Below are 44,317 nucleotides of genomic sequence, written 5' to 3'. Positions count from 1 at the left end.
GCGGTTGCGGAGGCGGGACGTAAGCAGGTGCCGGCGGCGGCGCGTACACCGGTGCCGGTGGCGTGTACGCCGGGGCGGTGTCGGCGGGGGCCGGCGGCGAGTAGGCGGGTTCGGGTGCGGTGTACGCCGGCGCGGGCGGGATGTAAGCCGGTGGTTCGTAGATGGGTTCGGCCGGAGGAGCCGCGGGCGGCGGCGGAGGGGCGGCCACCGCGATGGTCTGCGCGACGACAGGCCTCGCCTCGGCCGGGGTGGTGGCCTTCTTGCTGTGGATCTCGTTGTCGACCGGCCGCGGCGCCTCTTCCGCGACGGAAACGGGGTCCTCCTCCGCGGCGCGCGCGCCCTGATTCGTCGACGCGCTGTCACCCGTCAGGCTCAAGCCGACCGCCGTCGAGGTCGACACCACGAATGTCACCACGGCGGCGACGAGGACCGACGCCAGCGCCCCGACCCGCGACGGCCCCTTCGCCACGGTGGCGTCCAGGCTGTTGACCGCACGCGCCGATGCCAGCGCCGCTCCGCGCGCAAGTGCCAGGTCTGCCTCGGCCGCGGAGAACACCGGGGAGTCCGTCACGTCGCCGAGCGTCGAGGTGATCAGCTCGAGATCGCGTGCCGACCCGACCACGAAGATGGCCTGCGGTCGCCACTCGTTGAGCTCGAGCATGGCGATCACGCTGCTGGGCAGCTCGACGACGTCCGCGCCGTCAAGGGGTCGTGCGATGCGATCGACGGTGACCCCCTCGCCGTCGACCATCGCGACCACCGCGGCGTCGGGCTCCACGATGCACACCGCGACGTCGTCGTAATCGGCGATGTCGGCGATGCCCGCCGCCAGCACATCGCCGGCTTCCAGCTCGGAGATCGCGATCGCGTTGCCGTAACCCCGCGCGGTCAGGGCCTCCAGGACACCGGACGCCACGGCTTCGGCCTCGTTGGTCCAGGTGACGCCGATCGCGTGGATCGGGCTGTCGACGACATCGGCGAGCGCCACGTTGAGCAGATCGTCGGGATCGACGTCCGCGTCGAAGTCGAACGATCCGCGGTCGACGGTGGCTCCTTCGCCGGTGGCGCCCTCCACGAGCACCCACCGAACCGTGCTGGACGTCATCGACAGGCCGAGCACGAGGTCCATATCGCGTCCCCGTTCTTGCGGTGAATCAGGCTCTGAGGTTACCTCTCGCCTGACTCGGTACCCACTCAGCCGCCGCATCCAACGGTTGCGGCGGGGCCACGTATCCGACGAATGTGGCGGTGGCACGATGTGGAGTTTGCGACGATGGCGCGCGGGGGAAACATTTGCGTCACCGATGTGTGTGAGGGGGAGCAATCCGTGGACCCGCCGGCCGAGACGATTTCGGACCCGGAATCTCGAGTGCGCACCTCGTGCCTGCGCTTCGGGGTGAGCGCGCCGGGCGGGTTCACGGCGGGGCGCGAGCTACAAGCGGTGGCCGATGCGGTCGGACACCGGCCCGAGCTGGTGATGGCGTTCGAGGATTTCTTTGCTCTACCCCCGGTGCCCGCGATGGCTCTGGTGGCGTACAGCGGCGCCGATCCCATCGTGTCCTGGGAGCCGTGGTGCTGGACGGACGATCGGTCACCCGCCGTTGTGAAATCGCTACTCGCGGGTGCCCTCGACGACTACATCTACCGCTGGGCCGACGAGTTCTGCGAATGGGGGCGCCACGTCTTCATCCGGCTGGCGCACGAGTTCAACGGTGACTGGTACCCCTGGACACCTGCATGCGGTACTTCGCCGTCGGCGTACATCAGCGCGTGGCGGCACGTGCACGACATCTTCACCGAACGCAACGTCGCAAACGTCGACTGGATATGGGCGCCCACGGTCGGTGGCGCCGGAAGGCTTGCGGACTGGTATCCCGGCCATGAGTACGTCGACGTTCTGGGGATCGACGGATACAACTGGGGGACCTGCCTGTCCTCGACGAGCTGGGTCGATCCCGATCAACTGTTCGGAGCCGCCCTCGACGAGCTGAGAGCGATCGCCGCGGACAAGCCGATCCTGATCGCGGAAGTCGGTTGCGCCGAGTCCGGCGGCTGCAAAGCCGAATGGATCGAGCGCTTCCTGGAATTCCTCCGGCTTCAGCGCGATGTGATCGGTTTCGTCTGGTTTGACCATGACAAGGAGACGGACTGGCGGATCGAGAGCACCCCGGAGTCCGCGGCCGCGATGGCCGCGGCGATGCGGTATGCGCGGTTGCTGTCATGACATCGGACGTAGTTCACGACCGCTTCGCCCTCCCGGCCGACGTGGAGGAGCAGCGGCTTCACTCCCTGACGCAACTGGACATCCTCGACACCCCGGCGGAAGAGCGGTTCGACCGGATCATCCGCATGGCCCAACTGATTTTCGAGGTGCCGAGGGCATACATCAACTTCATCGACCGTGACCGCCAATGGTGTAAGCAGGCGGTGGGCGAGGGCCTTGAGATCAGCGGACCTCGCGAGACCTCGGTGTGTCGGGCCACCATCGCGCGAACCTATGACAAACCGTCAGAACCGGCCCTGATCGTCGACGACCTCACCGCTGAACCGGAATTCGCCGCGCTGCCCGCGATCGCAGCCGAGGGCGGGATCCGGTTCTACGCCGGGTATCCGCTGTTCGGTCCCGGCGGCCATGCGGTCGGCACGTTCTGCATCTACGACTTGAAACCGCGTTCACTCGACGCCCGACAGCGCGAGGTGTTCCGTCAGCTCGCCGTATGGGCGCAACGCGAACTCGAACGGTCCGACGACTTGGAGAGGGCGGCCGCCATCCAGCGGCTGCTCCTGCCGCCGGAGATCGGCGACCTCCCGGGCTATTCCGTCTGTGCGATGTGTTCGCCCGCCTTCGCGGTCGGCGGTGACTTCTACGATTACTACGCTGTGCAGCGCGGCGCCGTGCTCACCGTCGCCGATGTGATGGGCAAGGGATTGGGGGCGGCGCTGCTGACCGCCAGCGTCCGGTCGGCGCTGAGGGGCGCGTCGCGCGCCGTCGACCAGGTCGCACACGATGCAGACTTGTCGGCGGCAATCAACTCGGTCGCCAGTCAACTGGCCGAAGACTTCAGTCGCACAGAGACCTTCGTGACGATTTTTCATGCCCGGCTGGACACGATGACCGGCCGGGTGCAGTACGTCGACGTCGGCCACGGAATCGCCGCGGTGTTGAGGCGAACCGGGGAGGTCGAACGCTTATCCGCAGGTGGGCTACCGATGGGTGTCGTACCCGACGACACCTGGGGAACACAGGAGACGATGTTGGAGCCGGGAGACATGCTGGTGGTTGCCTCGGACGGGTCGCTGGACTTGCTGGGGCGCTCAGCCGTTGAGCAGGACATTCTGAATTTCGTTGCCGCTCACGCCCAGCCGGGTGAACTCTGTGCCGCGGTGGGCGCCTTGACAACCAGGAAGCCGCCGCTCGACGACGTGACCTTGATCGCGGTACGCCGGGACGGACCGTGACACACAGGCATTCGTCCGAAGGAACCACGCCGTCACCGTGGCTGCGACTGCTGATCGTGCTGACGGCGGCGTTGGGCATCAATTACGTCGTTTGGCGATGGCTCGCCTCGACGAACTGGTCGGCGTGGTGGATCGCCGTCCCTCTCGTGCTGGCCGAGACCTACAGCCTCATTGACTCGCTTCTGTTTGGCATGACGATGTGGCGATTGCGTCGGCGGCCTCCGCCGCCACCGCCTCCCGAGGGCGCGACGGTCGACGTGTTCATCACCACGTACAACGAGCCCATCGACATGGTGATCGCGACAGCCGAAGCAGCGCAGCGCATTCGGTATCCACACCGGACCTACATTCTCGACGACGGGGAACGCGACGAGTTGGCGCAGGCGGCCGCCGAACGCGGGATCAGTTATCTGGTCCGGTCGTCGCATTGGCTGGACAAACCGCGTCACGCGAAGGCCGGGAACTTGAACAATGCGCTACTCGAGACCGACGGTGAGTTCATCCTGATCCTCGACGCGGACCAGGTTCCTGAGCCGGAGATCCTCGATCGAACGCTGGGTTACTTCCGTGACGAGAAGATGGCGTTGGTGCAGACGCCGCAATACTTCGTCAACGTCCCGTTCTCCGACCCGCTGGGCAGCCAGGCGCCACTGTTCTATGGTCCGATCCAGCAAGGCAAAGACGGTTGGAATGCTGCCTATTTCTGCGGATCCAACGCCGTTCTGCGACGCGATGCGCTGATGCAACTCGGTGTGACCGGCTATGTGCGCGCGGTTGAAGACGGCATCAAACGCGCGCTCTACACCTCCCGCAAGATCCTCAAACAGGCCAAGCGCAAGATCGGCAGGGACCAACCGGACGTGCTGGCCGCCCTGACGAGCGTCGAGGACGCAGTGCACGAGTCCCGTGCCGCGCTCAAGAACAAGCAACCGCTGGCCGACATCACCTACCTCTTTCAGCAACGCGTCGACGCGGCGGCAAAGAGCTTGGTGGATGCCGACGTCAGCGCCATGCGCGCCGATCTCGATGCCATCGCCGCGCTGAGTGGGCAGCGTGAACAACTCGACACCGCAGTCATCTTCGACGACGAGGCGCTGGAATCGCTGGCCGGACGGGACTGGTCACCGTTGGGGGCCCTGGAGTCGATCCGCACCATGATCCGCGCGGTCGACGTCGGGAGGGACGACGAGGCCCAGCCGATGCTGCCGATGGCTACCATCTCCGTGACCGAGGACATGGCCACCTGCATGCGCATGCACGCGCTCGGGTGGAAGTCGGCCTACCACCACGAAATCCTGGCCAAGGGGCTGGCGCCCGACGACGTGCGAACCATGCTCACGCAGCGGCTGCGTTGGGCACAGGGCACGATTCAGGTGATGCTCAAGGAGAACCCACTGTTCGTCAAGGGGCTGAGCATCGGACAGCGCTTGATGTACTTCGCCACGATGTGGAGCTACCTGGCCGGTTTCGCGGCGTTGGCCTACATCGCCGCCCCGGCAATCTTCCTGATCTTCAACGTCATGCCGGTGCAGGCATACAGCTGGGACTTCTTCGGGCGGTTGATTCCGTTCCTGATCCTCAATCAGCTCCTTTTCATCGTCGTCAGTAGGGGTACGCCGACATGGCGTGGCCAGCAGTACAGCCTTGCGCTGTTCCCGGTGTGGATCAAGGCATGTATCACGGCATTTCGCAATGTCTACTTCGACCGGCCGCTCGGCTTCGCGGTGACGCCCAAGACGCGGCAGGGTGCGGGTGCCATCCCGTGGGGATTGGTGAAATGGCAGATCGCTGCCATGGTGCTGCTGGTGGTCGCCTCGGTCATCGGGATCGTCCAGTTGTATTTCGGCGCAATCTCGGTGCTGGGCGTCGGAGTGAATCTATTCTGGGTGCTCTTCGACCTGATCATCCTGAGCGTCGTGTTCCAGGCGGTGCGGTATCGCGGCCATGAAGCGGAAGGTGAGAAGTGACCGGATCGACTAGGCGTACAACAGCTTCGGGCGCAGTGGTGGTAAAGCCCGAGGGGCGGCTGAACATGGTGGCGGCGCCGGCGCTGCGCAAGGAACTACACGGCCTCATCGAGGACGGCAACACCCGGCTGGTCGTGGATCTGTCGGCAACGGAGTTCATCGACTCGTCGGGGCTCGGGGCGCTGATCTCCGGCCTCAAGCTCGCGAGGCAGGCGGGCGGGGATCTGAGAATCGCGGCGCCCACGACGCAGGTGGAAACCGTGTTGTCGCTGACGAACCTGGACCGAGTGCTGCGCGCACATCCCACAGCCGATGCCGCATTCGACTAGAAGCGACCGATGATGCAGAATCCCACCGCCGTCGTCGAAATGGCCACCGGACCCGAAACCCTTGCAGCCCTGCACGAAACATTGGACGAGGTGTGGCAGAGGCATGACATTCCCGATGGGACCCGGATGTCGATGGATCTGGCGGTCGGAGAGATCGGCGCCAATATCATCGAGCATGCTGGGGGCGGCCAGTCGGTGCGGTTACGAATGGAGGTCACGGTCTCACCGACCGAAGTGATCGCCACCCTCATCGACGACGGCGGACCGTCCCCCGTCGACCTCAGTCAAGTGGAGCTGCCCGACGAACTCGCGGAAAGCGGCCGGGGGCTGGCCATCACGCTGAGGGTGCTCGACGAGCTGTCCTATCGGCGCGAGGAAACCGGTAACCGCTGGACATTGGTGTCGCGTCTGCACTGACCGGGATCAGGGCCGGAACGTCACCCCGCCGTCAACGCTGATCGTCTGCGCGGTGATGAAGCTGCCGTCGTCGGAGAGCAGCAGCGCGGCCAATGCGGCGACGTCGTTGGGCGTCCCGAACCGGGCCTTGATCATCTGGCGTGCGCGGGTCTGCTCGACGACGCCGTCGGGCATCGGCTGCTCGTCGAATTTGTAGTGCCAGATCAACCCCGGCGCAATCGCGTTGCATCGGATGCCCTTTGGTCCGTACCGGCGCGCGATGTGTCGCATCAGCGCCAGCTCGGCAGCTTTGCTCATGGCATACGACACCCGGGTGCTTGCGCCGTTGTAGGCATCGATCGAAGCGGTGAAGACGATCGAACCGCCGCCGGCCTCGACCATCGCGGGGATGGCGTGCTTGGCGCAGATGACGAAACCGCGGGTGTTGACGCGCATCACCTCGTCGAAGGCTTCCAGGGGAAGCTCCACGACCCCGCCGGGCAGATAGGCGTCCGCGGCATTGGTGAAGTTCACGTGCATGCCGTCGAGGCGACCGAAGGTGTCCACGGCCAGTGCGACCGCCGAGATCACGGACTGCTCATCGGAGCCATCGAGATGCGTCCCGCGGATCCGCTTGCCCGTGGGTTCGATCTCGTCCGTGACGCGTTTCACCAGCTCAGCGTCGATATCCCCGATCACCAGACGGGCTCCCTCGTCGGCGTACCTGCGCGCCAGCCCGTTGCCGATGCCGCCGAGGCCGGCGACGATGATGACCTTGTCTTGGAGCATTCTCGCCACGTCCGGAGATGATCCACCCTGGTCGAGCCCCGTCACAGCCGATCGTCCTGGATTGCGGCGAATGTAACGATTTGATATACAACCCTGCGTGGGTCGGCACTCCGTAGCCAAGAAGCGGCGCACGTCACCGATGGGCGTGGCTGCAGTGCTCGGACCGGCCGCTGTCTTCTTCGCGGTCGGCGGAGACGTCCATCTTGAGGCTCGTCCGGCCCCCGAGAGCAAGCCCGTCGTCGAAGAGGTCGCAGACACCCAACCGTGTTGTCTGGAGATCGTCGCGGCCCCTCCGATAACCCCCGCGGCGGCGATCGGTCATGTCAATCCCGGCGTGGCACCCGACGCCATGGTTGCGGCCGCCCGCTACCGCACTGTCGACCGTTCTCTGCCGGTCGGCATCGCACCCGAGCGCGGCCTCCAGGTGAAGACGATCCTGGCGTCGCGCGCGATCAGCGAGGCTTTCCCCGAGATCAGCAACATCGGCGGTGTGCGCCCGGATTCGCTGAGGTGGCATCCCAACGGCTTGGCGCTCGACGTGATGATCCCCAATCCGGGTAGCGCGGAGGGGATTGCGCTCGGTGACGAGATCGTCTCCTACGTGCTGCGCAACGCGAAACGCTTCGGCTTGCAGGATGCGATCTGGCGCGGCGTGTACTACACGCCAGATGGCGCTCAACGAGGTGGCTACGGCCATTACGACCATGTGCACATCACGACCCATGGCGGCGGATACCCGAGCGGGGACGAGACCTACCTGCGCTGACAAGTGGTCGCGCGTGTGATGCGACGCAGCCGATGCCCGCTTGTGACCAATCTGACAGTTTGCTGAATATCGCCAGCTAGGCGGGCGTGAGCTTCTCACAGCAAACACATCTGACGGTTGTGCCTGGCCTGGCCATTAGTGGCGGCCGGACGCCGCTCGGTTAATATTTCCACCGGTAAATAAGCACACTTACTTTTCAGGGGTGGGATACGAATGCGCACTTGGAGCGCAAAACCGGAGGGGGCTCGGGCCCGGAGGCGCAGGCTCAATCGTGGGAGCGGCAAAAAGCTGGCATTGATGGGTGCCATCGCGACGACGTCGATGGCGATGATCTTGACACCGTCACTGGCTAACGCTGCATCTTCGCAGACCTACTTCGTGGGGTTTCCGGACTGGTTGCCGATCGGTGAGGGGGCCACGCTGCCGAACGATCCGGTCGCGATCAACAACGCCATTGTCGCGGCCAAGGACCGTAATCCGCTGGTGGCCTGGGGTCTGGGTCCCGTGCAGCTGAAGCCGGTATGGGTGAACTGGTACACGCCGGTCAACCCCTTGGACCCGACGGACCCGGGTCAGGAGCAGTACTACACGCCCGGGGAATGGGGCCAGACCGGTTCCCACACGGTCTCGGTCAACGAGCCCAATCCCCTGTATGGCGAGGCGTATGACCGCGCCTACGACGGCGGCTACGAGGTCGCCCGCGCCGCGTACATCGCCAAGGCTTCGGAGGACGCCTCCACCGCGGCGTACAGCAAGAAGTACAACGAGGTGTACACGAAGCGGTACAACGAGCTCACCAAGGGTTGCAAGTACTTCTGCGACAGCGTCAAGAAGCTCGCGGATGCAACCGCGAAGGCGGAGGCAGTCGTCGAGGCCACCAAGGCCGCCACCGCGGCTGCTCAGGCCGCCGCCAAGAACCCCACCGTCGCGGCCGCTGCCGCCGCTGCAGGGCACAGCGCCGGCTTGGCCGCGGCACTGGCCGCCGTGACCAACATTCCCCAGACCATCGAATTCACCACGGAGGTACCGGAATTCGGTTGGAAGGAAGACGGGTACTGGACCACGACCACCTCGGGTCAATGGGTTGCGTCGCCTGACGACGTCGCCGCCTTGCCGACGGTGGGACAGCTCGCCTATCTGGCGCACGCTGTCGAGAGCGGCGATCTCAGTGCTCTTGCGCCCGTGCTGAACTGGACCGCGTACCTCACGAACGTCAACCTGATCGCCTACGGCGACGGGGCGATCGCGGCGGGTCAGGCGTATCAAGCCTTCATCGACAGCGCCAACGGCAACACCCACGAGGGCTACAACCCCTTCGCTGTCGGCGATCCCGAGACCGGTCCGCGCAAAATCCGCCTCACTTTCGGCGACGACAAGGTCACGGTGACGCGGACGGACACCACGAACAATCCGCTCGAGATCCCGCTACCCGGTGACCTCGAATTCCCCGATGCGCCACCGGTGGGCTGGGAGACGGTGCAGGAGGGCGGCGTGATCGATGTGACCCTGCTGTCGCTGCTGCTCGTGAGGAATCCGGGCCGTGCGAACGGTGGCCTCTACTCGCGCTTCGCGCCGATGTACGAAGAGCTCACCGGAGTCAACCCGGTGACGCCCGACCGCCAGGATGTGCTGCCCGAAGGCTTTGATCCGGACCTGATCACCAAGCTGCTCACCGGGAATGCCGGCGACATCACGTTCGACGAACTCGGCAATCTGCAGACCGTGATCGACTCGGTCGACGGAAAACCGATCATCGTGACGGTCAAAGCCGACGTCGGTTGGCAGTATGACCTGCTCTCCGATGCCCCCGCGACCGCCAACCCGATCGCGTGGGCCAACTCGGTTGCGTCGGCGGTGCTCCTGACCAATCTGTTGACCGGAGTCGACTTCGGAAACCTCGGCGCGGGTGGATATGTCGGCCCCGACGGGACGATCTACTACACGCTGCCGGTGGACGAGCTGCCACTGTTGGCGCTGCCTCGGCTGGCCGCGGCCGGCATCGGTCTGGCCACCGGAGAAGACGTCAACACGCCGCTGGCCGATGCGCTCGAGCCGGTTCTCAAGATGCTGGTCAACATCGGATACTCCGACGTGGTGCGAAATGCGGACGGCAGCTACACCCGTTCGCTCGACAAGTTCGGTGAGCCGACGTTGTTCGGCACGCCGACGCTGACGCCGGCCCAGATGGCCATGCTGCCAGGCGATTTCATCCGGCTGCTGGGTTCAGGTGTGGGCGACGAGATGACCGATGTGTTGACGCGCGCGGTGACGCGATTGGTCGAGCAGACGAAGATCGGGCTGACCACCGAGCAGCGCGCTCAACTCAATACGATGCTGGAGGCGCCCGGGTCGATCTTGAAGACCGTCAGTTCCCAATTCGGAGAACAGGTCTCGAGCGTGGCCTCAGAGGTCGAGCGCCAAACACCCGACATGCCGAGGCCGAGCCAGGCCGACCTGGGCGAGCGGCAGCGGCAGGTCGGCCAAGGGCTGGCCACCGTGCGGGATGGGGTCAACGATGCCGTCGGCGGAGTGCGGTCGGCGGTGGAGAATCTCGATCGCGTCGGCACTCGCTCCGGCGAAAGCGACGGCACCGATGGAAGCGGCGCCAGCAGCAGGACCGACGCCGACGGTGGCGCCAACAAGGCGACTCCGGATGCCCGCTACCGCGGCATCAGCAAGGACAATGGGGACGGCGGCGCCAACAAGGTCGAGCCCGGAACCGTGGCCAGGGTGCCGGGATCGAGCGCCGCGAACGCCGACAAGGCCGCTGCCTCGGACGTCACCCAGGCGGGCGACGAGAACGGCGGCAACGACAGCGACAACAAAAGCGACGGAGGGGGCGACGACTAAGGTCGTCTGCCCTCGGGCAGCCCCGGTGCCGGATGGCCCGGGGCCTGTCGTCGTCGCGGACCCGGGGTCGTGACGAGCGGCGCAAGCCTCTCAGTGATGTCCGCCGTCTTGCTGCTGAGTGTCGGCCGGGGCAGGTTGCACGTTGGACACCCCCGGTGCCGCAGGCGACGGCACGCACGTCGGTGTGCCGTCGACAATGGATTCACTTCCGCTGCACGCGGGTTCGGCGACCGATTGCGCAGAGGCGCCGCCCAGCGCGGTGATGACGGAACCCGCGGCGAGCGCGCATCCGAGAACCGCCGCACCGGCGCATCGGCTAACAACTTGTGACAGAACGGGCATCCAGCACCTCCTTCGACAGCCTCGATGAGAATGCTTGGCAAATTCGAGCCGCTCACTGCGAGGCTGAGGCGAGACTATCGCCAATATGCCGTTGGATTCGTGGAATTGACGCGCATTCGTGAACAAACAGTGACAGGCCTTGTACTGATCTTGGTCCGGGGGTTTCATAGAAATTCTTCCGGGACGTCCCCAGCGAATCCCGTTGATCCCCAGAGGCGGGCACCGGTTATGGCCGACAACCTCACACCGCACTTCGAAGAAGTTCAGGCGCACTACGACCTGTCCGACGACTTCTTTCGGCTCTTCCTCGACCCCACCATGACCTACAGCTGCGCGTACTTCGATCGGCAGCGCGACATCCCGCTCGAGCAGGCGCAAATCGCCAAGATGGACCTGTCCCTGGGCAAGCTGGGGTTGAAGCCCGGAATGACGTTGTTGGACGTCGGCTGCGGGTGGGGGAGCACGATGCGCCGGGCCATCGAGAAGTACGACGTGAACGTGATCGGCCTGACGCTGTCGGAACACCAGGCCGCACATGTGCAGAAGATGTTCGACGAGCTGGACACCGAGCGCAGCACGCGGGTGTTGCTACACGGTTGGGAAGAGTTCGACGAGCCCGTCGACCGGATCGTGTCCATCGGGGCGTTCGAACATTTCGGATACGACCGCTACGACGATTTCTTCGCAATGGCCCACCGCGTCATGCCCGATGACGGGGTGATGCTGCTGCACACGATCACCATGTTGACTGCCGAGCAGATCGTCGAGCACGGGCTGGCACTGTCCGACGAGCAGGCGGACTTCAACGAGTTCATCGCCAGGGAGATCTTCCCGGGCGGCCAGTTGCCGGCGATCGAAATGGTCGAGTTCCACGCGGCCAAAATGGGTTTCACGATGACGCGCAGGCAATCGCTGCAGCTGCACTACGCCAGAACCCTCGACCACTGGGCTGCGGCGCTTGAGGCGCACCACACCGAGGCCGTCGAGATCCAGTCCGAAGAGGTTTATCAGCGCTACATGCGGTATCTGACGGGCTGCGCGAAGGCTTTTCGAGACGGCTACATCGACGTCAACCAGTTCACCTTGAGAAAGTGAGCGGCCTCCTCAATGCGTCGTCGGTGACAATCCGTACCGGCGTACCACGTCGTCCAGCCAGTCCGGTGTGCCATAGGTCAGGCCGTATCTGGTTGCGAGCTCAGTGAATTCGGCCGACTCATGCAACGGCGCCCCAGGTGTCACCGCGGCCTGACCCGACATCAGCAGCTCACCCAACTCGCGGAAGTAGTTTTCGAAACCCCCACCGGGGGTGATGACCTCGATGATCCGGCCGGGTTCGGATCCGGCATTCCACATGGCATGCATCTGACCGCGGGGCTTGGTGATGTAACCGCCCGGCCCGAGCACGACCTCGCTGTCGTCCGACCGGAACCCGATCTCGCCGGCGAGCACGTACGAATGCTCGTCCTCGCGGGTGTGCCGATGCGCTGCGGTGATCGCGCCCACCGGGAACGGATGCTCGACGATCGAGACGAGTCCGCCGGTGGTCCGACTGGTCAGCTTGAAAACCGCCCCGAATCCCGGAATGGAAACCACGTCACCGTCGCCGGGTTGCACCACCGTCAGCGCAGCGCCTTTCGTCGTGGCCATAGCGCTACTCCTCAGCTCGCCGCGGCCAGGCTGGCCGCCGTCTCATCTCGAGGTGGCCACAGCGGCTGCGGAACCTCCACGCCGAACGGGTCATCCCAATGGTTGCGCGACGAAACCTCATGCACCGGACGACGATCGGCCGCCACACCCCACTTACCCAGGGGGTAACCGAGGGCCAGCATGGCCGACATCTTCCAGCCCTCGCCCACGGGAACGCTGAGTATCTCGTTTACCCGGTTCTCGAAGTTGCGCAGCACCATCGTCATCACGCCGCCGACACCCTCGGCCCGAGCGGCCAGCAATGCGCTCCAGATCGCCGGGTAGATGTTGGCGCCGCCCAGATCGTCGATGGCATAGACGAACAGCAGCAACGGCACTTCTTCGAAGTGGTCGGCCAGGTAGTTTCCCGACCCCTTCATCCGACGCATCGTCTCCGCGTGCGCCGCGACGTCCGCGCCCGGCGCCGTCGCAACCATCGGCCCGGCCCCGTTCCCGAACTTCGCGTATTCGAGGTCGCGCGCCTGCCGGAACAGATGCGAAAACTGCCGGATGAGTGCGGGATCGTCTACGGCGACGAAATGCCAACGCTGGGTATTGCCTCCGTTCGGTGCGCGAACGGCGGCATCCAGAATGCGGGCCTGCGTCTCGAGCGGAATCGGATCCGGCCGCAATCGGCGCATCATCCTGGTGGTGTACAGCGCTTCGTGGATGTCCATTTCTGTGCTCCTCTCCGCTACTCGGGCCAGCTGTTGTTCAAGATGAGGTCGACGAAGTCCTGCCGCTCGAACGTCGGGTCGAAGTGCGCCAGCACATCGGCGTTCATGGTCCCGAACGTGGTGTCGGGGCGGTGTTTCATGCCGTCGTTGAAGGCCGCGAGGATGCGGTTCTTGAAGTCGGGCCGAGGGTGGGCCGCGGTCACAGCGGCGATGGCCTGCGGCGAGAGCTCTTCCCGACCGATCCCGACGACGTCCGCCTCGACACCGGCAATCACCAGTGCGGTCTCGGGGTCCAGGAATTGCGGCACACCCGGGGTGGTGTGCAAGGCGATGCCCAGCCACACCTTGCGGGCATCGGCTGCGTCGACGCCGCGCTCGAGCAGGAAGTCGCGGGCCGCGTTCGCGCCGTCGACTTCGAAGCGTAGATCGGAGGTGCGGTAGCGCTCGGTGAGCCCGAGATCGTGGAACATCGCGGCCACGTACAACAGCTCGAGGTCGGGTCGCAGGCCCAACCGGTTGCCCCGCAGTGCCCCGAACAGGAACACCCTGCGTGAATGGTCGAACAGCAGGTCGTTTTCGGCGCTGCGGATGTACTCGGTCGCGTCGCGCACCAGCGCGCTGTCGGGGATCGTTATGTCGGCGATCGACTGGATCGATTGGGTACTCATTGTCAGCCTCCTCTGTTGGACTACTACTTCGTTTGAGTCAACGCAGGTCAGGAGCCACGCGCGTACGGTGATTGAGCCGTTCGTCCCACAAAATGCGACACAATGACGGAGTGGTTGCGGGTGCGGGCTCGCGGGTGGTGGTGATCGTCGTCTTCGACGACGTGACCATGCTTGATGTCGCCGGGGCGGGTGAGGTCTTCGCCGAGGCCAATCGATTCGGCGGCGACTACGAGGTCAGGATCGCGTCGGTCGACGGGTGTGACGTGACGACCTCAATCGGAATCCGCATCGGCGTCACCGACACCATCACGTCGATCGAATATGCCGATACCGTCCTGGTTGCGGGCAGCGACACCATTCCTTCTCGGCCTATCGATTCCGCGCTCGTCGAGGCGGTGAAATCGGTGGCGGGTCGAACGCGGCGGTTGGGCTCGATCTGCACAGGGTCATTCATCCTGGCCCAGGCCGGGTTGCTCAGCGGACGGCGCGCGACCACGCACTGGCGCGAAACCCGAAGGCTGGCTAGGGCTTTCCCGGAGATCACCGTTGAGCCTGACGCCCTCTTCGTCCGTGACGGCGACGTCTTCACCTCGGCGGGGGTGTCGTCGGGCATCGACCTCGCGCTCGCGTTGGTGGAACAGGACCATGGTGCCGACCTCGTGCGCGAGGTCGCTCGCTGGTTGGTCGTCTACCTCAAAAGGGCCGGCGGGCAATCGCAGTTCTCTGCGCTCATCGAGTCGAACCCGCCGCCGCAGTCGGCGCTTCGAGTCGTCACCGAGGCGATCGCCGCCAACCCGGCCGCCGACCACAGCGTGAAATCCCTTGCGGTACGGGCATCATTGAGTACGCGTCAGTTGACCCGGCTGTTCCGCGCGGAGCTCGGAATGACGCCCGCCGAATATGTCGAGATGATCCGCATCGACGCCGCCCGTGCGGCACTGGACGCCGGACGCACCGTCACGGACACGGCACACCTCGCCGGGTTCGGCAGTACCGAGACTCTTCGACGTGCGTTCGTCGAACACCTCGGCGTGTCCCCGAAGGCGTACCGCGACAGATTCCGTACCGCGATCCGGGGCTGAGGTGTCAGCTGACCTTTCGCAGTTGGAACGGGCTCTGCGTCACGACGCCGCCCGCACAACCGTAGTTGGAGTCTGAGGAGACGACACCGCCGAGCGTTGTGGGATCGACCGACATCGACACCACGGCCGGTTCATAGCTGCCGTCTTCACAGGTGAGACCTCCGGGCTTGGAGACGGTGAAGTTCCAGCGGCCGCCAGAGTACGTGGCAGGAGTGCGCCATCCCTGATTGCTGGCGACCGTGCCCGTGCAACCGGCAGGCCCGCAGCTCGTCGCGAAGGTCAGCACCAGGATGGAGTCGCCGTCCACTTCGGTGTAGGAGCCGTTGAGCAGCGGAGGATCGGCGGCCGCCGTCGCGGCGAATGCAACGCATGCGGTCGCCGGCAGGGCGACCGCGATTGCCAATGTGCGCAAGGCCTTTGTCATAGTGACTCAGGAATTTACGGCCCCGTCGGGCGAATCCACGGTGGCAGGACACGCAAATGCCCGGTTGTGTCCGTCCCGCCGCAGAATCGAGACCTTCGGAACGAATTTCCGCCGTTACGGCGCCGTCTTGCGTCGACGGCCCGACAGGAGGAAATACAGCACCGCACCGATCGCCAGGCCGCCGGCGACCGCCGCGGCGATGGCCACGGGCTTCACCCACGTATCTTGCGCGGGCGCAGCAGTTTCGCTGCTGCTCAGCTGGACCTGATAACCGGGGAGCGGACCCTGCGACGGCTGGACCAGACCGGGTAGCTGCTGGGTGCTGGTGATCTCGAACAGGCGCTCACCGCCTCCGGTTTTGGTCCAGTGCCCCCACGCGGGAGTCTCCTCGTCGAGAAGCACGCGGTGACCACCGACCGATGGGTCATCGCCGAGATCGGCCAGCGTTTTGACCCGGAACGGCTTCGATTCTCCGTCCTTGTACTTGAGCGCTACGAGCACGTTCTTGAAGGTCGTCGGCGGCTTGGGCTTTGGGGGCGGCGGCTGACCGGGAGCCGGCCGATAGCCGCCGCCGGAGAAGCTGCCAGTCGACACCGTCACCGGCTTGCCCGAGGGGTCCCGGTTCACCGCGGTGAAGCTGTACACGCCCGGACCGGGGGCGGTGAGAACGGCGCGTCCGCTCGGCGGGACATCGAAGACCCGGGTGGTGTTGTTGTAGGGGTAGATGATCTGCAGCGGTGTCTTGTACGGATTGGTGAAGACGGGCCGGAACCAGCGGTCATAGCCGGTCCACCTCGAATTCCATTGCGTCACCGGGCTACTCCACGTCGACGACGTGGTGCTGGTTGTGGTGCTGGTGAACGACTCCAGGGACTCCGTGAGTTCGGTGACCTCCGTCTCTGTCGCCGTCGGCGGATCGACGTCCACCGCCTCGGCGCCGTGCGCCTCGTCGAAGTCCTCCTGCGACACCTCGGCGATGTCGGGGTCGGCGGTGTCGGCCTCGACGGCCGGGTCGGCGAGGTTCGTGTCGGGGTCGCCGGGATCACCCGGGTCCCCTGGGGCGCCCGGGTCACCCGGTGCCTCGCCCGGTCCCGGTTCGTCGGGCGCCTCGACGGGTCCCGGTTCGTCGGGGGCGCCAGCGGGTCCGGGTTCGTCGGGTGCCTCGACGGGTCCCGGTTCGTCGGGTGCCCCTGCAGGTCCGGGTTCGTCGGGAGCGCCGGGCGCGGGTTCCTCTAGGTCGGGAGCCGGCGCCTCCGGTTCGGGAGCCTCGGCAACCGGCTCACCCACGTCCACCGGGCCGGGTTCTTCGACAGGTTCGGCGTAGGAGCCGGAATCATCGACGATCTCGGGTGCGTCACCGTCGTCGTACGGATCCGCCCAAGCGGGCGGCACGGCACCCAGCCACATGGCCGTCGTCACTGCGACTGATGACAAGGCGAGGGCACCGCGCCGGTAGAGGGCGCTTCGAGCTTCGTTCACGTGATCTCCTGGCGCGCGGGTGGGCACAGACTTGCGACCTTGGCAGATTCTTCGCGGCCGTGGCGAGGGACACGCCGCGAAAGGCAAGCCACAGCAAGAACCCGCCGGCCCCATGACTGGGCCGGCGGGTTGGGCGGGGTGGTCAGTGCGCGGTCTTGACCTGTGTCGAGGCGACCTGCATCGGCTGGGGGGCCTGCGAGCCGGTCGCGGGGTCGGCGCCGTCGTTGTGGCCGGGCTTGCCGGTGTAGGGGCCGTGGGGGGTCTTGGGGAAGGTGACGTGCTGTTCGGTCTGGGCGATGCCGGGCGCAGGGACGCCGACTCCGTTGCCGTCGCGGGCCGCGTCGAGTTGCTCGTCGAGCGCCTGGCGGGCGTTGGCGACCGACTGCTGGGCGGTTCCGGTCATCTCGGTGCCCGAGGTGCTCGAGCCGGCGTCGGCGTTGGCGCTTGCCGCGGCGAGGACACCGGCCAGGGCGGCGAGTCCGAAGATGACGAGGGCGGCGGTGGCGGCGATGCGGTTCTTGATCATCTGAGTTCCTTTTCTCGGGGCCATCTGGTGTGGCGTTGAGAAAAGAATGGGGCGCGGTCCTCAATGGAAACTCAATGCGGCGTTCGTGCAGCTCAGCGGTCAGAAAGCCGGTGAGCCACCCGGTGCGATCTCGAAGGTGAACTGGTGCCCGGCGATGTCGATGACGTCGCCGTCACCAAGCGTTGTACTGCCGCGAACCCGCTCGTGCGCCACCACGATGCCGTTGCCGGACCGCAGGTCGTTGATCACGAAGCTGGCGCCGGTGTCGATGATCGTCGCGTGGTACCGGCTGACTTTCGGGTCGTCGATGACGATCGTGTTGTCGGCCCTGCGCCCGATCCCGGTCACCACCGTTTCCAACGGATAGCAGCGTCCGGCGACGTCACGGAGCTGCGCCCGATTGGACCTCGACGAGGCCGTCATGGTGGTCGACATATGGCTCTCGATCATGGTGACGACGTCGGAGGCATCGCTTTGCGCGATTCGCTGGACGTCCAACGGTTCCTGGCGCAGGATCCGCTCGTGCAGCGTGCGTAACGACGGCCCTGGATCGATGCCCAGTTCATCCGACAGCGTCGATCTGACGCGGCGGTACGCCTCAAGGGCATCGGTCTGCCGCTCGGCCAGATAGTAGGCCGTGATCAGCTGCGCCCACAGCGGTTCCCGATACGGATGCTCGCCAACCAGGTCCTCGAGCTCGCTGATCACCGAATCGGAACGCCCACAGGCGATTTCGGATTCAGCGCGTAACACCTGCGCCCCGACTTTGTCCTCTACGAGCGCAGCGGCGAACGGCTCGACGAAGCGGAACTCCCGCAGGTCGTCGAGAACGCTACCGCGCCATTGCGCCAACGCGGCCGACAGCCGGTCGGTGGCCAGCGCGAAACGGCCGGCGGCCGCCGCCTGCGCCCCGGCGGCCTTCTCGGTGTTGAACCGCCCCAGATCACAGGCCGCGTCGGGCACGTTGAGCTGATAGCCCGGCCGGGCACTGGCCAAAATCGCCTTCGGGTCGGCGCCGCCCGAACCGAGCACCTTGCGCAGGTTCGCCACGTAGACGTGCAGGTTGTGTATCGCGTCGGCCTCCGGCATGTCCTCGTCCCAGATCGCCGCGATGATCGAATCGCGCGGCACGGGACGGTTGCGGTTGATCAGCAGCAGCGCCAGCACAGCGCACTGCTTCGGCGTGCCCAACGGCACCGGTTGGCGGTTCACGCTGACACGCAGCGGACCCAGCACACCGAAATCGAGGCCCGACGCAACCATGGGCCCCGTTGTATCAGCCGACCGAGAGCTTGACCACGGGATTGGCGCCCACGTCGGTGACATAGACGTTGCCCGCCGCGTCGACCGCCACCCCCTGAGGGTCGTTGAGCCCCGTGAAGGGCAGCGGAAACGCGGCACTCGTACCGGGCCGCAGCTCGACGATCCCGGCGTTCCCGCGGTCGGTCACGTAGACGTTGCCCTCCGAGTCGACAGCCACACCGTGCGGCTCGTTCACCCCGGCGAACGGTAGTGCAGTGGCCTCCGTCGAGTCCGCCGCCAGCTGCAGCACCCGGTTGTTTCCGGTGTCGGTGACCACCACACCACCTGCCGGACCAACTGCCACGCCGCGGGGATCGTTGAGGTCGGTGAACGGTACCGGACTCGGAGCGGTGGCGCCGCTCGCCAGAAACAACACCCGATTGTTCCCGCGGTCAACGACATAGACGTCGCCGTTGGGCTTGACGGTGATGCCGCGCGGGTCGTTGAGGCCGCTGAACGGCAGCTGGGTCGCCGCAGGTGCGCCGACGGGAAGCCACATCACTCGGTCGTTACCCGAGTCGGTCACGTAGACATCGCCCTTCGCATCCACCGCGATATCTCGTGGATTCTTCAGACCCTCGATCGGCAGCGGGGTCGCCGTCGCTGCGCCGGGCTCCAATCGCATCACCTGGTCGATGCCGATGCCGGTGACGTACGTGGTTCCGTCGGCCTCGACCGCGATTCCTGCTGAGACTCGAAGCCCGTTGAACGGCAACGGTATCTGCGATGAGAAACCTTGACCGACCGGCGTCGGTGCAGTGCTGTCGGCGTCCGACGATTGTCGTCCGACGATCATGACTCCCGCGACCACGACCGCGACCACCGCCACCACGGCCGCGGACATGACGCCGATAGCCTTGCGTGGCAGTCGTTTCCGAATCGGGTCCGAGGCCTTGGGGACGGCGGTGGGGTCGCCCAATGCCGCCCGAGCGGCCAGGGCCAGGTCCTGGACGCTTGCATATCGGTCGTCGGGGTTCTTGGCCATTCCCTTGGCGATCACCGCGTCGAAAGCCGCGGGCACGTCTGCGTCGCTGGCACTGGGCTGCGGCGGGGGAGTGTGGAGGTGATGACCGATCAACCCCTGCACGCCCATGTCGCTGGTGAATGGCGGTCCGCCGGTGAGGCATTCGTAGAGCACACAGGCAAGCGCGTACACGTCTACGCGCGAATGGGTCTTCACGGCTGCGCCGATGGCTTCCGGAGCCATGTAGGCCGCCGTACCGATGGTCTCGCCGGCCTTGGTCAGCGTGGCGTCTCCCGAGGCATGAGCGATGCCGAAGTCGATCAGGTAGGCGAAATCGTTGGTGCACACCAAGATGTTGGAGGGTTTGACGTCGCGATGCACCAAACCCACGTCGTGGGCCGCCTGAAGCGCGCCTGCCACTTGAGTGATGACTGCGACCGCGCGTGCCGGGGCCAGTGCGCCTTCTTGTTTGATCAGCGTCCGAAGGTCCGTGCCGTCCACCAGCCGCATGTTGAGAAAGAGCCGACCGTCCACGTCGCCGAAGTCGTGGATCGGGATGATGTGCGGTTCGGTCAGCTGTGCCACCGCCTCGCACTCCCGCCGGAACCGTTCGCGCGTCTCCTGGTCGTTGGCGGAGTGCTCGGGCAGCACCTTCAGCGCGACCACGCGATTGGTCTGCGAATCACGTGCCCGCCACACCTGGCCCATGCCACCGGCGCCCAGCAGCGACAGCAATCCGTAGCGGCCGAAGTGCCTGGTGGGTTTCTCGTCGCGTTCGACGCGTCCGCGCGGCGGTGTATCGCCGCCGGGGCTCGCGCCTTGTGTGGCGCCGTCGTCTTTGACCGTGTCATCCATAGCGTTGCTGAATCGGCTCTCTCGCGACGGACGCCTCCACGCGCCTATTTAACCAGTCTAAACGTCAACGAGGCGGCAGTTGCGCGATGACGTTTGATGACTTCTGCGGTATCGGCCGACTATTGCGTTGGCATGTTGGCGAGTTCGACGGCCCGGTTCAACGTCTGACGGTCGACCACGTCGGCCGGATTCATGGGTCCGGTGAGGACGTCCGATTCCCTCGCGATGTCGATCATGAACCTCACGCTGTCGTCGGTGAGCCCGCCTCCGTCGGTCCAGAAAGGGTGCTGCTGGATGAGGTCGAACAGCTCTCTGAGTGATTCTTCGGAGGGGGGTGCTTCGACGTATTCGTCGACCGCGCTTCGGAACACGGCGTAGTCGCTTTTCAGCGTCCGCATCGCGCGCAACGTGGTGGCACAGTATCTGGCGGCGAGCTCGCGGTTTTGTGCGAGCCAATCCCCACGGGCGGCCTGGGCTACCTTGATGAAGCCCGGGGCATTGTCATAGAGGGTCGCGATCAACACCGGTTGATTCACCATTGCTTTCGCACCGTCGTACTGCGTGTCGTGTATGACCGTCGCGTCCAGCTGGCCTGCGACCCACTCATCGAGTCGGAGGCGGGAGCTTTCGAGGACCACCGGATTCGGAATCTCGTGGACGTCGCGGTGTTCGCCGATGCCGCTCAGCAGCGCGTTGAGCACGATGGCGCCGGAGCCACCCGGGCTGTCGATGCCCACCCGCGTCGATGGTTCGAACAGCTGGCCGGCGTTGTTCACACCGTTGGCGCCGGCAAGGACGAAGTCGTCCATGCTGACGTAGGGGCAGAACATCTTGACGTCTTCGCCGTGCTCACGCGCATCCAGGATCGCGGACACCGACGTCGCCAGGACCTGGGCTTCGTTGTCGCGCAAGGTCTGTACCGCGTCGGTGTGGGTGTCGTACTGGATGATGTTGCGCTCGGTACTGAGGGCCAGCCCGAAGTCGGGGCCGTAGCGGCTTACGCCGTAGACCAGCGGGATCTGGGACGGATGTGGTTGTGAACCCAGCACGATTCGCAGCGACTCCCCGGTGCTTGGCGCGCCGGGTTGGGCTACGGCGGAGGTGCAGCCCGCGAGCGAGAGCACACTGGCGGTACCGACGGCGATCAAGCACATCGCATGGCGTCGAGCGCTCTTGGGTGGCATGGGTCTCCTCGTTGTAGGTTGCGCTGACCGTACGCGACGAGGACCGGGTTCGTTGGTTACTGAGCATCCGTCGTCGACAGCGGTTGGCGTTCGACGGAGCGCCCGAGGGCAACCTTTGCGGTGATGATGCCCAACTTGGCCATGCCCAAGTACGTCGACGGGTTGAACAAGGTCGGCCACATGGTGCGCGTTCTGTGTTCGTCGACCGGCCGTTCGGTGAAGCGATCGCGCAGCCACCTCAGCGTCATGGGCGCCGACAGCGGGTGCAAGAGCAGGTGACCGCAGAATCGATCGCGGTGGTAGGTGACTGCGGCGCCCATGCGTTCATACTCGGCCACCAAGGCATCGACGTCGTCAACGCTGATGATCCCGTCGTGCACCGCCTGCACGACGAGCACAGGGGGCTTGGGCCTGGACTTGCCGAGCTTGGTCTCGTCGAAGATGTGGCGCACCTCGGGCAGGTCCCACAACTCGTCGGCCGTCATGTCGACGTACGACCCGATGTCGACATTGCGCAACTGCCAAACGGCCTGCGCTGTCGTCATTGTCTGCAACTTTTCGAGCAAGGCCTTGCCCTCGTCGGTTGCGTGCTCGTTGACGACGTTTTGTGCGCCTGGGAAGACTTGGATCAACGCGGAGATCATCAGCGCGGCCAGACCGGCGAAGAAGCTGCCGTTGAGGCGGCGCGCCACACTCCCTGGGTCGCCGACAGGTGAACCCAGCACGGCGCCAACGATATTGAGCTCCGGCGCATAGCGCTCACACAGCTCGGCCGCCCACGCCGAGGCCAAGCCTCCCCCCGAATAACCCCAGAGACCCACCGGTGCGGACGGCGCCAATTCCAGGCGCTCGCACCGCATCGCGGCACGCAGGCCGTCCAGAATCCGGTAGCCGGGTTCGACGGGAGCACCCCACATGCCGTGACAGCCTTCGTGGTCCGGTACGCAAACCGCCCAGCCTTCGGCCAGCGCGGCGATCACCAACAAGTACTCGGCTTGGACGAACGCACCGATCGGTCGCGCGCCTCGCCTCATGGCGAACGAGGGGAAACATCGCGACGCGACGGCATCGATCGCGCACTGGTAGGAGAGGATCGGGCAAGCGACGTCCGACTCGCGCTGTGACGGGACGAGCACCGTCGTCACGGCGACTTCCGGTTCTTCGTGCAGATTCGTCGTCCGGTACAGCAGCTGAGTGGCTTTCACTCGTTGGCTGACGAGACCGAGAAATCCGATCTCCACGTCGCGGGATCGCAACACCGTGCCCGGGTCCGCGTGCTCGTAACCCTGTGGTGCTCGGTAGAACGGGTCGTCATCCGGTGGGAGCGGAGGTTCGCCGCGGCGCAGCTCGTGGTGCGGCGGAGTTGCTTCCTTGACTGGCGTGGATGAGTTGTCCATGGGTGTGACGGCCCCCTCGGCGTTTTATTGACAGCGCGCGCGTCGCCGCCGCCCGGGGGATGCATTACCCGCGGTAGCGGGCTGCCAACCGTCCGTCAGCCGATCAACGCTGCTGAGCTCGCATTTGGCCGACAGCGTGTCCTGCCATTCCGTCAATGCCGATCGTTGGGGCCGGCAGGTGCTGTCGTCCCCGCCAGATCGTGTACACGCTGCAGATGAGAACGATGCAAAGGGCGAAAAGATAAGCCGCCGGAAGAAGCTGATCCCACGTTCCCGGGTGGCGCAGGGACATCAGGCCTGCCTGTGGAGGCGAGCTTCTCGATGCGATGAACCACCCCCCGAAGGCCGCAGCAAGCGTCCACATGGCCAGCACCGCGACGCGCGAGCGATGCACGAAGCCGAGAACCCCGAGGTGAACAAGGAGCGGCGCGAACCACACCCAGTGGTGGCTCCAGCTGAAAGGCGACACGGCGGCCGAGGTCATGCCCGCGATGGCGACGCCCAAGAGCAATTGACCCCGGCGCCACGCCACCGCGGCGATCGCGATGGCGAAGATCGCGAGGATGACTCCGGCCGCGCTCTCCCACCGCGTCGCCCAGTCCAGGCGCGCGAGGAGTCCGGTCAAACTGGTATTCGCCAGGGGGTCACTGGAGATCCGTCGTACATCCTGAAACCGCCCCCGCAGCCAGAACTCGTTCGAATCGGCGGGTAGTGCTACGAACCCGACCGCGACGGTCGCAACGAAGGTCAAGCCAGCGATGACTGCCTCGCGACGCCGCCCGGTTGCGACGAGGAAGACGATGAAGAGCGCGGGTGTCAGTTTGATCCCGGCGGCGATCCCGATTCCGATTCCGGTCCACCTGCGGGGCGGTTGCGTCAGCACATCGGCCAGGACGATAGCCATGATGAGCAAATTGATCTGGCCGAGCTGCAGCGAAAGACGGACAGGCTCGAGCCAGATGATCGGAGCCGTCAAAAGCGCCGTCAACCCCCACAAACCGGTCGCGGTCGTGATTCCTGCAGCACTGAGCATCCGGCGGACGATGTAGCCCACGGCGGCCACGTTCAGCAGAAGGCCAACGGCGAGAATGGCAGGCTGGCCCAACCCGATCAGTGGGAGGAAGCACAGAGCGGCGAACGGCGTGTAGGCGAACAGCATCGTGTTCGAATTTCCGGTCATCCCCACCGAATACAGGTCTTGACCATCCCAGACGCGAAGCGCTCCGAACCGGTAGACCTGCAGGTCCACCTGGCTGATCAGGCTGGGCCACCGAAGGTATGCGGCCACGTACAGCGCCAACCCAACCACTAGGACGACCGGCCCCACCACACGGACCGCTGGAGAGACGGGGCGAGCGACGGGATTGGCCTGCACGATTAGGCGACTCCTACATCAGTGCCGTATTCGTTGCCCGGACATTTCTTTCGGGCGGACATCGCGGGCAATCCTGATAGCGCCTCACTGTGGACCGGGGATGAAGCATTCTCGGTCGGCGCTGTTTCGAACGGCCCCCGGACGTCTGTTCCCGCCGCGGTGTTCGGCAAACGGTTTTGGAGTAATTGATGCCCGTCACACCCGTAGTTCAGATTCAAGGGCATCGGCAGACGCGACTATGCCGACGAGTGTGGGTTCGTGGAGCCGGTGACGGGAATCGAACCCGCGTTCTCAGCTTGGGAAGCTGATGTTCTGCCATTGAACTACACCGGCCTGTTTGAGCACGAAGGCTAACATCCGAGCCGCTAGGCTCGTCGGGTGCTGCTCTCCGACCGCGACATCCGCGCCGAGATCGCTGCCGAGCGACTGGGGCTCGATCCCTTCGACGACTCCCTGGTTCAGCCGTCCAGCATCGACGTCCGCCTCGACAACCTGTTCCGCGTCTTCAACAACACGCGCTACACCCACATCGACCCGGCCAAGCAGCAGGACGAGCTGACCACCCTGGTCCAAGCCGACCCGGGTGAGCCCTTCGTGCTGCACCCCGGCGAGTTCGTGCTCGGCTCGACATTGGAACTGTGCACTCTGCCCGACGACCTGGCGGGCCGGCTGGAAGGCAAGTCGTCGCTGGGCCGTCTGGGTCTGTTGACGCACTCCACCGCGGGGTTCATCGACCCCGGGTTCTCCGGGCACATCACCCTCGAGTTGTCGAACGTCGCGAATCTGCCGATCACGCTGTGGCCCGGAATGAAGATCGGCCAGCTGTGCCTGCTGCGGCTGACCAGCCCCGCCGAGCACCCTTACGGCAGCGCGCGCGTCGGCTCGAAGTATCAGGGCCAACGCGGCCCGACCCCGTCGCGGTCGTACCAGAACTTCATCAAGTCCAGTTGAACCGCTCGGCGCGGACGGCCGTTGACACGAGTAGGGTCGAGATACCAACGTCGGCAGCATCGACCCGAGCAAATGTCGGTGGAGGCGTAACGCCTGTGCTGCTCACGGCGATGAACTACTAGTCGCCGACCTGTGCGTGGCGAGATGCCGATCGGCGATCCAGGCTTGGTAGCAAACGTTTTTGGAGGGGCAGTGGACATCGTTCTGGGTGTGTCGATGACACCTACGACGGTCCGCATGGTGCTGGTCGAAGGCGAGATGGCCGACGGGGCCACCGTCGACCATGACGTCTTCGAGGTCAGCGGAAGTGACGGCTCAGCAACATCGGGTGCCGCCGCCCAGGTGGTGGACGCCGTACTCGGCACCAAGGAGAGCGCCGAGGCGGGTGGCCATGATCTGAAGGCCATCGGCGTCACGTGGAGCGATCACGCCGAGGCCGCGCAGCTGCGTGATGCGCTCGCCGCCCGCGATATCGACGACGTCATGCTCGTCTCCGACGGGCACGCCGCGGCCGCACTCGCCCAGGCCGTCGGGCGGGCGGTCGGATACGAGACCACCGCACTGCTGTTCATCGACCGCGACACCGCGACGTTGTCGGTTGTGCAGACCGACGACGGGTCCGTGGTCAAGGTGCTCGCCAGTAGCCTGCACAGCCAGGACGCGATGGCGGTGCTCGCCGACATGGCCGCCGCCGTCGATGCCCAGGACAACGCGCCGCAGGGCATGTTCGTGATCGGATCGGGCGTCGACGTGAGCTCGGTGAAGAGCCATCTCGAGCATCTGGTGAGCCTGCCGGTGCACGCGCCCGACGAGCCGGAGATGGCGCTGGCGCGTGGTGCGGCGCTGGCCGCCGCGGCCGCGCCCCCGTTGGAGGCCTCGACCGTCGGACTCGCGTACTCCCAGGACCCCGACGGCACCACCGCGGGTTCGGTGTACGCCGGGCTCGCCGGCGCGGAAACCCAGCTAGCCCCCGCCGGCGGTGACGGCGCCTACATCGGCGACTACGCGTCGCGGACCGACCTGTCCGCCGCGGCCAACGAGGACCGCAAGCCCTTCCTGCTCGTTGGTAGCGCGATGGCGTCGATCTTCGTGGTCGGCGTTGTCGCGCTCGTGATCTCGCTCGCGGTCAGTATCCGGCCGACCGCCGACCAGCGGCCGAGCCCGGGGCAGAGCGCGATCGTGCCCAGCAGCATTGCACCCGCTCCACCGCCGCCGCCGACCGAACAGGCGCAGCCGGTTCAGGCGCCCCCGCCCCCGAAGGCGGAGACCATCAAGGCGCCCGTTCCTGTCGTCCAGCAGCAGCCTGCTCCGCAGGCACCGCCGCGGACGGTTTACGTCGAGGCGCCACCACCCGCGCCGCAAGCCCCGCCGCCCGCGCCTGCGCCCGCGGCACCGCCGCCTGCACCGGCACCCGTGGCTCCGGCGCCCGTCGCTCCGGCTCCGGTTCCGGTGTACGTACCGCCGGTGATCGCACCGCCGCAGTACTACCCGCGACCGCAGAACCCGTGGACCCCGCCGAGATGGACGCCCAAGGTGCCGAGCTGGACACCACCGTGGCGGGACGCGCCCGAGGAGCCCGAGCTGCCCAGGCCTCAGCTGCCGCCGTGGCAAAACGGCTCCGGCAGTGGCTCCGGCAGCTACCCCGGTAGCGGATCGGGCGGTTACCCGGGCAGTGGCTCGGGCCGCTATCCCGGTAGCGGCTCGGGTGGGTCCAGTGACAGCGGATCCTCCCGCGGGCCGGGCTCGGGAGGGTCGAGTGACGGCGGATCCTCCCGCGGGCCGGGCTCGGATGGATCGAGTCGCGGCGGGTCGAACTGCTTCCTGGGGTTCTGCCGCTAGCTCGTAACCTGCCGTTGGCCGCGCGATCAGTGTCACGTAGCGGTTAGCTCATCGGGGCTGCATATCAAGGCGGTATGCGGTGCACCGTTTTCGGCACGGGATATCTGGGAGCCACCCACGCGGCGGGTATGGCCGAGTTGGGCCACGAGGTGCTCGGCGTCGACGTCGATACCGGCAAGGTCGCCAAACTCGCAGCGGGCGAAACCCCGTTCTACGAGCCCGGCCTGCGGAAAGTATTGAGCGACAACATATCCGCTGGACGCTTGAAGTTCACCACCGACTACGACGCCGCGGGCGGGTTCGCCGACCTGCACTTCCTCGCCGTCGGTACGCCCCAGAAAAAGGGGGAGTTCGCCGCCGATCTGCGTCATGTCCACGCCGTCATCGACATGCTGGTTCCGCGGCTGCGCCGGTCGGCCGTCATCGTCGGCAAGTCCACGGTGCCGGTCGGTACCGCCGCCGAACTCGGGAACCGGGCGCGCGCGTTGGTGCCGACTGGAGTCGACGTCGAGTTGGCCTGGAACCCGGAGTTCCTGCGCGAGGGCTTCGCCGTGCATGACACGCTGCATCCCGATCGGATTGTGCTTGGCGTACAACCGAATTCGTGTGCCGCCGAGGCGGCGATCCGGGAACTGTACGCCCGGCTGCTGGATCAGCGGGTCCCCCTGCTGGTCACCGATCTGCAGACCGCCGAGCTGGTCAAGGTGTCGGCCAACGCTTTTCTCGCCACGAAGATCTCGTTCATCAACGCGATTTCCGAAGTCTGCGAGGCCGTCGACGCCGACGTGACGCTTCTCGCCGATGCGTTGGGGTATGACCCGCGGATCGGGCGCCGCTTCCTCAACGCCGGACTGGGTTTCGGAGGCGGTTGCCTGCCCAAAGACATTCGCGCGTTCATGGCCCGCGCCGGTGAACTCGGCGCCAACCATGCCCTGACGTTCCTGCGCGAGGTGGACGCCATCAACATGCGGCGGCGCAGCAGGATGGTGGAACTGGCGACCCTCGCGTGCGGAGGATCGCTGCTCGGCGCCAACATCGCGATTCTGGGGGCCGCGTTCAAGCCCGAGTCCGACGACGTGCGCGACTCGCCGGCTCTCAACGTGGCCGGAATGCTGCAACTCAAGGGCGCCACCGTCACCGTCTACGACCCGAAGGCGATGGACAACTCCCGCCGCCAGTTTCCGACGCTGACCTATTCGACGTCGGCCGCCGAAGCGTGTGACCGGGCCGATGCCGTACTGGTGCTCACCGAATGGCGCGAGTTCATCGAATTGGACCCCGCCGATCTCGCCGGTGCGGTACGCGCGAAAGTTGTTGTCGACGGCCGCAATTGCCTCGACATCGACCGTTGGACGCAAGCCGGCTGGCAGATCCACTGCCTGGGCAGGGGCGTGACGCCTCAGAATCGGTAGGCTCGGCCGCGTGGAACCGATTCGTCCGGCGCGGCACGGCGGACCCATCCGTCACCGAATCCGCTGGCTTGCGGTGCACGGGTTCGTGCGCGGTGCCTCGAAGCTGCTCGCCCGCCGCGGCGATCCCCAGGGCCGGATGATCGCCGATCCGACCGTTCGAGCCGACCCGGTCGCGTTCGCCGACGATCTGCGCGCGCGGGGGCCGGTGGTGGAGGCCGCCATCGTGCACCTCACCGTCGACCACGCGATCGCCAACGACCTGCTGAGAAGCGATGACTTCGAGGTTCTGCCGATCGGCTCCAACCTGCCCAAACCGGTGCAATGGGTGGCGAACCGCACCAAAACCGACCTGCTCCATCCCCTTGAGCCGCCGTCGATGTTGGCGGTTGAACCCCCGGACCACACCCGGTACCGAAAGCTGGTGTCGTCGGTGTTCACCCCCAGAGCCGTTGCCGCGCTGAGGGACCGGGTGCAGGAGACCGCCGAATCGCTGCTCGACGAACTCGCGGGCGCCGGCACCGTCGACATCGTCGACCGCTACTGCGCCCAGCTACCGGTCGCGGTGATCGGTGACATCCTCGGCGTTCCCGACGCCGACAGGTCACGCGTCCTGGAGTTCGGCGAGCGCGGGGCGGCGAGCCTCGACATCGGCCTGACCTGGCCGCAGTACCGCACCGTGTACCGCAGCGTGGTCGGCTTCAACGATTGGCTGTCCGGGCACCTCGAAGCGCTGCGACGCAACCCCGGTGACGACCTGATGAGCCAGCTGATCGCGGCGTCCGACGAGGGTGCCCGGCTCAACCAGCAGGAACTGATGGCTACCGCAGGCCTCGTGCTGGCCGCGGGGTTCGAGACGACGGTCAACCTGCTGAGCAACGGGATCCGGATGCTGCTCGATCACCCGCAGCATCTCGAGACCCTGGCGCAGCGGCCCGAGCTGTGGCCGACCGCCGTGGAGGAGATCCTGCGCCTGGACCCGCCGGTGCAGCTCACCGCGCGCAGGGCGACGAAGCACACCGAGATCGCGGGCTGCCGGATCCCCCGCGGCAGGGTCGTGCTCATCTACATCGCCGGCGCCAACCGCGACCCCAACGTGTTCGACGACCCGGACCGCTTCGACCTCGAACGCGAGAACGCCGGAAGACACCTGTCGTTCTCCGGTGGCAGGCATTTCTGCCTCGGATCTGCTTTGGCCCGCGCTGAGGGCGAGGTAGGGCTGCGGGCGTTCTTCGAGCGTTTCCCCGGCGCGCGACTGGCAGGTGAGGGCAGCAGGCGTGAGACGCGGGTGCTGCGGGGGTGGGCGTCGCTGCCGATTGCCCTGGGGACCGCTGGAGCGCCACCTCGCCGGACTGCGTGAGCGCGGCCTCGATCCCGAGGAAATCGTCGCGGCCAGTAAGGGTGTGCGATTGTCGAAGATCGAAGATCCCGACGGCAACGAGATCGGCCTTATCGGGGGCTTCCGCGTCGAGTATTGAGTAGGTTCGGGGGCGTGGATTTCCGAGCCGCGCTGCTCGACCAGACCCGCGATTTCGGGGAACTGATCCGCAGTGCAGACCCCTCGACGCCGGTGCCGACCTGTCCTGACTGGACGCTCAAACACCTGTTCCGCCACGTCGGTCGCGGAAACCGGTGGGCGGCACAGATCATCGCCGAACGCCGGATGTCGGCGCTGGATCCGCGCGAGGTGCGCGACGGTAAACCACCCGACGACCCCGACGGCGCGATCGACTGGCTCAACCAGGGCGCGCAACTGGTGGTCGACGCGGTCGAGCGGGCGGGGGCGGCGACCCGCGTATGGACCTTCCGCGGCTCGCGCCCGGCGGGTTGGTGGATCCGCCGCCGGCTACACGAGGTCACCGTTCACCACGCGGATGCGGTGCTGGCCCTTGGGGCCGACTTCAACCCATCGCCCGAGTTGGTGGCCGACGCGATCAGCGAGTGGGTCGAATTGATGGTCGGCCCCGGAGCGCAATCCGCGCTGGATCGCGGCAGAAGCATCCACATGCACGCCACCGACGACGGGCTGGGGCCGACCGGGGAGTGGACCATCGTCCACGACGAGGACGGACTCTGGTGGTCGCACAACCACAGCAAGGCCGACACCGCTCTGCGCGGAAGCGCCGGCGACCTGCTGCTGGCGATCACGCGCCGGCGCACGGCCGCCGACAGCGGTATCGAGGTGTTCGGCGACACCGCGGTGTGGGACGCGTGGCTGGAGCGCACCGGCTTCTAGCCGCGTCGGGCGCGAGCGGGTGTCGCCAGCACCGTGGCGATTCCCGTCGTCAGCGGTACCGACAACGCCAGCGCGATGCCGCCGACCGCCGAACGGGCGATCTCGATGGCGACACTCTCGCTGGTGAGCACGTCGCCCAGGGCCCGATTGGCCACGCTGAACAGCAGCAGCAAGGGCAACGCGCTACCGGCATACGCCAACACCAGCGTGTAGACCGTGCTCGCGATGTGGTCACGTCCCACGCGCATCGCGCCCAGGTAGATGGTCCGCCGCGAGCTGCCCTCGAGCTCGGCCAGCTCGAACACCGTCGAGGCCTGGGTGACCGTGACGTCGTTGAGCACACCGAGCGACCCGATGATGAAGCCGGCCAGCAGCAGGCCGGTGATCGATACGTTGCCCAGGTAGGCTGCGACCTCGTTGTTGCGATCTTCCGAGAGGCCCGTCAGGTGGGCCAATTCGATTGCGCCCCAAGAGAGCAACGCGGCAAGCAGCAGCGAGGTGAGTGTGCCGAGCAGGGCCGCGCTGGTCCGCAAGCTGACGCCGTGCGCCAGGTAGATGACGGCATAGAGGATCAGCGCCGAGGCCACCAGCGCGACGGGAACGGCCGCGGCGCCGTCGCGCAGCGCCGGCAGCATGAACACCACGAGCACGAGGAACGCGACCACGATGCCGATGAGCGCGCGGAACCCCCGCCACCCGGCGACCACGACCACCACGACGGCGAACGCCACGGCGAGCGCGACGAGCGGCCACGTCCGCTCGTAGTCGTAGAACGAGTAGGTGGTGGTGCCGGTCGCGTCGACCTGACGGCTGATCCTGACCTCGTCACCGGGGGCGAGGTTGGGTTGGCCGGGGCCGCCGCTGAATTCGAGCAGGGTCGCCGCACCCTTGTTGGGACCGGATTCGATGGCGATCAGCGCCTGTACGCACTCGGCAGCACCACCCGCGGCCGGCACGGGATCGGCGGTGAGCACCTGACCAACCGACGGGCTCCCGCATGTTGTGGTGCTGCTCGAGCGGACCAGCCCCGCTTCGGTGGTGACGGCGCCGCCCTCGGCGTTCTGAAACGGCAGCGGGATCTCGGTCTTCTGCTGGCTCGGCCACAGCCACGCGGTTCCCGCCAGGACCGCCACGCCGATCGCTATCAGGAGGCCGACGACGACCTTCGCAGCGATCGGTCCCAGCGGCGCCGGGCCGGTCGGAAAGTGGGAGTGGGAGTGTGAGTGCGCCACCCGGCCAGGGTAGAGGCAGCCGCGAGCGCTCACTGATGTGACGGGTTGCGGCCCCAAGCCCGTACGTAGCTGAGCGCTCCCCTATTGGGGCGCCGCTACTGCCGGTAGCTGACCAGGAAGTTGCCCAGCCGTTCGATCGCGTTCGCCAGTTCGCGGGCCCACGGCAACGTCACGATGCGCAGGTGATCCGGTGTCGGCCAATTGAACCCGGTGCCCTGGGTGACCAGGATCTTCTCCTGCAGCAGTAGATCCAGAACCAGCTGCTCGTCGTCGACGATGTCGTAGACCTCGGGATCCAGCCGCGGGAAGGCGTACAGCGCCCCTTGAGGTTTCACACAGGACACCCCGGGAATCTCGTTCAGCATCTGCCAGGCCACATCGCGCTGCTCCAGCAGCCGCCCGCCAGGCAGGACCAGCTCCTCGATGCTCTGATGCCCACCGAGAGCGACCTGGATCGCATGCTGCGCAGGAACATTCGGGCACAATCGCATGTTCGCGAGCAGGCTGATTCCCTCGATGAAACTGGTGGCGTTCTCCTTGGGCCCAGTGATCACCAGCCAGCCCGCCCGATAGCCCGCCACCCGGTATGCCTTCGACAATCCGTTGAAGGTCAGGGTCAGCACGTCGGGTGCCACCGATGCCGTCGCGATGTGCTCGGCGTCGTCGTAGAGGATCTTGTCGTAGATCTCGTCGGACAGCAGCAGCAGCTCGTGTTTGCGCGCCAAATCCGCGATCTGCGTGATGATCTCGCGCGTATACACTGCGCCGGTCGGGTTGTTCGGATTGATCACGACGATCGCCTTCGTGCGTTCGGTGATCTTGGATTCCAGGTCGGCGATGTCGGGCATCCAGCCCTGCGTCTCGTCGCACAGGTAGTGCACCGGGGTGCCGCCCGCCAACGAGGTGCACGCGGTCCACAGCGGATAGTCGGGCGCCGGAATCAGCACCTGGTCTCCGTTGTCGAGCAACGCCTGCAACGTCATCTGGATCAACTCGGAGGCGCCGTTGCCGAGGTACACGTCGTCGACGTCGAATCGCGGGAAGCCCTCGACCAGTTCGTAGCGAGTGAACACCGCGCGCCGCGCGGGCATGATGCCCTTGGAATCGGAGTAGCCCTGGGCATACGGCAGCGCCTGGATGATGTCGCGCATGATCACGTCCGGCGCTTCGAACCCGAACGGCGCGGGGTTGCCGATGTTCAGTTTGAGGATGCGGTGACCCTCGGCCTCCAAGCGTGAGGCGTGCTCGTGCACCGGTCCGCGGATCTCGTACAGGACGTCCTGCAGCTTCGACGACTGCGTGAACGTGCGCTGGCGCGGTCCGTGCCCGGCGGCGTGGATCGGCACGTGGTGGGTGGTCACGTCGTTCATGCTCTCACTTTTGTCCAGCGATTAACCAAAATCGCCGGTCAGCAGGTCATCGTTTACCCGGGGGACGAGCGCCTCTGGCGATGCCCAGACCCTTCACCGGAGGCTGTTCGGGCTGGTCTCCGTTGTCCCCGTCGGAAGGCTCAGGGGCAGCGGTCGATTCGCCGTCGTCCTTCGGCTCCGGTTGCGCGGCAGCGGGTTTCGACTCGGCGGGCGGCTGTGCCGGTGCGGCCGATTTCTTGGCCCCGGGCCGGCGCGCGCCCGGGGCGATGCCGAGGCCCTTGACCTCAGGTTCGGGCTTGGGCTCCAGGCCTCGATCCGAGTCGGCGGTATCGGTCTTGGCCCCCGGCGCCGCCTTGTCCGGGTCCACGTTCGGCGGCTGGGTGACGGTCGCCTCGCCCTCGTTGGGCGACGCGGCCGGGGACTTCTTCTTCGCACCGGGCCGCTTGGCGCCTGCCGCGATGCCCAGGCCCTTGACCTCGGGCTCCGGCTTGGCCGCGGCTTCGGACCCGGCCTCCGGCTTGGCTTCGGTCTGGGCGGGCGCCGTCTGCGCCGCCGGCGCGGCCTTCTTGGCGCCGGGCCGCTTGGCGCCAGCGGCGATCCCCAGCCCCTTCGCGGGTGCTGCTGTGGCAGCGGGCTTTTCGTCGCCCGCAGGCTTGTCGCCGGCGGGAGCGGCGGTCTTCTTGGCGCCGGGTCGCTTGGCGCCGCCGGCGATTCCGAGGCCCTTGACCGGTTTGGTTTCGGTCGCCGTTGCGGCCTCGGCCTTCGGGGAGGGCGCGGCCTCGGGCTCGGCCTGCTCCTCGGCTTCGGCCTCGGCGGGCGCTTCCTTGACGGGCGCTTCGGCGGCCAGCTTGGCGGCGCGTTCCTCGGCCTCCTTGGCCGCGGTGCCCTTCTCCGGCAGCGTGATGGTGCTCTTGTCCAACGAACCCAGCAGCAGCTGGGCCACGTCGAGCACCTCGGCCTTCTCCACCTCGCGGGCGGCCGAGACCTCGTCCACACCGTCGGTGATCATCACGCGGCAGAACGGGCAGCCGGTCGCGATGGTCGAGGCGGTGTCCATGGCCTCCTCGGTGCGCTCGGTGTTGACGCGCTTGCCGATGTGTTCTTCCATCCACATCCGCGCCCCGCCGGCGCCGCAGCACAGGCCCCGATCGGCGTGCCGAGGCATTTCGGTCAGCTTCGCGCCGGACGCCCCGATCAGCTCACGCGGCGCCGAGTACTCCTTGTTGTGCCGTCCCAGGTAGCACGGATCGTGGTAGGTGATATCCGCCCCACCGTCAGCGGGCGTGACCGGAATCAGCTTCTTGTCGCGCACCAGCCGGTTCAGCAGCTGCGTGTGGTGCAGCACCGTGAAGTTGCCACCGACCTGCGGATATTCGCGCCCCAGGGTGTTGAAGCAGTGCGGGCAGGTCACGACGATCTTGCGGTCCACCCGCTCGACGCCCTCGAACAACTCGTTGAGCGTCTCCACGTTCTGCGCGGCCAGCTGCTGGAACAGGAACTCGTTGCCCGAGCGGCGCGCCGAGTCGCCGTTGCATGTCTCGCCCTCGCCGAGCACCAGGTACTTCACGCCCGCGGCGGCCAGCAGTTCGGCCACGGCCTTGGTGGTCTTCTTCGCGCGGTCCTCGTAAGCGCCTGCACAGCCCACCCAGAACAGGTACTCGTAGCCGTCGAACGACTCCACGTCCTTGCCGTACACCGGCACGTCGAAGTCGACCTCGTCGATCCAGTTGGTGCGGTCCTTGGCGTTCTGGCCCCACGGGTTGCCCTTGGTCTCCAGGTTCTTGAACAGCACGCCGAGCTCGCCGGGGAACTCGGACTCCATCATCACCTGGTAGCGGCGCATGTCGACGATGTGGTCGATGTGCTCGATGTCGACAGGGCACTGCTCGACGCAGGCACCGCACGTCGTGCAGGACCACAGCACGTCGGGGTCGATGACCCCGCCCTGCTCCTCGGTGCCCACCAGCGGCCTGGTGGCCTGCTCGGGACCCGACCCGAGGATCCGTTCGAAGCCGGACTCGGGGACGTGGTCGTGCGAATGTTTTTCGGATTTCTTCTCGCCGCGCAGTTCCTCGCCGAGGCCGCCCTCGGGCGTGTTCTCCAGCGGCGACTCCTTGTCGCCGAGGATGTAGGGCGCCTTGGCGAACAGGTGGTCGCGCAAGTTCATGATCACGAGCTTGGGCGACAGCGGCTTACCGGTGTTCCACGCCGGGCACTGCGACTGGCACCGACCGCACTCGGTGCACGTGGTCATGTCGAGGTAGGCCTTCCACGTGAAGTCCTCGATCTTGCCGCGGCCCAACACCGCATCCTCGGGCGGATCCTCGAAGTCGATCTGCTTGCCCTCGTACTCGACGGGCAGCAGCGGACCGAGCCCGTCGGGCATCCGCTTGAAGGTGACGTTGATCGGCGCCAGGCCGATGTGCAGGTGCTTGGAGTGCAGCACGATCAGCAGGAAGATCAGCATCACCGCGATGTGGGCCAGCAGCGCAATGGTCTCGATCCACGAGTTGGCGGTGTAGCCCAGCGGGCTCATCAACCACCCCATGAACTGGGAGAAGAACGCGCCGTTGCCGTAGGGCAGGGCGTCGGTGTTGACCGCGGCGCCGCGCACCAGCGCGTAGGTCCAGATGACGTTGAAGATCATGAACAGGATCAGCCACGCGCCGCCGGTGTGCGATCCGTAGAACCGCGAGTCGCGGCCGTGTTGCTTGGGCTCCTGCCTCACCCGGATGATCGCGAACGTGATGATGCCGAGCAGCACCGCGACGGCGAAGAAGTCCTGCAGGAAGCCCAGAACGTCCCAGCGGCCGATGATCGGGATGTGGAAGTCGTGGTCGAAGAGCAGCCCGTACGCCTCGAGGTAGACCGATGCGAGGATGAAAAAGCCCCACATCGTGAAGAAGTGGGCCAGCCCGGGCAGGGACCACTTCAGCAGTCGGGTTTGCCCGAAGACCTCTTCGATCTGCGTGGTGATGCGCTTGCCGAGGTTGTCCTTGCGGTTGTTCTCGGGACTGGTGGGTGCACCGGAGCGGATCAACGTCGTTAGCCAGAGCACGCGTTTGGCGGCGAAGACCAGGACGAGGGCCGTCAGCCCTAGCCCGACGACGAGCCTGATCAGCATCTGCGTATCCACCGCGCGCCTCCCATTCTCAAGTTACTCAAGGGTAACTTATCGTTAGTTACCGGCGGGTAACTTAACTCAGGCCTGCTCAAGCCCGGGAGTCATAGTTGCATCTCCAAAGGAAACACCGCTACGAAGGTTGTCCTAACTACGCACCGTCGGTCGGGCTGGACTCGTCGGGCACCGTGTCGGTACCCGTTTGCTCGTCGCTCGAATCCGGCACGACGGGATCGCCCTCGGGTGATGGAGCGCCGTTACCGGGCCCGGGATCGATCGGCGGAGGGTCAGGCACCGGCGGGGTCGGATCGGCCGCAGGCGGGGTCGGATCGGCCGCCGGCGGGTCTGACGGCGGCGGAGCCTCGGGTTGGGCCGGTGGGGCCGGCGGATGAGCGCTCGTCGGCGGCGGGGGTGTCCAGGCCGGCGCCGACTGCGCTGCGGGCGCCGGGCGCGGGCTGCGCTGCTGGGGTGCGGACGATCGCTGGGCCGGCTGCACGACGACCGTGGTGAGTTGGGGGGCCTGCGGCGCCGGGGGTGCTGGAGTGGGAGCCGGCGCCGCAGGCGCGGGGGATGGCGTGTCTTCGGGAGTGAGGACGGTCGCCGCCTCGACCGGGGTGGCGGTGTCACCGCGCAACTGCATGAGGCCGAACAGGGCCGTGGTGATCACCGCGGCGGCTGCGGCCAGGCTGAACAAGACGAGCGGGGAACGTCGCGGCGCCGCTTCGTCCTGCCACTGCTCATGCTGGAACTGAAGGTCGGGGCGGGAATCGACGAACGGCAGGAGCTCATCCGGGCGGTCGTCCTCGGACCAGGCCAGCGCGGCAGGTGTGCCCGATGATGGCCCGGCCTCGACCCGGACGGTGACTTCCTCGATCCCCGCGGGCGCGAGAGTGGTCGCGGGCTCGACGACGCGCCGGCGCTGGGCGAGCAGAGCGGTCCCGACGGCGGCGGCAAGCTGCGGCTCCGCGGTGGTCACCACGGGCACCCGCAGGTGTTCGGACAGCTTCTGCGTGAGCAACGGGATGCGTGCGCCCCCGCCGACGGTCGCCACCGCCGATACCGCAGCCGCCGGAACCCCGTAGCGTTCGAGCGTCTCGTCCACCGCGGCAAGGAAATCGGTGACCGGGCGCTGGATGATTCCCTCGAGCTCCGCGCGGGTGACCCGGACATCTGCGTGGTGTCCGGGCAGGGCGACGGCGACGGCCGTCGCGGTGTGCGCCGACAGCCGCTCCTTGGCGGCTCGGCATTCGTCGCGTAGCCGTGCCAGAGAACCGACGACAGCCGTTCCGAACGGGTCGGCGCCGTCGGGCAGCGACGTCATCACATGTGTCAGAAGCGCCTGGTCCACCAGATCGCCGGAAAGATCGGCGAACCGGACGGTCTCGCCGACCACCGCGTGGCCCGAGGACGCGTTGGCGAGCGTGATGCTGCTGCCGCTGCCGCCGAAGTCGCAGAGCACGACGACACCGCGAGAGGGCAGGCCCGGATCGGTGTTCAGCGCGGCCAGAGCGGCGGTCGCGTCCGACACCACCGGCACGTCGCCGCCCAGGGCGCGGCGCAGCGAGTCGGCGACCGACGGGCGCCAGTGCGCGGGTACGGCGAGCGCGATGTCCTCGGCCGGCTGCGTCAGTGTGCGCAGCGCCTCGGTGAGTAGCTGCTCGGGGCGATGGGCGGAGCCGTCGGGGGCGATGATCGGAACGGGGTCGCCGACACGATCGACGAACCCGGTGAGTCGCTGTCCATGCAGCGTGAGTTCGGAGGGTCGGATCACCGCGGCGTTGCCGTCACGGGTCGCGACGAGGTAGGTCGCGCCGACCGAAACACCCACCGGCCGGCCCGGGTTCGCCTGGTGATTGGACATGGCATGACGCTATGGCGCTGCGCCGGCGGGCGGATCCGGTGCGGGACCCGTCGTCAGTCGGGGCGGTTAGGGGATCTCGGTTAGGGGATGGCGGCGCATGCGGGGATCACGACTGCGGGGTCAGCATGGCCCGCAGCATCGACAACATCTCCGAGCGGGATTCCGCGCCGAGCCGACGGCGGATCCGTGCGACGTGGTGTTCGACGGTCTTCGCTGAGATGAACAACTGCGCTCCGATGTCGCGGTAGGGCATGCCGAGAAGCAGCAGTTCGGCGACCTCGCGCTCGCGGTCGGACAGTCGTGACGACACGGGGCGCGCCGAGCCGGCCCGCGCGGTCTGGTGCGCCGCGAGCTGGTCGGCCCCGGGTGCGTCGTCGGGGGCGACGGTCTGCTTGAGATCGCGTGCGAGCTGCAGCATCGCGCCGGACACCCGGCCATCGGGGGTCTGCAGTGCGGCCTGACCGGCCAGCCGGGTCGCATCCCAGGTGAGGCCGACCTGCGCGAGCAGCCGCGCAGCCGTGGTGACCTCGTCGGTGTCGACATGATTGGCCAGTACCCGCAACCAGGTGCGGCCCGCAGTAGCCAGCGTCTTGGCGAAGGCGCTGTGCGCGGCAGCGGCAGTCAGCGCCTGACCGTGCGGGGCGACGGCGTCCGGCGCGTTGGCGAGGATGCCCGCGTGCACGCCGGCCCAGTGCAGGGGAGTCGACCACAACACGGGCTCGCCGAGGGAGCCGAGCAGCGCGAAGGCCTCGTCGAGGGTGTGCTGCAGCCGGTCGATCTGGCGCATCCGGGATGCGGCCACCCACAGTTCACCCAGCGGCAGTAGGGAGAAGAGGTCAATCGAGTACTCGGCGAGCACCTCCACCGCCGCGTACCAGTGCTTCTGCATGGCGCCGGTGTCACCGCTGCGCCGGGCGATCGCTGTCTGCAGCGCGGCTGCCCACAGCGAGTCGCGGCGGTGCAGCGGCGAAGTATCGGCGTCCGCGCACGCGACCGCCACGTCGGACGTCGCTGCGGGCAGTTGCCCGTCCTGCATCCGCACCCAGCCCAGCAGCAGCCGGTGTCTGCGGGCGACGAAAAGCGCGGCCTCCGAACCGTCTTCGAGACCGGCGCGCACCGCCCGGACGATCACGCTGCGGGCCCGTACCGGATCACCGCCGTGCAGGGCGGCCAGGGTCACCAGCGCCGCGGGGCTGTCCGGGGCCACGCCCGCCGCGGGCTGATCCGCGGTGATCGCCTGCCCCAACCGGGAGACGGCGGCGGGGTACGGCGCGTCCAACGACATCAACAGGCCCTCGGCGAGGCTGCGCGCGGCGCGGGCCGTGGAGGTGGGTGGGCCGGCGCTCTCGGCGGACAACGCCGTCCGGGCGGCCGGCAGGTCACCCGCGGCCAGGGTCACCACCGTGCCCGCCGCGCTCACGAACGCGTCCGGATACGGGCCCAGCCAGCGAAACAGGTCCGCGGCCTGCGCTGCGCTGCCGTCGTGCAGGGCGATGCTGGCCGCGATCCGGACCGCGGCGGCCTTCTCGGCCGCATCCTCGGAGCCGAGCAGCTGATCGGTGAGGCGGCCCGCGGTGCCGCAGTCGCCGGTCAGCGCCAGCGCGTCGGCCAGCCGCGGGCTCAGCGTGGTCGCCCCCGCATCGACGGCAGCGCGGTAAAGCCTTGCCGCCCTTGCTGGTTGGCCATGGCTGCGGGCGGCCATATCGGCCAGCGCGGTCGCCAACCGAGCGTCGCGCAGGCCGTGCTCGGCCAGCTGGAGCGCTAACTGGGGTGTGAGCGTGGACGATTCGAGCTGCGACACCAGAAGCGCGACCTCGGTGTCGTGATGCCGTGCGGTGCCGAGGATCTGGGCCACGCAGCGGTGCAGTGTCCGCACGAAGGCTCGGCTGTGGGACGGCTCGACCAGACCCGTGGCGCGCGCACGATCGACCACCGCGTACGCCTGCTCGGCGTCCATCCGCAACGCCGCAGCGATGTCGTCGGGGCCGAGTTCTCTGCTCAGCGAGGTGACCAGAAGGGTGTCGAGCGTCGCGTCGTCGAGGCGGCGCAGCCGTTCGGTCAACGCGTACGTGACCGCCTGCAGGATCGCCGTCGCCGGTGCCTCGTCCTGCGGGTCGGTGACGGCCGTTATCGCCGGCTGCAGCAGGAACGGCAGGCCCGCCGTCGCCACGACCAGGGAACGCACCATGTCCGATGGCGGTGTGCCACCGAGCTTTTCGGCGACGAGGCGTGTCACGTCTCCCGGAGACAGTGGTCCGAGGCTGACGATCGGGTTCTCGCGTTCGATCGCCGTGAACAGGGCACGTATCGCCGGGCGATGCGCGATGGGCTCACTGCTGACGACGAGGGTCGAAGGCAGATCCGACACCCGCTGCGCGAGCTGGTCGAGTTCGTCGTCGTCCAGCAGCTGGGCATCGTCGATGACGACGGCGGCCCCCGGATCGTCATCGACACGCGGTATGCGGGTGAGCACGGGTACGCCCGCGGCGCGAAGTGCGGTTCGAACGGCGGTCAGCACCGAACTCTTGCCGGTGCCGATCCCGCCCGACACCAGCAGTTTGACCGGCTCGGTCGGTGCGGCCGCCAATCCTGCGACCGCCTCGCGCGCGGGCGGCGGGATGTCCGGCCGGGGGTCCGACGCGGTCATGGGTCTATGGCGCGTCCGGAACGGGGATGTCCGGCTCCGGTTCGACCGATGTGGTGGGCGGGTCGGTGGTCGGCGGCTGGGTGGTCGTCGGCTGCGTGGTGGTGGGACGCGTCGTCGTGGTGGTGGGCTGCGTGGTGGTGGTTGTCGTCGTGGTGGTTGTGGTGGTCGTGGTTGTGGTGGTGGGTGGCGTAGTGGTCGTCGTGGTCGTCGTCTCGGGTGGCGGCGGTGGGGGGACCACGCTGGTGGTCGGGCGCCCATCGGTTCCCGTGACGGTAACCGTCTGTGGTGCAACCGAAGTCGTCGTCTCCGGTGAGGGTCCTGACTCGAAGGTGGTAGCGGTCTCGGTGACGGGGGAGCTGTCGCCGGTCGTACTGGTCAGCGTGACCGCGAGACCGCCGGCGGCCAGCAGTCCGACCGCGGCCGCCGCGCCGAACAGCACCACCGGCCTGCGGTACCACGGCAGCGGTTCGGGTTCCGGTTCGTACTGCTCTTCCTCGTGGGCGAACCCCATCGCGGGGCGAGCGCCGGTTCCCCCCGCTTCGAACGTGTAATCCTCACCGGCATAGGGGACCGGCTCATCGGCGGGCGAGTCGTCCTGCGACCACGCCAGCGCGCGGAACGTCGCCGAGCCCGCACCGTCGGCGGCCGACTCGGCGGCCGCGACGCCTGCGGCCCCTGCGGCCCACGCGGCGGCCGACATGCTCGTCGGCGCCATCCCGGTCGGGGCATCGGCGGCGGCAGCCATCCCGGTGGCCGCGTCGGCGGCGCTGGCGACCAGCGCGGCGCCCGCTGCGACGTTGAGTTGGGACTGCGGCGTGGTGATGACCGGTGCGCGCAGCCGGGTCGACAGCTGCTGGGTGACCATCGGGATGTTGGCCCCACCGCCGACGGTCGCGACGGCCGAGACGTTCGCCGGCGCAATGTTGTTGCGCTGCAATGTCTCCTGGACGGCATTGAGCAACCCGTCGAGCGGCTCGCTGATCAGCTGCTCCAGCTCGGTGCGGGTGACGCGCACATCGGAGGTGAAGCCGGGCAGGTCGGCGTGCACGACCGCGGCGGTGTCGGCCGACAGTTGTTCCTTGGCCACGCGGGCCTCGTTGCGCAGCCGGGCCAGGGAACTGACGGCGGCGGTGCCCGCGGGGTCGGCGTCGTTGGCCGCCGCGATGCCCGCTACGACGTGGTTGAGCAGGAGCTGATCGATCTGGTCGCCCGAGAAGTCCGCGTAGCGGACCGTTTCTCCGATCGGGCCCAAGTCGGCACCCGCGTCGGCCAGGCTGATGCTGGTTCCACTGCCGCCGAAATCACACAGCACCACCACGCCGCTCGACGGCAACCCCGGTGCGGCCTGAAGCGCGGCGAGCGCGGCCGCCGAATCCGGCACCAGCGTGGGCGCCACCCCGTCGGGAGCCAGGCCCGGCGCGGCACGCAGGGCCCCCCGCAGCGCGCCAGTCGTGGCGGCTCCCCAGTGCGCGGGCACCGCGATCACGACCGGTGCACCGCCGCCGACCGTGCGCGCCATGGCGTCGAGCGCCTCGACCAGCACCCGCTCGCCGCGATGCGGCGAACCATCGGCGGCCACCAACGGCACCGGGTCGCCGACGCGTTCTACGAAACCGCTCAGCACCATGCCCGGTTGGTTCAGGTTGGGATTCTCGGCCGGAACACCGACTTCCGGCGCCCGATCGTCGAATACGGTGAGTATCGATCGGCGCATGACCGGTGGACGGCCGATGCGGGCCGCGACCAAATTGGTCGAACCGATCGACAACCCGAGTGAGTCGCTCATCTCCACCTTTGCATTTGGGTGCATTCGAACCCGGCCATCACGATAGCGGCTCGATGGCTTCGGACACGGGAGCTGCCCCTAGTGGGAGAAAATCCCCTAACGCGGCATCCCCTAACGACGCGGCCGAGCAGGTGGGTTTCGCACCGATCACCGCGGCGTTCGCCGTCGATAGCATCGTGGCAGGCCACTCGGCTAGGCCTTGTCTCTAGCCACATATATCTGTTTGAGGGAGGGAGGGTGTTTCATGGCCAACGAGTTACTCGACTTTGTCATGTCGGTGGTGCGTGATCCCGACGCCGCTGCGCGTTTCGCCGCCGATCCGGATCAAGCCATTCTCGACGCCAATCTGACGAACGTGACCAGTGCCGATGTCCACGCCCTGATCCCGGTGGTGTCGGAGTCCATGTCGGCGCTTCCGACGACTGTTCCGACCGCGCTGGACGGCGGTATCGCCGAAGCCGCGAGCAATGTCTGGAGCAGCGGAGCGGCCACCGCCGCCTTCGACGCGTTCGGCGATCACGTACCGGCCGAGGTGGTGGACGACGTGTCCGCGGCGTTGATCTCCGACCCGGGGGTCCCCGAACTCGCTGAGCCGGATGTCCCCAGCGTCGCCGGCGCGGACGACACCTCGTTGGAGTTGGACCAGCCGGTCTCCGACGTCGTCGACGACGTCCCGACCATCGACGACTTCAGCGACGCGGTGGCCGATGTGCAGCAGCTCGACATCGACGCGGGCGGATTCGACATCTTCGACTGAAACGCAGTACCGACCGAATGCGCGGCCCCTCAAGGGGCCGCGCATTCGTCGTTTCGGCGCGAGAATGCGGGCCCTCCCGAGCACCCCCCAGCCATCCCCTAATCCCCTAACGGCACCCCTACTCCGATCCCGGGACGCTGCCGTGCAGGGAGGGGCCGCGACCCCGTTTCAGGGCCGCCGCGACCGCCATAACGTGGTTCTCAGCTCGCCGGACAGCCCGGCGACCAGACCAAGACCGACATCTTCGAAAGGATCCGACATGAACCTCATCGACTGGTTTCTGAACCTGTTCCGCGACCCCGTCTCCGCTGCCGCGTTCGTGGCGGACCCCGACCGCGAACTCCACCAGGCCGGCTTCGGCAACGTCTCGGCCGCCCAGGTGCAGGCCGTGGCGGCCACCGTGGCGCCTGCGGCGGTGGTGCATGGTGGTGGTGATCCGGTGGTGGGTTTGCAGCAGGCGGTGGCCCAGACTCATGGGATCGCGTTCACCCCGCAGCGCCAGACCGAGGCGTTTTCCAACAACGACACGCTCAGCCACAACGACACCCGGTTCTTGAGCCCGGAGACCAACACGGTCAACCATGCCGGTGA

The 44,317-nt window shown here is 67.0% G+C and carries 36 protein-coding genes and 1 tRNA gene; 16 read left to right on the top strand and 21 right to left on the bottom strand.

Annotated features, from left to right (window positions below):
- Positions 1-1,129, bottom strand: a 1,129-nt coding sequence (locus tag AU072_RS18845; RefSeq protein ID WP_064415214.1) for a DUF7159 family protein, incomplete at its 3' end; no start/stop codon positions are given.
- 198 nt (positions 1,130-1,327) lie between these two features.
- On the opposite strand from AU072_RS18845, the gene AU072_RS18840 reads away from it, so the two are divergent.
- From AU072_RS18840 to AU072_RS18820, 5 genes are read left to right on the top strand one after another with little or no spacing between them, the layout of a single operon-like run.
- A complete protein-coding gene (locus tag AU072_RS18840) occupies positions 1,328-2,224 on the top strand; it encodes a glycoside hydrolase family 26 protein (RefSeq protein WP_235629861.1) in 897 nt (298 codons plus the stop codon).
- Positions 2,221-3,459, top strand: coding sequence for a PP2C family protein-serine/threonine phosphatase (locus AU072_RS18835; RefSeq protein WP_064415213.1), 1,239 nt, complete (start codon positions 2,221-2,223; stop codon positions 3,457-3,459). Before AU072_RS18840 ends, AU072_RS18835 begins: the two co-directional genes overlap by 4 nt.
- A complete protein-coding gene (locus AU072_RS18830) occupies positions 3,456-5,426 on the top strand; it encodes a glycosyltransferase (RefSeq protein ID WP_064415212.1) in 1,971 nt (656 codons plus the stop codon). The genes AU072_RS18835 and AU072_RS18830 overlap by 4 nt, the downstream gene beginning before the upstream one ends.
- Positions 5,423-5,755, top strand: coding sequence for an STAS domain-containing protein (locus AU072_RS18825; RefSeq protein WP_064415211.1), 333 nt, complete (start codon positions 5,423-5,425; stop codon positions 5,753-5,755). The genes AU072_RS18830 and AU072_RS18825 overlap by 4 nt, the downstream gene beginning before the upstream one ends.
- 9 nt (positions 5,756-5,764) lie before the next feature.
- Complete coding sequence (locus AU072_RS18820; protein ID WP_067392537.1) at positions 5,765-6,172, top strand: ATP-binding protein; 408 nt, start codon at positions 5,765-5,767, stop codon at positions 6,170-6,172.
- Positions 6,173-6,178: 6 nt separating this feature from the next.
- Here AU072_RS18820 and AU072_RS18815 read toward each other — a convergent pair whose 3' ends face one another.
- Positions 6,179-6,940, bottom strand: coding sequence for an SDR family NAD(P)-dependent oxidoreductase (locus tag AU072_RS18815; RefSeq protein WP_064415210.1), 762 nt, complete (start codon positions 6,938-6,940; stop codon positions 6,179-6,181).
- A gap of 97 nt (positions 6,941-7,037) precedes the next feature.
- On the opposite strand from AU072_RS18815, the gene AU072_RS18810 reads away from it, so the two are divergent.
- Complete coding sequence (locus tag AU072_RS18810; protein WP_217266026.1) at positions 7,038-7,706, top strand: VldE C-terminal domain-containing protein; 669 nt, start codon at positions 7,038-7,040, stop codon at positions 7,704-7,706.
- Positions 7,707-8,003: 297 nt separating this feature from the next.
- Entirely contained in the window at positions 8,004-10,556 is a 2,553-nt protein-coding gene (locus AU072_RS18805) for a PE-PPE domain-containing protein (protein WP_064415208.1), read from the top strand.
- Positions 10,557-10,646: 90 nt separating this feature from the next.
- Here the strand turns inward: AU072_RS18805 and AU072_RS28190 are convergent, their stop codons facing one another.
- On the bottom strand, positions 10,647-10,898 hold the full coding sequence (locus AU072_RS28190) for a hypothetical protein (RefSeq protein WP_133147299.1): 252 nt from the start codon (positions 10,896-10,898) through the stop codon (positions 10,647-10,649).
- Between the two features lie 228 nt (positions 10,899-11,126).
- On the opposite strand from AU072_RS28190, the gene AU072_RS18800 reads away from it, so the two are divergent.
- Complete coding sequence (locus AU072_RS18800; RefSeq protein WP_064415207.1) at positions 11,127-11,993, top strand: cyclopropane mycolic acid synthase family methyltransferase; 867 nt, start codon at positions 11,127-11,129, stop codon at positions 11,991-11,993.
- Positions 11,994-12,002: 9 nt separating this feature from the next.
- Here the strand turns inward: AU072_RS18800 and AU072_RS18795 are convergent, their stop codons facing one another.
- Genes AU072_RS18795 through AU072_RS18785 form a run of 3 tightly spaced genes read right to left on the bottom strand, consistent with a single transcriptional unit; the run spans position 12,003 to position 13,929 of the window.
- Complete coding sequence (locus AU072_RS18795) at positions 12,003-12,545, bottom strand: cupin domain-containing protein (protein WP_064415206.1); 543 nt, start codon at positions 12,543-12,545, stop codon at positions 12,003-12,005.
- An 11-nt stretch (positions 12,546-12,556) separates the two neighbouring features.
- Positions 12,557-13,261: a nitroreductase family protein gene (locus tag AU072_RS18790; RefSeq protein ID WP_064415205.1), complete on the bottom strand. Its 705-nt coding sequence runs from the start codon at positions 13,259-13,261 to the stop codon at positions 12,557-12,559.
- 17 nt (positions 13,262-13,278) lie between these two features.
- Complete coding sequence (locus AU072_RS18785; RefSeq protein ID WP_064415204.1) at positions 13,279-13,929, bottom strand: HD domain-containing protein; 651 nt, start codon at positions 13,927-13,929, stop codon at positions 13,279-13,281.
- A gap of 92 nt (positions 13,930-14,021) precedes the next feature.
- Between AU072_RS18785 and AU072_RS18780 the strand changes: the two genes are divergently transcribed.
- Complete coding sequence (locus AU072_RS18780) at positions 14,022-15,011, top strand: GlxA family transcriptional regulator (protein WP_174523748.1); 990 nt, start codon at positions 14,022-14,024, stop codon at positions 15,009-15,011.
- A gap of 4 nt (positions 15,012-15,015) precedes the next feature.
- Here AU072_RS18780 and AU072_RS18775 read toward each other — a convergent pair whose 3' ends face one another.
- The 9 genes from AU072_RS18775 to AU072_RS18735 all read right to left on the bottom strand — a co-directional run bounded on the left by AU072_RS18775 (position 15,016) and on the right by AU072_RS18735 (position 24,850).
- Positions 15,016-15,435 (bottom strand): hypothetical protein, encoded by a 420-nt coding sequence (locus AU072_RS18775; RefSeq protein ID WP_064415203.1) that lies wholly within the window; start codon positions 15,433-15,435, stop codon positions 15,016-15,018.
- Positions 15,436-15,549: 114 nt separating this feature from the next.
- A complete protein-coding gene (locus AU072_RS18770) occupies positions 15,550-16,914 on the bottom strand; it encodes a hypothetical protein (protein WP_064415202.1) in 1,365 nt (454 codons plus the stop codon).
- A gap of 142 nt (positions 16,915-17,056) precedes the next feature.
- Positions 17,057-17,440, bottom strand: coding sequence for a hypothetical protein (locus AU072_RS18765; RefSeq protein ID WP_064415201.1), 384 nt, complete (start codon positions 17,438-17,440; stop codon positions 17,057-17,059).
- 99 nt (positions 17,441-17,539) lie between these two features.
- Positions 17,540-18,703 (bottom strand): BTAD domain-containing putative transcriptional regulator, encoded by a 1,164-nt coding sequence (locus tag AU072_RS18760; protein ID WP_064415200.1) that lies wholly within the window; start codon positions 18,701-18,703, stop codon positions 17,540-17,542.
- 13 nt (positions 18,704-18,716) lie between these two features.
- Positions 18,717-20,561, bottom strand: a complete 1,845-nt coding sequence (locus AU072_RS18755) for a serine/threonine-protein kinase PknD (protein WP_064415199.1) — start codon at positions 20,559-20,561, stop codon at positions 18,717-18,719.
- 119 nt (positions 20,562-20,680) lie between these two features.
- Positions 20,681-21,745, bottom strand: coding sequence for an ABC transporter substrate-binding protein (locus tag AU072_RS28645; protein ID WP_235629862.1), 1,065 nt, complete (start codon positions 21,743-21,745; stop codon positions 20,681-20,683).
- Between the two features lie 56 nt (positions 21,746-21,801).
- The gene (locus AU072_RS18745) at positions 21,802-23,142 is read right to left on the bottom strand and encodes a lipase family protein (protein WP_064415197.1); all 1,341 of its coding nucleotides are present in this window, start codon (positions 23,140-23,142) and stop codon (positions 21,802-21,804) included.
- Between the two features lie 103 nt (positions 23,143-23,245).
- Entirely contained in the window at positions 23,246-24,391 is a 1,146-nt protein-coding gene (locus AU072_RS18740; RefSeq protein WP_235629863.1) for a glycosyltransferase 87 family protein, read from the bottom strand.
- Positions 24,392-24,776: 385 nt separating this feature from the next.
- Positions 24,777-24,850 (bottom strand) — tRNA-Gly (locus AU072_RS18735).
- A 45-nt stretch (positions 24,851-24,895) separates the two neighbouring features.
- Between AU072_RS18735 and dcd the strand changes: the two genes are divergently transcribed.
- The 5 genes from dcd to AU072_RS18705 all read left to right on the top strand — a co-directional run bounded on the left by dcd (position 24,896) and on the right by AU072_RS18705 (position 30,952).
- Positions 24,896-25,468: a dCTP deaminase gene (gene dcd / locus AU072_RS18730; protein WP_064346781.1), complete on the top strand. Its 573-nt coding sequence runs from the start codon at positions 24,896-24,898 to the stop codon at positions 25,466-25,468.
- Between the two features lie 192 nt (positions 25,469-25,660).
- Positions 25,661-27,307 carry a DUF7159 family protein gene (locus AU072_RS18725; RefSeq protein ID WP_064415195.1) on the top strand — a complete coding sequence of 549 codons (1,647 nt, stop codon included), beginning with the start codon at positions 25,661-25,663 and terminating at the stop codon, positions 27,305-27,307.
- Between the two features lie 74 nt (positions 27,308-27,381).
- Positions 27,382-28,719: a UDP-glucose dehydrogenase family protein gene (locus tag AU072_RS18720; RefSeq protein WP_064415194.1), complete on the top strand. Its 1,338-nt coding sequence runs from the start codon at positions 27,382-27,384 to the stop codon at positions 28,717-28,719.
- A 46-nt stretch (positions 28,720-28,765) separates the two neighbouring features.
- Positions 28,766-30,076: a cytochrome P450 gene (locus AU072_RS18715; protein ID WP_082680810.1), complete on the top strand. Its 1,311-nt coding sequence runs from the start codon at positions 28,766-28,768 to the stop codon at positions 30,074-30,076.
- Positions 30,077-30,208: 132 nt separating this feature from the next.
- Entirely contained in the window at positions 30,209-30,952 is a 744-nt protein-coding gene (locus AU072_RS18705; protein WP_064415193.1) for a maleylpyruvate isomerase family mycothiol-dependent enzyme, read from the top strand.
- Here the strand turns inward: AU072_RS18705 and AU072_RS18700 are convergent.
- The 6 genes from AU072_RS18700 to AU072_RS18675 all read right to left on the bottom strand — a co-directional run bounded on the left by AU072_RS18700 (position 30,949) and on the right by AU072_RS18675 (position 42,969).
- On the bottom strand, positions 30,949-32,184 hold the full coding sequence (locus tag AU072_RS18700; protein ID WP_064415192.1) for a YibE/F family protein: 1,236 nt from the start codon (positions 32,182-32,184) through the stop codon (positions 30,949-30,951). The two genes, AU072_RS18705 and AU072_RS18700, sit on opposite strands and share 4 nt — an antisense overlap.
- A gap of 95 nt (positions 32,185-32,279) precedes the next feature.
- Positions 32,280-33,554: a pyridoxal phosphate-dependent aminotransferase gene (locus tag AU072_RS18695; RefSeq protein WP_064415191.1), complete on the bottom strand. Its 1,275-nt coding sequence runs from the start codon at positions 33,552-33,554 to the stop codon at positions 32,280-32,282.
- A gap of 46 nt (positions 33,555-33,600) precedes the next feature.
- Complete coding sequence (locus AU072_RS18690) at positions 33,601-36,690, bottom strand: heterodisulfide reductase-related iron-sulfur binding cluster (RefSeq protein WP_064415190.1); 3,090 nt, start codon at positions 36,688-36,690, stop codon at positions 33,601-33,603.
- A 136-nt stretch (positions 36,691-36,826) separates the two neighbouring features.
- Positions 36,827-38,536, bottom strand: a complete 1,710-nt coding sequence (locus AU072_RS28805; RefSeq protein WP_064415189.1) for an Hsp70 family protein — start codon at positions 38,534-38,536, stop codon at positions 36,827-36,829.
- Between the two features lie 106 nt (positions 38,537-38,642).
- Entirely contained in the window at positions 38,643-41,183 is a 2,541-nt protein-coding gene (iniR, locus tag AU072_RS18680) for an isoniazid response ATPase/transcriptional regulator IniR (protein ID WP_064415188.1), read from the bottom strand.
- A gap of 4 nt (positions 41,184-41,187) precedes the next feature.
- Positions 41,188-42,969, bottom strand: a complete 1,782-nt coding sequence (locus tag AU072_RS18675; protein ID WP_064415187.1) for an Hsp70 family protein — start codon at positions 42,967-42,969, stop codon at positions 41,188-41,190.
- Between the two features lie 244 nt (positions 42,970-43,213).
- Here AU072_RS18675 and AU072_RS18670 point away from each other — a divergent pair, with 244 nt between their 5' ends.
- Together AU072_RS18670 and AU072_RS18665 are read left to right on the top strand one after the other, a co-directional pair.
- Positions 43,214-43,726 (top strand): Rv0340 family IniB-related protein, encoded by a 513-nt coding sequence (locus AU072_RS18670; protein ID WP_064415186.1) that lies wholly within the window; start codon positions 43,214-43,216, stop codon positions 43,724-43,726.
- Between the two features lie 259 nt (positions 43,727-43,985).
- The coding region (locus AU072_RS18665; protein ID WP_217266025.1) for an IniB N-terminal domain-containing protein at positions 43,986-44,317 on the top strand (332 nt) is incomplete at its 3' end.

It is taken from the genome of Mycolicibacterium novocastrense, from assembly GCF_001499835.1.
GTDB lineage: Bacteria > Actinomycetota > Actinomycetes > Mycobacteriales > Mycobacteriaceae > Mycobacterium > Mycobacterium novocastrense.
The sequence above is the reverse complement of the archived record's forward strand: the minus strand, read 5'-3'. Positions and strand labels throughout refer to the sequence as shown.

Coding starts and splice junctions, on each gene's coding strand:
- AU072_RS18670 (WP_064415186.1), top strand. CDS start 43,214: ATGGCCAACGAGTTACTCGACTTTGTCATGTCGGTGGTGCGTGATCCC.
- AU072_RS18755 (WP_064415199.1), bottom strand. CDS start 20,561: ATGGATGACACGGTCAAAGACGACGGCGCCACACAAGGCGCGAGCCCC.
- AU072_RS18785 (WP_064415204.1), bottom strand. CDS start 13,929: ATGAGTACCCAATCGATCCAGTCGATCGCCGACATAACGATCCCCGAC.
- AU072_RS18795 (WP_064415206.1), bottom strand. CDS start 12,545: ATGGCCACGACGAAAGGCGCTGCGCTGACGGTGGTGCAACCCGGCGAC.
- AU072_RS18780 (WP_174523748.1), top strand. CDS start 14,022: ATGCGACACAATGACGGAGTGGTTGCGGGTGCGGGCTCGCGGGTGGTG.
- AU072_RS18815 (WP_064415210.1), bottom strand. CDS start 6,940: ATGCTCCAAGACAAGGTCATCATCGTCGCCGGCCTCGGCGGCATCGGC.
- AU072_RS18765 (WP_064415201.1), bottom strand. CDS start 17,440: ATGATCAAGAACCGCATCGCCGCCACCGCCGCCCTCGTCATCTTCGGA.
- AU072_RS28190 (WP_133147299.1), bottom strand. CDS start 10,898: ATGCCCGTTCTGTCACAAGTTGTTAGCCGATGCGCCGGTGCGGCGGTT.
- AU072_RS18800 (WP_064415207.1), top strand. CDS start 11,127: ATGGCCGACAACCTCACACCGCACTTCGAAGAAGTTCAGGCGCACTAC.
- AU072_RS18820 (WP_067392537.1), top strand. CDS start 5,765: ATGATGCAGAATCCCACCGCCGTCGTCGAAATGGCCACCGGACCCGAA.
- iniR (WP_064415188.1), bottom strand. CDS start 41,183: ATGACCGCGTCGGACCCCCGGCCGGACATCCCGCCGCCCGCGCGCGAG.
- AU072_RS18745 (WP_064415197.1), bottom strand. CDS start 23,142: ATGGACAACTCATCCACGCCAGTCAAGGAAGCAACTCCGCCGCACCAC.
- AU072_RS18720 (WP_064415194.1), top strand. CDS start 27,382: ATGCGGTGCACCGTTTTCGGCACGGGATATCTGGGAGCCACCCACGCG.
- AU072_RS28645 (WP_235629862.1), bottom strand. CDS start 21,745: ATGCCACCCAAGAGCGCTCGACGCCATGCGATGTGCTTGATCGCCGTC.
- AU072_RS18835 (WP_064415213.1), top strand. CDS start 2,221: ATGACATCGGACGTAGTTCACGACCGCTTCGCCCTCCCGGCCGACGTG.
- AU072_RS18805 (WP_064415208.1), top strand. CDS start 8,004: ATGGGTGCCATCGCGACGACGTCGATGGCGATGATCTTGACACCGTCA.
- AU072_RS18790 (WP_064415205.1), bottom strand. CDS start 13,261: ATGGACATCCACGAAGCGCTGTACACCACCAGGATGATGCGCCGATTG.
- AU072_RS18775 (WP_064415203.1), bottom strand. CDS start 15,435: ATGACAAAGGCCTTGCGCACATTGGCAATCGCGGTCGCCCTGCCGGCG.
- AU072_RS18760 (WP_064415200.1), bottom strand. CDS start 18,703: ATGGTTGCGTCGGGCCTCGATTTCGGTGTGCTGGGTCCGCTGCGTGTC.
- AU072_RS28805 (WP_064415189.1), bottom strand. CDS start 38,536: ATGTCCAATCACCAGGCGAACCCGGGCCGGCCGGTGGGTGTTTCGGTC.
- AU072_RS18695 (WP_064415191.1), bottom strand. CDS start 33,554: ATGAACGACGTGACCACCCACCACGTGCCGATCCACGCCGCCGGGCAC.
- AU072_RS18675 (WP_064415187.1), bottom strand. CDS start 42,969: ATGAGCGACTCACTCGGGTTGTCGATCGGTTCGACCAATTTGGTCGCG.